Source organism: Paractinoplanes polyasparticus (genome assembly GCF_019710575.1).
GTDB lineage: Bacteria > Actinomycetota > Actinomycetes > Mycobacteriales > Micromonosporaceae > Actinoplanes > Actinoplanes polyasparticus.
On the sequence record NZ_JAHWFK010000040.1, the window covers coordinates 57,672 to 113,640 of the forward strand.

Below are 55,969 nucleotides of genomic sequence, written 5' to 3' on the forward strand. Positions count from 1 at the left end.
TGCGGGCCCAGGCCGGCACGGCGATGAAGGCCGCCGCGAACGCCGCCGACCTCGCAACCGCGGCTGAGCGGAAAGAGGGGCAGCTGGCGTCGATGCGGAGCGAGATCGAGATGCTCGGCACGCAAGAAGAGACCCTGGGCGTACGGCTGGAAGGCTTGCGGGACTCCGACGCCTACCGCAGCGGTGAAGAGTTGCGCCAGCTCACCGCGGTGGTCGAGGCACGAGCGGGAGAGGCGGACGGCGCTCTGCGGGCGGCCGCTGACCTACGGCGTACGGAGGAGGAAAAGGTTTCCGACGCGAATCTGCAGGCGGGTGATGTGGAGGAAGCTGTTGCCGTGTTGTCGGTGGTTCTCGGTCAAATTCGCGAACGACTTGCCGAGGCTGGGCTCACCGACCCGGAACTTCTCGTCGACATTCGCGCTGAACGCCGCGCGGGCATCGGTCTGGCCCGTGTGGTCCGGACCGCGCGCGCCGGAGAGCCGGAAGTGCTGACCCAGCCGGCGCCGGAGGTCGTTGCGGTGGTTCCCGTAGACCTGAGCGACGTCACGGACGCGGTGGAGCGCGCCGATCGCGCGGCACACACCCGGGCAGTCCAGGCGGAGAACCGCGCCGCCGACGCCCGCGAGCTGACGCAGGCACGCCGAAGGGTCGACAAAGCAGCCGACGATGCGGCGGGTGCGGAACAACGGGCCGACGAGGCTGCGGAAGCAAGCCAGAAGGCTGTCGACAGGTGCGAAGACATGGCCCTGGCCCTCGTCGACCGCTGGCGTGCCTGGATCCTCGATCCGGCCACGACCGATTTGTTGGGCACGGTCGACTGGCCGGCTCACCCCATCCTTGGCGTCTTGCTCGCCGACCGGATGGCGCTGAGCGACGACCCCATCGAGATCGACCTGCGCGAGCTGGATCGAGCTGCGGAGGACGCCATCTCGGCGTCCACAGCGGCCATCGTGACGGAGTTGAGCCGGCTCGACGCCGAGGACGCGGGCGCCCGCCCGCTGATTGCCGCACTCGAATCGGAGCGAACCGAACTGCGATCTGCCCGGGACCCTGAGCCGGTACAACCGGCGTGGGTGACCGCGTCAGCCGGTGTGCCGCTGTGGCAGTGCGTGGACTTCGTCGCGACGGTCGAGTCCGCAGAGCGCGCCGGCATCGAAGCCGCGCTCCTCGCCTCGGGCCTGCTCACGGCGACTATCGACGACGCGGGCCGGCTCCTCGCGGAGACCGGGCAGCTCATCCTGACGCCGCGCGACCGGGACGTGCGAGTCCCGCTGACCACCGTCCTCACCGTCGACCCGGCCAGTCCACTACCGGCCGGCACCGTGGCCACCATCGTGAGCCGGATCAGTTTCGGCGACACCGACGCCCCCACCTGGATCGATGCCGACGGCCGTTGGGGCAACGGTGCGCTGCGCGGACGGCACGAGGTCGCGGTTGCCCAGTACATCGGAGCGGCGGCACGAGCAGCCGCCCGGGCCGCCCGTCTGGTCGCCATCGAAGCCGAACTCGTGGATCTGGCCCAAGAAGCTGCCGCAAGACAGCAGGTACGGGACGAGCTGGAGTCACGCAGGGTCCAGATCCGTCTCCGGGGCCGGGCAGCGCCCTCGTCGATCGAGCTGGCCCAGGCGCGGTCGGTCGCCGCTGAGAAGCTGCGCGAGGAGGGCAGGCTGAGGTCCGAAGCAAGGCGGCTGCGCAACGATGCGGACGACCTCGCCCGCGCGTGGGCGGTACGCGAGCGTGACCACCGCGTGGCCTGTAGCGACTTCGGTCTCCCCGCGGATGAGGAATCGCTGCGAGCGGTGCTCACGGTCACCCAGAACGCCGTACGCCTATGCGGCGAAGCGAGGGAGAAAGCCGGCGGCCTGGCCAGGTTGCTCGCCCGCCACGTCCAGGCTGTCGGCCGGATTCCGGAGGTGGCCCGGCGCAGGGCGGCGTCAGAGGACGCTGCCGCCGAGGCCTGTCAGCTTTGGCAGAACACCTTGACCAGGCTCAAAACCCTCCGAGACTCCGTCGGTACGGCCGCCGCCGAAGTGCATCGCCAAGTCGCCGACACCGAGGCCCAGCTGACCAAGATCTCCGCCAGGCTTCGGGCCGGCCGGAAGCAGGCGGAGGATCTGAGCTACGAAGCGGGCACGGCACGATCGGAGGCCAGAGAGGCCGAGAAGAACGCGGTGGCCTCCCGCGGCGGACTGGCCGATCGAGTCGCCGCGGTCCGGATCCAGTTCGGCCAGCCCGGAGTCGTCGCAACAGCGTTCGCCGCCGCGCCCGAAGAGGTGCTGGACGACCCCGCACCACCGTCGGTCGAGGCGCAGGCCGGCCGCTTGCTTGCAGCCCTACGCCGTGGGCGCACGGACGAGAACGCGCTCTTGCGGGCACAGCAGATCTTCGAACGGGAGATCTCCGGCAGCTATGACGTGTCGGCGACCGTCGCCGCCGGCATCAAGCTGTTCGAACTGGTAGATGCGGAAGGACGCCGGCCGCTGGCTCAGGCTGCGATCGAGATCGACCGCCAGTGCGAGCTGGGCCGCGCCGCTCTCACCGAACGTGAGCACGACGTGTTCCAGCGGTTCGTCCTCGGCGAGGTCGGCGAAGAACTCCGGCGGCGACTCAGCCAGGCTGACAATCTGATCAAGGCGATGAACGGCAGCCTCCGATCCATCAAGACCAGCCACGGCATCGGCGTACGGCTGAGCTGGAAGCTCGCCGAGCAGACCGGGGCCGGCATTGCCCGGATCAGGGCGCTGGTCGGCACAGCAGCGGCCGTCCGCGACGCGGCGCAGGACAATGAGCTGACGGATCTGCTGACCGCCAGAGTCGCGGCCGAGGCAAGCAAGGAGCCGAGCGCCGGGTACGCGGTCCACCTACGAACCGGGCTGGACTACCGCAGCTGGCATAGCGTCGAGGTGATCATCACAGGCCCGGAGCCGGGCCGGGAACGCCGAATCAGTCGGCGCGCCAAGCTGTCGCAGGGCGAGACCCGCTTCGTCTCCTACGTGACCCTCTTCGCCGCCGTGGACGCCTATCTGACGGGCCTGGAGAGCACGGGTACGGCGCTGCGCCTCATTCTGCTCGACGACGCGTTCGCCAAGGTCGACGACCAGACCGTGGCCGAACTTCTCGGACTTCTCGTACGCCTCGACGTCGACTTCGCCATGACCGGCCATGCCCTGTGGGGTTGCGTGCCCCAGGTGCCAACCCTGGACATCTACGAGATCTGCCGAGAGGAAGGAACGCCTGCGGCTACGGCGCATGTGCATTGGGACGGACGCACCCGACACTTCCTGCGCGCCGCATGACCGACGTCAACGGCTCGCTACCGCCGGCCTTGCAGGCCTATCTTTCGGTCCCGAGTCTCGCGTCGGTCTGGTCCGCCGCCCGGACTCGGCTCGAGCGCAACGGCCTTCAGCCGACCGGCACGATCACCGTTGACCTCGACCAGTCCGCCGCCGAGCACCTGTCCGGCCTCGTGGGCGCAACGATCGCCCCGGGAGCCGGGCGGCGAATCAGCCTGGCCGTCCTCGACACGGCACTGCGCGGTTCCAGCGGAGGCCGCAGCCTCGTCTCGGTTCTCGAAATCTTGGACGGGCGCGCAATAGTGAACCGGCGTGCTACCCGGGAGCAAAATCAAGCGGACTGGTCCAACGTCTGGCAACGGCTGGACTCCGCGCTGCACGATGCCGGTCTGGCCGGAGCACCGTGGGTTCCCGGGTGGGTCGCCTCCCTGAAGCGCGGCGGCATTCTTACCCGCGCCGGCTCCATTGCCGCCGGGAAAGCACTGAACAATGCCGTCGCCGGCCTCGCCCTCCTGCTTGAACCGGCAAACGGCCGAGGGATCGCTGAGTACGGGCAATCCTGGGAACTTGGCGCCTTGGCGAGCCGTGTCACCGGGACCGCGCACGGCTTCGACGAGACGACCCTCGCCTCGTCGGTGCTTCTTCGAGCCGCAGCGCATGCCCTTGAACGGCCGATCCCGGAATCCGCCAACGACCGGCGAGACCTGTGGGCGGCGCTGGGTGTCGCCACCGACACGCTCTCCGGAACCGTGCTTGTCTGGCAGGTGCGCCCGCCAGGATCCGATGGGTGGTCGTCGATGATGCGTGACCGCTCCGATCTTGGCGTGGTCACGCATCTAACCCTTCACGAACTCGGCGTGGCGGGCTCCGTCCCATGGCTCCTGCCGGGTGAGGTTGTGTCGGTGTGCGAGAACCCGCAGGTGATGCAGGCAGCGGTGCGAGCAGCAACGACAACGCCGCTCCTCTGTCTCTCCGGCAATCCGGCGAGCGTCGGCACGCGGTTGTTGGCTCGCTTGATCGAGTCGGGGAATCCCGTCCGCTACCACGGTGACTTCGACTGGCCCGGCATGTCGATCGCAGGGCGTGTCATGAAACAGGGTGCCGCTGCCTGGCGGATGTCCGCCGAGGACTACACCACAGCTGTTGCCGCGCTCGACGCTGATCACGCCATCGCGCTGACAGGCCGGGCCGTGCCGACACCGTGGGACCCGGGCTTGGCTGCAGCCATGTCGGCGCAGGGTCTGGCCGTTCACGAAGAGTTCGTTCTCGCCGACCTCCTCGGCGACCTCGAACGCCGATGATGAGTCCGGCTACAGGGGCCGGCCGCAGCACTTCTTGTACTTGCGTCCGGAGCCGCACCAGCAGGCGGCGTTGCGTTCCGGCGGCCAGCTAATCATCAGGTGGTCCGGCGCGGTCTCGCAATAGCGCCGTTTGGTGTTCGCGGCCGTCGGTGAACCGCCGTGCTGGCGGGCGAAGTCGATGAGACCGTCGACTTGGGCGGTGACGACGGTGATCGAGGGGACTCCGCCGTCGCTTACCTCGCGCCACCGGTATTCGGCGGCGTCGTAGTACTCGTCTTCTGGTTGCTCGTAGACGCCGGGCCACTGCTGTTGGGCGAGTCGGCGCTGGTCGCGTTGGAAGGTGAGCATACGGGTCTGGCGGGGGCATAGCCGGAGTCGATCAGGTCGAGAACGTCCTCGGCTGTGGTCGGCTGCTCCGGATCAGTCAGCTCGGGCACCAGGGTGTCGAGCAGGTCGGGGGAGTGTCCGAGCTGCTGACGTACGTGCTGCCGGTTGCGCAGCATGATGGTGGTGCCGATGGTGAGCCACTGATCGCGGCGGCGCAGTGCGTCGAGTTGCTCCTCGGTGAGGCGGGCAGCGGCCCGGTCGTACCAGCGGGCGGCGTGGTCGAGGTCGCCATGAGCGGTGAGAAGTTCCGCGGCGAGTTCGCACTGCCGTTCGCCCAGGGCAGGATCTTTCGCTGCGGTATTGAGCTCGGCATACGCCATCTCGGTGTCACCTGCCTGCAGGTGCAGGTCGGCCAGTTGAATGTGGGCGTCGCACCCGTATTCGCCGCCGCCCTGGATGAGTTCGTCGAGGATGGCGCGGGCACGGTCCGAGCGCCCGGCTCGCTGCCAGGCGTCGGCGGCCTCCAGCAGGATCTCGGAGCGCTCCTCAGCGTACGTATCGGCGTCGGCTTCGAGCTCTTCCGCCAGCTTCGTGTCGGCATGCGCCATGCCGGGGATCGTACTGGCCGAGGAACTGCTCAAACACCAGCGGTCGCCCGACCGGGTAGGGCCGCAGTTGACCGACCGGGCGGGTTGATCATCTCCGGATGGCGGTTGCTCGTACGATCAGTCCGAGGGCGAAGCGGGAGGAGAAAGTCGATGATGACGTATCAACCCATGACCTTGGTTGACCTGGCCAGCCACCTGTCGCGCCAGCCTGACCTGAAGATCCGGTGGAAACATGTGTGGGAGTTTCTTGAGGAATATCGGTGGGAGCCGGCCGACAAGCAGGCTGACCTACTGCTCGAGGAGCCACCCATGACGGGTGACACGCGGTGGGATGTCCTGCTCGGCGCGCTCGCGGAACACCTCGCCGCGCAGCTCGACCGATCGCCACCTGATTGGGCCAGGTCGCGTGTGCTGACGACACCATGGTTTCCCTCCTCGTTGCCGTCGAAGCGGATGGAGGCGCTCATCTGGGCGCCCGCCGCCTTCCGCAAGCATGGCGTCTACCTGTCCGCACGCGACCTGGACGCCGCATGACTGACGACGGACTCCTCGGCCGAGCCGAACTGGAGCGAGCCTTCTCGGCATCGGCCGACCGACTGGCCCGCCGCGACCTCTTCATCGTCGGCGGCGCCGCGATGGCGCTGGCGTACGACGCCAACCGCGTGACGAGAGACGTAGACGCTACGTTCGTACCGCACGGTGTCGTTCTGGAGGAAGCCCGCAACGTGGCAGACGCGTTGGGATTACGCCTTGGTGGCTCAACGAGCAGGCCAGCGCCTACGTCTCGACGCAGAATGATGCAGGACTGAGGCGATCCAGCGTTGACGCCCTTCGTCCCAGTGCAGTCCGCCATCACCTCTGCTGCGGCGTTTCGTCATGCGGCGACTCCTTTCGTGCTCTCCCGTTCGAGTAGGGAGACGTATTCGGTGATGGCCGACTCGGGCACAAGTCGGGTGCGGCCTTCTTTGACGGTGCGCAATCGGCCGGAGCGGACGAGTTCGTAGATCACGGAGCGGCTGAGGCTCAGTTGCTGCATGGCTTCTGGGATGCGGTAGAGAGCCTTCCGCTGGGGTTCGGTCAACGGGTCTCCTTCCGGGTGGAGGTCAGGCGGCTTGTAGGACGAGTGGGACGGCGGAACCGGCTTCGTGGGCGAGCTCGTCGCGTCCGGTCTCTTGTCGGGCGCGGGCCATCGCGGCTGCGGTGTTGGCTAGCAGAGCATCGCCGTTGTTGTGCCAGCCGACTCCGGCGAAGGACAGGGTGCCAACGACGAGCGTTGTCTCGTCGAGGTGGTCGACGGTGTGGACGGTGCCGGGGTCGGTGGCGGCCTGGTCTTCGGTACGGCGGTAGACGATGCGAGTGTCTCGGAGCGTGGCGAAGCGCACGACGCGGCGGCGGGTTTTGGTGAGGAAGTGTCCGGCGAAGCCGAACCGGTGGGCCCATCGACGCAGCCGTGCATACGGGTTGGTGGCCGTGCCGTCGTTGGCGGGTTTGGTGTCAAGGTTGCCTTGACGTTCGGCGACGCAGACAGGGCAGGCCCGGTAGCGGGTATGGGTGCCGCAGTCCGGACAGTCCCACGGTTCGCCGAACGGACCGCCGGTCGTAGTACGAGACCGGTCGCTGGGCGGCCGGGTATGAGAGGCCGGGTTGAGGGTAGGGCGCCCGATGCGCCAGCAGGCGGCGACGAGTCGGGCGATGTGGTCGCCGTCGGGGTCGTACTGGTCGATGGTGTCGTCGGTGATGCGGGTGGAGGAGAAGCCGGTGGCCTCCGTCGATTTGGTGGTGTACTTGGCGAGATAGCCGGCCTTTTGCGAGGCGAGCTGTTCGCCGACCATGTCGTCGGTGATGCTGCCGTCCCCGGCGAGGGCGAGCGCCTGGATGTCGAAGCCTTTGTCCGGGTCTCCCCACCGGATCTCCCAGCCTTGCGGCCGGTCAGGGTGCGCCGGGGTGGTGAAGGAGATCGTCCGCACCGCGTGGCGGAAGGCGGCGATGATGACGTCGACGTCGACGCCGGGCGGGGGATGAGGACGGCGTCGGGGTCGTCGGGGTGCACGCCGTCAAGGCGGACCAGGGCGTGGAAGTGCACGACGGCGCGGCGTTGCATCTCGGCGGCTTTGCCGTGGGTGAGCTGCGCCGCCGGGACCATGCGGATCTTGCCGCTGGGGGTGGTTTTGGCGACCGGGGGCAGGCCGCGGGCTTTGCAGATTTGGGCGAGTTAGCGGTCAGCGGCTTGTTTGGTGCGGTGCCACAGTTCGGTGGAGAACAGGTTCCAGACGACGTGGTGGTCGTGGTCGTAGCAGTCGAGGCACAGCGGTTGGCCGAGGGCGGGGTCGTCGGGGGGTGTGGCGTCGCCAGCAGACGACCGGGTGCCCGTGGTCGCACGGTGCGGGGGTGCCGCGGCGGGCGTGGCAGGGTTCGGCTTGGCAGGTGCAGCGTTTGCGGTTCGTGCAGGTGTGTTTGCGCGCGACACGGGTGTGCACGGTGCCGAAGCTGGGGGCGGTGAAGGTGGGGAACACGGCCGGGTGTTTTGCCACCGACGTCAGGATGCCTTTTCCGCCAACGAGAAACGACCGCAGGATCTGGTAGGCGTCGCGCTGGTAGGTGCGGGCGCAGGACGGGCAGCCCGAGGCGAGGCGGGTGCCGCAGGCTTTGTAGATGGCGGCGTCGGGGAGCTGGTCGGTGTGCCGGGAGTCGAGCAGGCGGCCGGTGGCTGCTTCGATGCTGTCGAGGGTGCCGGACAGCCGGATCGGGCGGGTGCAGCCGGAGGCGGCTTGCACGTGGGTGAGCCAGTCGAAGTAGTCCGGGCTCGAGGCGCGGGCCAGGGCTTGCCCGGCGGCGGAAGGGCTCAAGGCCCTCCGCGAGGCGTTGCGCGAGCTCGGTCCGCGGTTCGACTCTTGACGGCCTACAGCGTCACAGGTGATTCCGGGCTCTTGTCCTCACGGTCAGGCGGTGAGTTGGCGACGTACGTCGTCGGAATCGTGCAGGTTGGTCATCTGCACGAATCGGCCGTTGCTGACCTTGTAGATCGCGTACTCGACGATCTCGAACGATGCGCCGGTCGGCGGGACGCCCAGCCATTCCTTCACCGGGGTGCCGGTGTTGACCACGCGCGCAGCGATGCGGCCGCGGTCGATCAGCAGTTCCTTGAGGTCCCAGTGGAAGTCGGGAACGGCGTCGATAATGCTCTTCATGTCGGCGACGACGTCGTCTCTGGTTCCCCATTCGCCGTTCAGCATGACCCTGTCGGCGACGAACTCGTCCATCCTCTCGAGCTGGTGGGCGTCAAGCGTGGTGATGTAGCGGTGGTAGAAGCTACGCAGGTCGGTGTCGGTCATCAGATTCTCCTCACGGGTGTTCGCGCGACGTCTGGTCAATAGGCGATGCGGCCCTGGCGGCTGTGGTACTCACCGGTGGGTCCGTCGGGGCCGAGCAGGGCTAGGGCAACCGTCGCGTCCGTACCTTCGGTGACGGTCTGATGTCCGTTGTGGCTGTTGAGGTCGGTCGCGGTGTACCCCGGGTCGGAGGCGTTGATCCGCATTCCCGGCAGGTTCTTGGCGTACTGCACGGTCAGGGCGATCACGGCCGCCTTGGAGCTGGCGTACGGCACCATGTATCCGTGGAACGAGTCGTCCTCGGGGTCCAACAGGGCGCGCGGGAAACCCAGCCCCGACCCGACGTTGACGATCACCGGGTTGGACGAGCGCTTCAGCAGCGGCAGGGCGGCCTGGGTGACCCGTACGATGCCGAAGACATTCGTCTCGAACGTCGCCCGCATCGCCTCGACGTCCAGGTCGTCAAGGGTCCAGGACGGGCCGACGATGCCGGCGTTGTTGATCAGGACGTCGAGGCCGGGCAGGGACGCGATCGCATTGTCGACGCTGTCCTGGTCGGTGACGTCGAGCTGAATCGGGATCGCGCCGAGTCCGTGGGCGGCACTGCCGGAGGCCAGGTCGCGCATGCCGGCGTACACAGTGTGGCCGGCGGCAATGAGGCGGCGGGCGGTTTCCAGACCGAGGCTCTTGTTGGCCCCGGTCACCAAAGTTGTGGTCATGTCTCGAGGTTGCGCCACCGGTGGGGCGGCTGACAGGCCCCCGTGATCGTGGGAACAGCAGTACCACCCGCCGCCGGCGATGAGGGGGACCATGGAGGCATGGACGACTTCGCGCGCGTGCTGCGAGCCTGGCGGAACCGGGTACGCCCGGAGGACGTCGGGCTCAGTCCCGGCTTGAACCGGCGCATCTCCGGTCTGCGCCGGGAGGAGCTGGCGTTGATCGCCGGTGTCAGTGTCGACTACATCGTCCGGTTGGAACAGGGACGCGCCCGTAATCCCTCGCCGCAGCTGCTGTCCGCGCTGGCCCGGGCGCTGCGGTTGAGCGACGTGGAACGCGAACACCTGTTCCGGGTCGCTGGGGCGGCCCTGCCGCCGGCCGGGCGCGTGCCCCGCGAGGTCACCCCGACCGCGCAGCGGATGGTCGACCGCTTCCGCAACGCGCCGGTGCTGGTGGCAGTGCACACCGCGATATACGAACTGGTGCTGTGGAACCCGCTCTGGGCCGCCCTGTTCGGAGACCCGTCCAGTCAGACCCGGCTGGAACGCAACGTCGCGTGGCGGTACTTCGCAGGGTCGACCCCGGTGACGCACACCCCGGAGGACGACGAAGCGTACGCCCGTGACCTCGTCGGCAACCTGCGCCACGCGGCCGGCCGCTACCCCGGCGATCCGGAGATCCCGCAGCTGATCGACACGCTGATCACAGCATCCCCCGATTTCGCCCGCCGCTGGGAGGCGGGCACGGTCGGGGAACTACGCAGCAGTCGCAAGATCCTGCACACCGACCTCGTCGGTGACATCGTCGTCGACTGCGACAACTTCACCGGCGGCCCCGGCGACCAGACAATCGTGATGATGACCGCCGAACCGGGCTCCGAGGACGAGCAGAAGCTTGACCTGCTACGGGTCATCGGACTTCAGGACCTGCAAAACCGAACAACCTGACGTTTCCGATGAGGTTGGGCGGCCTCATCCCACCTGCCCGCGCTGGTCGCCGTCGACGGCATCGAGCTGCGCGCACGGGCGGTGAGCTCCGAAGCGTCGGCCCCGTGCTGCCGGAGCGTCCGAGGGAGGCCGCGCCCGCGACGCGAGCGGACTCCCGGACCCGACATCTGATACGCGAGCATCCCTGGCCGATCACGGCCGGTTGACGCACTGAGTCGACCTCAGCGCCTCCCACTGCTGGCGAGATTTGGTCGGACCATGGCATTTATGCCACTTCTCCGGACTTGGCCGGGCCCCTACCGTCAACCGTCGTGAGAACAATGGACGTAGTCGTTAACGGGGAGCCCCGCAGGTTCGAAGCAGGCGGGTCCGGGCGGCTCCTCGAGCTGCTCCGCGAGGAATTCGGGCTGACCGGTACCAAGTTCGGTTGTGAATCGCGCAGCTGCGGGGCATGCACGGTCCTGATCGGCGACCGCGCCACCCTGGCGTGCGCCGTCGAGCCCGCGTCCGTGGCCGGCGGCCGGGTGACGACGATCGAGGGCCTGGCGGACGGTCCCGCCGCGCTGCACGTCGTGCAGCAGGCGTTTCTCGATGAGCAGGTGGGCCAGTGCGGGTGGTGCACGCCGGCACAGGTGCTGACCGCTGTCGCCCTGCTGCGGGAAGTGGCCGATCCCGGTGTCGATCTCATCCGCGAGCGTCTGTCGGCGGTGCTGTGCCGCTGCGGCACCTACCAGCGCGCGTTCGCCGCCGTGACCCGGGCGGCCGCGGTCCTCGCCGGGCAAGGAGAAGCCGAGTGAAGAGGCAACACAGGGGTGCGCCCCTGCCCGATGCGGTCCGACGCCTGCTGACCAATACCGCCAGGCCAGGCGGCACCGCGCCGATGAAGGGCCGGCCTCCCGCCCCCGACACCTGGTGCGACATCGACTCGGACGGCACGGTGCACCTGTTCGTGCCGAAGGCGGAGCTGGGTCAGGGATCGCACACTCTGCTGGCGCAGATCTTCGCCGACGAGCTCGGAGCCGATCTCGACAAGGTGGTGGTGCACCAGCCGGACACCGACCGCGGTTTCCCGCTCGGCTGGATGACGGTGGTCGGGGGAACCACCGCCGAGCTGATGCGCGCGCCCGCCCTCCGGGCCGCAGCTGCGGTGAGAGACCGCATCTCCCGGGGCGCCGTGCCACAGCCTGTGACCATCGCTGAACCAAGAGGACTGATCGGGGCTTCGGCACCTCGGGTCGACCTGCCGTCGAAGGTCACCGGTGCCGCGGTTTTCGCGTCCGACATTCGCTTGCCGGACATGCTGTACGGCGCATTGCTGCTGCCGGAGCGGCACGGCGCATCGCTGGAAAGTGTCTCCGGCCTGGACGAGGCGCGCCGCTCACCCGGCGTCGTCCACGTCATCGCCGACACCGCCACCGGTCTGATCGCCGCAGCGGCCGAACGCAGCCACCAGGCGCGCGCCGCCCTGGCCTTGCTGCGACCGCGATGGCGCGGCGGATCCGAGGCCGACCAGGACGCCATCGAGGCGGCGATCGATGTCAGGCGAACCCCGACACACCTCGTCCAGAACGTGGGCAACAAGGCCATGCCGACGGATGGACGGCGGTTGACCGCCGAGTATCGGACGTCCATGGTGATGGCCGCCCCTGCCGAGCCGCCGGTGGCCGTCGCCGAGGTCACCGCGGACCGGGTGACGGTGCACTCGTCCACGCAGAACCCTGCACTGGTCCAGGACGCCGTGGCCAAGGCCCTGGGCCGTCGGCGTCGCGACGTCCGCGTCATCGTGCCCTACGTGGGTGGGTCCTTCGGGCGTAAACACGGCTATGTCGGTGATCCCGCCGCTGCGGCGGCTCTGCTGGCGGCAGCAACCGGGCGCCCGGTACACCTCGCCTGGAGCAGACAGCAGGATCAGCTCAACGGCCCGAAGCGCCCACCGAGCCATCACCTCATGGAAGCGGCCATCGGCGGCGGCGGTGAACTGCTGGCACTGCGGCACCGGTTCGCCGTCGGCGACGCCAGCGGCGGCTGGCCCACCTCCAGCCAGGCCGCCCGGGCGACCGACATCGACTTCTTCTCGGTCTTCGGGGCGCATCTGCTCTACCGAGGCGTCCCCAACCTGCGGGTCGACTACGGCCGGGTGCCGATGCCCTCGACGGTCCACCTCGGGCCGATGCGTTCGTTGAGCACCCACCCGAATCTCTTCGCGATCGAAAGCTTCCTGGACGAGGTCGCGGCCGAGCTCGGTATCGATCCCCTCGAACTGAGGCTTCGGCATCTGACGAACGACGAACACGGGCGCCGTCTGCGCCGCGTCCTGGAAGCGGTCGCCGCCGAGGCGGACTGGGGTACGTCGGCGCCGGGCACCGCCAAGGGCATCGCCTGCTGCGCCTACGGCAGGACCGTCACCGCGCAGATCATCCAGGTCAGCGCGAACGACACTGGCGCCGGCACGCTGCCGATCGTCGTGGACGAGGTCGTCGCAGCCGCCGACGGCCACCTGGTCAACCCCGCGATCGCCCGCTCCCAGGTGGAAGGCGCCGTCGTCATGGGCCTGAGCTGGGCGCTCGGAGAACGCATCACCGTTCGCCAGGGACAGGTCGTCGAGACCGACTTCGACCGGTACGCGATCCTGCGGGCGGACTCCTCGCCGCGCGTGCGAAGCGTTCTCGTCGAGGGCGATTTCTGGGGCGGCGGCTTCAACGAGGCCAGCGCGAGTCCGACCGCCGCCGCACTCGCCAACGCCGTACACGCACTCACGGGCAACCGCATCCGCACACTGCCGCTCTTCCCACCACGTTGAGCGGGACCCGCCGGCTGAGGCCCGGCACAGGGATACCTCCGTCAGGGGGCGTCCCCGCGCAGGCGGCTGAAGACGACCAGATCGTGGTACGTGCCCCGGCGGAACTGTGCGTGCCGCGCGATGCCCTCACGGCTGAACCCGGCTTTCTCCAAGCTCCGTTGCGCGGGAGTGTTGTCGATGTCGGTCTCCGCCTGCAAGCGCTCGAAGGTCGTCGTCTCGAACAGGTACGTCGCCAGCAGTTGCTTCCCGACAGTGCCGAGCCCACGGCCGCGGAAGCCCGGTAGCAGACGGGTTCCGATGTTCAGCGCATGCGACGGAACGGTGGGTCCGTGCGGCACCGGCCGCCAGGAGATCTTGCCGGCGACCGCGCCGTCGGCATCCTGGATGATCAGAGTCCCGTGGTCGTAGTCGAGAAGCCCGTTCGCGGCGAAGGCCCGCTCCATCGCGTTCGCGGCCATCCACCCGAAGGAGTCGACCGGGTCCAGGTCGTGATTGACATACAGCAGCGGCAGATCCTCGCGCCGGACAGGACGCAGTGTGGCTCCGGACATTCTGCGATCATGGAGGAGGAGGGAAGCGGAACGCAATCAGTGTCACCGGTTGACCCCCCGGGAATCCCCAACGTTGCCCGATGGAGCAACCTCCGTCATCGGTCGCCACTACGCCGAAGCATTCGCGGTCATCCGGTGGCCGGCCGGAGATCCGGTAGCCTTCACGCCGTTGCAGGTCAGGGCTCGCTGGCTGCCAGCGAGCCCAGCAGCGCGAGCGCCTCGGCGCTGGCCGAGCCCGGCTCGGCGTGGTAGACGACGAGCTCTTGGCCGGGGCTCGAGCGGACGTCGAAGGTCTGCATCGTCAGCGTCAGGGGACCGACGTCGTCGTGGTGGAAGCTCTTGCGTTCCAGCGCCTTGCCTCGCGCGTCGTGGCTGGTCCACAGCTCGGCGAAGGCCGCGCTCTCGGCGAGCAGCTCGTCGAGGATCTGTCGTATCCGCGGGTCGTCGGGCGCCTTGCCGTAGTTGAGGCGCAAGCCGGCCACGGAGTTGCGTGCGACGTCGCCCCAGCCCCGGTAGAACGTGCGGGCGGCCGGATCGGTGAACACGACGTGCATGAGATTGCGCGAGTGTGTCCAGCGGTGGAACAGCGCGTCCGCGATCGGATTGGAGGCCAGGACGTCGAAGGCGCGGTTGTAGACGATGGCCGGGTTGTCCGGCCAGGCCCGCATCAGGACGAGCAGGCTCGGGTCGACCCGGCCGCTCACCAGCGTCGACCCTTCCCGTGGGCTGAGCCCGGCCAACCGGAACAGGTGCTGCCGGTCGTCCTCGCCGAGTCGGAGGGCCCGCGCGAGGGCGCCGACCACCTGCGCCGAGGGGGAGCCTTCGCGTCCCTGTTCGAGGCGCACGTAGTAGTCCACGCTCACCCCGGCCAGCATCGCCACTTCCACGCGACGCAGGCCGGGCACCCTGCGATGACCGCTGCCGGGCAGGTTGGCCTGATCCGGTGTGATGCGTCCGCGGCGGGCCTTGAGATACCCGCCGAGGTCGGAGTTGGCCATCTCCATATGGTAGCTGCGGGAGCGTGGTTCGGCCTGGCAGCGGTGTTGCCCGCCGATCCCGTACCGGGCCGGGTCCACCTGTCGCCGGCGAGGCCCGTCAACCAGAGGGGGTGCAGCGCGGCCTCCCACGGCCACGTCGTTGTTCGTACCTTCGAGTCATGGACAACCGACAGATCATCCACCGCGTGCCCGAGGACAGGCTCGCTCGGGGGAGAGGATCGGGTCGATGAGGCAACATGTACGCATCATGGTCGGCGGTGCTTTCCTGGCCGTGCTGCTCACCGGGTGCTCCGGGGCGGCCGACACCGGTGCCCGTACGGCTTCCCGCGAGCCCGTCCTGGTTATCCCGTCGATCTCGACAGAGTCGTCTGCCTCGGCGCACCCGTACGTGGGGATGTGGGTGACGGCCGACGGCCACATCCGCCAGCAACTGCTCGCCAACGGCCGCTACGACGAAGCCCGTGGCGACCGGGAGAGCGCCTTCACCGGCTCCTACCGGGTGTCCGGCAACCGGATCGACTACATCGACGATACGGGATTCACTGCGGACGGAACCTTCGACGGAGACATCCTGCACCACGGCGGATACATCTTCTACCGAGAGGGTAGCGAGGTCCACCGCCAGGCGACCGAAGACCGATGACGGCTGAGCCTGGAATCCGCGCTCACCGCCGCCCGCCTGCCCCCCGATACCGCGGCGCAGGACGACAAGAAGGCCATACATGCCGACATACCTCGAGGAGAATGATCATGGAGATCGATGATGGGCAAGGCCGGTTGAGGCGTCGCGCGCTGCTCGGTGGGTCCGCCGCGGCGGCGGTGGGACTGCTCGGGCTGAGCGCCGGCCCCGCGCAAGCCGACGGTGGCGGGCGGGCGCAGGCCGGCGGTGGTGGGCGGGAGGGCCGCAACAAGCGGCGGTTGGCGCAGGTGTTCCGCGGTGCGACCGAGCGCGGCACTCTGAACAAGACGAACGATTTTTACCTGGACATCCTCCATCCCGATGTCGAATGGACCGTGATGGCCGAGCCCCGGCGGATCTACTCCAACCGGGCCGACTTTCTTGCTGGCGGGTCGGCTCCGGTGCTGGAGCGTCTCGCTACGCCGCTCTACCCCGACGTTCATGCGATCTACGCCGATGGCGACGTCGTCTCGGTCCTCTGGGACGGCACCGCGACGGCCCTGGACGGGCAGCCTTATCTGAACACCTTCAACTGGGTCTTCACGATGCGGGGCCGGCAGGCGATCCGGGTGCGGGCCTACCTCGACCTCATCGCGGTCAACAACCTCGTCGAACGCGTCCCGCTACCCACCACATAGGACCAGGGCGAAGCAACGGGACTGTGCAGGAGCGGTGTTTCCGGCCCGACACGCCGGGCTGAGGTCCGGCGTGTCGGGCACAATCGCGCGGTGCGGAAAGTGCCCGGCGGCCGGCGAGCCGAATTCATGCGAGACGTCGCCTTGCTGCTCCGAGTGCAGATCCGGCGATGTCGCTGAGACAACACAGCCTGCCCGGCAAGGACCTTCGCCGAACAGGTCGCTCGCGTCGATGAGTTTGTCCGTGACGATCAGCGTCGGCGTGGCCTACCTCGACGTTGCCCCACCCACCGCCGGCCCCGATTCTGGACCGGGCGGACGCGGCGGTGTACCAGCCGAAACGGAACAGGCAGGCCAGGTGGGTATCAACGCTGAGGCGCTGCTGACCTCTGACAGCGATTCGCGCCGAGCGGCCCGGTTGCGCGGTGGGCGCACCGGGCCGCTGGGCGGCTGTGACCGTTCGTCAGCTCGCGTATCGGTGCTGCAGTCGCTGGCTCGTGAAGCCGGCCACGGCGCCGATGGCGCCGGCCGCGACCAACGTGAGGATGCCGGTCAGGGGATTGTCGGGATGCAGGGCGAAGAAAGCGATCAGCCCGAGGAACCACGTCAGCGTGTTGCCCAGGATGGTGGTGGCGCGCAGGCCGACCGCGACCAGCGCGAGCAGGAAGACGGAGATCGGCAGGGCGACCGCGCCGACGACCGGCGAGAGCCAGGCGACGATGAAGGTTCCGGCCGTCGCCAGCAGAACGCCGGCCCAGAGGCTGATGATGGAGTAGACACCTTGCCGGGTGGAGGCGGGCCGCGTGAACCAGGCGACCCACCCGATGAACATCGCCCAGGCGGGCAGACCGGCGAGCTGACTGAGGAACGCGGCCGCGGCAGCGACGACACCCGCGATGACGGTGAACCGGATGAACCGGCTGTCGGTCTTGACGTTTCCGGGAGTCGTCGCGTGGCTGGTCATGACTCCTCCTTGAGGATGGTGGGGCGGAGCAGGTCGGTGAAGCCCATCCGGTGCATGAGGCGTTCGCGTTGTGCGGTGGCGACGGCGGTGACGGGGAGGTCGCCGAAGTCGGAGAAGTCCACGCTGGATCGGTAGGGGCGCTGGCTGTGCGGCAGGGCGACGATGCGGGCGATCTCGGTGGCGACCTGGTTGACGTCCTGGGCGACGCCCGGCGGGAACAGGCCCTCGGTGGCGGCCTGGTTGCGGGCGATGTGGGCGGCGATGAGGTCGTACCGGTCGCTCACCTCAGGCTCGGCGGGACCGGCGGCGTTCGGGAAGTGTTCGGTGCCGACGGTGAAAGGCCCGGGCATCACGATGGACGTTTCGATCCCGAACGGGGCGACCTCCAAAGAGACGGAATCGGCGAGGCTGTCCATGGCGGCCTTCGCCGCGGTGTACGGGCTCAGGAACGGCGGCACCACGCGGCTGGTACCCGAGCCGACCCAGAGCAGCAGCCCCTGTCCCTGGCGCCGGAGCACGGGCAGCGCCGCCCGGTTGACCCGCAGCGCGCCGACCACGTTGGTGTCGTAGGACTGCAGGAACTGCTCCGGACTGAAGGCCTCGGTGATGCCGTAGTAGAGGTGCGCCGCGTTGTGGACGACCACGTCGAGGTGGCCGGTCTCGCCGACGATGTGCGACACCGCGGCGTCCGCCGATTCCTGGGACAGCACATCGAGTTCGACGGTGCGAAGCTGGACGCGGTGCTCCGCGGCGTAGGCAGCCACCTCGGCGGCCCGGTCGGAGTTGCGGCCCTCGACGTCACGCATCGAGGCGTACACGGTGTGGCCGTCGTCGGCGAGGCGGCGGGCGGTCAACCTGCCTATTCCGGAGCCGGCGCCGGTGATGAGAACGACTGACATGAGAATCTCCCTGGTGAAGGGCTGGCATTTGGGGGATGACGCGGGTCAGACCATTCCGCCGTTGACGTAGACGGTCTGGCCGTTGACCCAGCGGCCCGGGCCGGCCAGGAACGACACCACGTCGGCGATGTCGGCGGGGGTGCCGAGGCGCTGCATCGGGTTCATGTTCGCCATCGCGTCGATGGTCGCCTCGTCCTTGCCCTGGAGGAACAGGTCGGTGGCGGTGGGCCCAGGTGCGACCGCGTTGACCGTGATGTCCCGGCCGCGTAGCTCCTTGGCCAGTACCGGCACCAGCGCGTCGACGGCCCCCTTGGATGCGGTGTAGCCCGCGTAGCTCGGCAGGGCCAGTTTCTTCACCGAGGTCGACAGGTTGATGATCGCCCCGCCGGCGCGGACCCGGCGGGCGGCCTGCTGGTTCACCACGAAGGCGCCGCGGATGTTGGTGCGATGCATCCGATCGAGGACCGCCAGATCGAAGTCGACCACCGGCTGCAGGCTCATCACGCCGGCCGAGTTCACCACCACGTCGATGCCGCCGTATTCCGCCTCGACAGCGTCGAAGGCGGCGGACACCGCAGCCTCGTCGGCGATGTCGGCCGACCAGGCCAGCGCCCGGCCACCGGCATCGCTGATTTCCGCCACCGTGGCATCGGCCTGGTCCTTGTTGCTGGCGAACACCACGCCGACGGCCAGCCCGTCCGAGGCCAGCCGGGCCGACACTGTCCGTCCGATGCCGCGCGACCCTCCGGTCACCACGGCCACACGCTGCTTTCCGGTCATGACTACTCCCTGGTCCGATGGGCGAGAATCACTGATGCTGCTACATGCGGTATCACCGATGCTACGGCAGGCGGCCGTTGAGCGCCACGCTGATGCTGCGATTGTTGGTATCGCTGATGCCGCCGGTCGGCGACATCAGCGATCACCCCACGCTGTTACCGTTGATACATGCCGCAGCGAGACGCCACCCGGGAACGGATCCGCCAGGCCGCCAGCGAACTCCTGGCCTTGGGCGGTCGGGAAGCCGTGTCCACCCGGGCGGTGAGCGCCGCGGCCCGTGTCCAGCCGGCTGCCATCTACCGGGCCTTCGGTGACATGCAAGGCCTGCTCGACGTCGTCGTCGCCGAGGGATTCGCTCGCTACCTGGACCAGAAACGCGCCCTGCCGGACGACGACGATCCGGTCGGTGCGCTGCGCGCCGGCTGGGATCTGCACGTCGGGTTCGGCATCGAGAACCCGAGCATCTACGTGCTGATGTTCGAATACCGCGACAATCGCCAGGACCGGGAGAACACGGCCGCCGCCAAAGCCCTGGCGATCCTGCGCCAGCTCGTCGTCCGAGTGGCGCGGGCCGGCGTGCTTCTCGTACCGGTCGATCAGGCGGTGTCGATGATCCACGCGGCCGGTATGGGCGCGGTCCTGCACACCCTTTCGCTGCCGGCCGCCGAGCGGAAGGCGTTCGACACTTCGCAGCTACGCGACGCGATCCTCGAGCACATCATCAGCATGAAGCCGGCTCCCGTCGCCGACGACATCCGCACGAACGTCATCACCTTGACCACGACCCTCGCCACGCCCGGCTACGACGTCCCGGGCAACCTGACCCCCGGCGAACGGCTCCTGCTGACCGAACTGCTCAACCGCATGGCGTCCCGCTGAGCACACACCGTTGGTGTCGCCTTAGTCCTATGCTGACCGCCGAGCGTTTCGTTCCCGATCCGTCGACGCTGATCAGGTTCGTTCCCTGCTGCCCGGAGCCCCTGGCTGCGCTGTGGTGGTGACCGGGCGGGGCGGCATGAACGGGCTGGTGGTCTCGGAGGGTGGCCGGCCATCACGAGTCGATGTGTTCAGTCCCGGGCAGGCCCGGTCCTACCTGCGCCTGCGCCTCGGCGCGGCGGCGGACACCGACCCCGCCGCCCTGAGGGCGGTCGTCGATCGACGCGGTGGACTGACGCTCGCGCTGGCCATGATCTGTGCCCGGGCGGCGGCCGTGCCACTCTCCGCGGTCGCCGACGAGTTACGGCGTGACAGCGGCCTCGGCCCGTTCGCCGTCGCGGGGACGCCGCACGATCTTCCGCCCGCCTGTTCCGCCGGATAGGGCGGTACCCGGCGCTGGAGGTCACACCGGAGGCGGCCGCGGAGCGGGTCGGCTGTGACCCCGCCGAAGGACGCCGTCTGCTGCGGCTGCTTTGCGACGAGCACTTGATCGTTGAGCGTACCCGGACCGATTCAGCGCCGAGGGTCTCTTCCGCAGGTACGCTGCCGAGCTGGCCGCCACGAACGACGGGCCCTGGCCGAAGCCGTCAGAAGCGCCCGCTGACGACCGGCGATTCTCCAGGACGTCGACCGCCCGCCCAGGGTCGAGCCGAGCCTGAGCCGCCTTCTTGATCGCAGTGGTCTCACGGATCCAGTCGGCCACTGCGTCGGCGATGCGGCGTGATGACCCGGGGTCGGCCGGCACGCATCGCGGTCGCTGATGTCAACCTTCACAATCGCGCTATCGAGAGTTCCCACACTTGGCGAATAGAGCCGGTTGATCGGCCGCCGAAAGGTGTTACGCGGGCTCTCCGAGCGAGGTCGCGTTGCCACGCGGTTGCCCGTCAAGCCAGCGGTTTACGGGCCAATATAGGGATTTTTGTCCGTCTTGGGAAACGGCCAACTGGGCCACGCGTCAAGAGGAATAACATCGACGAGCATCACTTGACTGACGTTTTGGTTAACGCTAACTTCACGACCACGTGTTTATCAGATCGGCGCGATGCAGATCATGAAGGCCGAGATCGGCGGGGACACCAACTCGACCTCCGGGGTCGATCCTGGGGCGAGCGCCGGCCAGTACAGCGATTCCGGCAGCGCCAACCAGCGCTGGAAGATCGTCGTTGCGGGATGAGGCAGGAGAGCATCGCATGAGCAGTGCCATCGGCGCCGCGGGGAGATCGCTTCTTGCGGCCACCATGATCATCTCTGCCGCGTCGGCGGTCGCGGCCGTCACCGGGGAGCCCGCCATGGCCGCGGTCCAGGCGACCTTCTACGTCGCCCCCGACGGCGACGACGGCAACGCCGGGTCGATCACGGCGCCGTTCCGCACCGTGCAACGCGCGCGGGACGTCGTTCGCACGGCGGCGGCCACCATGACCGGCGACATCCACGTCTACCTCCGCGGCGGCAGTTATCCGGTGACCAGCACGATCGAGTTCGGGCCGGAGGACTCCGGCACCGGCACCCATCGGGTTGTCTACGCCGCGTACCCGAATGAGACGCCGGTGCTCGAGGCCGGTGTCCGGGTGACCGGATGGACCCAGCACAGCGGCAACATCTGGAAGGCCCCGCTCGACCGGGCCGGCAAGCTGCGAGCGCTCTACGTCAACGACAAGCGGGCCTTCATGGCCTCGAAGACGATCAACTCGCAGGGCTGCTACGGGACGTACACCATCACCGCCGGGCAGGCGCCGTGGGCGTGGGAGTCGGGATCACAGTGCGCCGGCGCCAAGTACAGCCCGTCCGACTTCCCGGCCGTTGCCGCCAACCAGGACGACATCGAGATCGAGACCGCGACCACCTGGACCTCGGCCATCGTGGGCGTTCGCCAGGTGACCACCGACGGCGGCAGCCGGGTGGCGCTCTTCCAGCAGCCGGGCGCGGCGATCGCCCAGGGCGCCTTCAACGGCAACGCGCAGGTCGGCGGCACCCACAAGGTCATGAACGCGTACGAGTTCCTGGACACGCCGAACGAGTTCTACTTCGACAAGTCCAGCCGGACGCTCTACTACTACAAGACCGGCGCCGATGACCTGTCGTCCGCGTCGGTGTTCGCCCCCGGCACCGTGTCCACGGTGCTGCGGGTCGCCGGCACCTCGACCAGCACCCACGCCCGGAACCTGACCTTCACCGGTCTCACCGTGCGGCACTCCGACTGGAACCTCATGACCGTGGCCGGCTCCGTGTACAAGCAAGCGCAGCAGGGCAACCTCAGCGCTATCGCGTACGCGAAGCAGAACTTCCACGCCTACTACTACCGCAACGTCGACACGGCGCCCGCCATCGTCGCGGTCCAGAACGCCGACGGGATCCTGCTGGAGCGCAACCGGATCCAGCACACCGGGGCCGACGGCATCAGCATGGTCAACGACGTGCAGGGCAGCCGGCTGATCGGCAACCACACCAGCGACATCGCCGGATCGGCGATCTCGGTGGGCCACCCGCAGCACGTCTACATCGGCGACCACACGTCGGCCAACCGCGAGAAGTACCCGGTCCAGGTCGAGGGCCTGTGCAAGAACATCGAGATCAGGAACAACTATCTGTACGACAGCGCGGTGCTGTTCAACGGGCACAGCCCGATCTCGGCGTACTTCGCGGACACCCTGTCGGTGCAGCACAACCGGATCGAGAAGGCGCCCTGGTCCGGCATCACGCTGGGCTGGGGATGGTGGAACTTCGACGGGTCCTCCGGCTCCATCGCGCCCGGCCGGCCCACGACGACCGCGCGCAACAACACCGTCAGCCACAACCAGATCGTCGACACGGTGCAGCGCCTCAGCGACACGGCTCCCATCTACACTCTCGGCAGTCAGCCCGGCACCACGGTCACCGGCAACTATCTGCAGGGCGTTCCGTCCGGCCACAAGTACGGCCTGCACCCGGACGAAGGCTCGGCGTACATCACCTTCCGCGACAACGTGCTCAGCGTCGACAAGAACGTCACGTGGCTCATCAATTCCGACGACTTCGGGCGCAAGCACGACCTGAGCATCACGCAGACGTACGGGCCGATCAACAAGGTGTCCAACAAGAACCTGCCGAACAGCACCGTCCAGGACATCCTCGTCTCGTCCGACTACGTCTGGCCGGCCGCCGCCTACAGCATCGCTGTGAACTCCGGTATCGAGGACGCGTTCCGGGACATCATGCCGCCGGGCAGCCTCGCCCGTCCGGATCATGTCCTGCCGGCCAGCACGTTCGTCGGCAGCGGGACGTCGTCGATACCGATCCGCGGCGCCGGCGACGCGAGCAGGAGGGTCTGGCTGGCGCCCGCCGGCACGACCAGCTTCACCGCCGGGCCGACGATGACGACGGCGGACGGCACCGCCACCTCGATCGCGGTCCCGTCGGCGTCCGGCGACTACCGGCTCTTCGTTCTCGACGCCCAAGGCAACCGCTCCGCCGAGTCCACGTGGATCGTCCGGCGGCAGGGCGGCGGTGGCCAGCAGGGCGGGCAGATCGTGGGCGCCCAGTCCGGCCGTTGCGTCGACGTGCCCGGCGGCGCGACGGCCAACGGCACCCAGGTGCAGCTGTCGGACTGCGACGGCAGCGCCAAGCAACAGTGGGCCTACACCGCCGGCAGACAACTGATGGTGTACGGCAACAAGTGCCTCGACGCTTCCGGCAACGGCACGGCCAACGGCACCGCCGTCATCATCTGGGACTGCCACGGCGCGCCCAACCAGCAGTGGAACGTCAACGCCGACGGAACCATCACCACCGCCCAATCCGGCCTGTGCCTCGACGCCGCCAACGCCGGCACTGCGAACGGCACCAAGGTGATCCTGTGGTCGTGCAACAGCGGCGCCAACCAGCGATGGACTCGGACCAGCTAGACACCTTTTGCGGTCAGGGTCTGGTTGGTATCGGTGTTGATAGACCTGTTCCGGCGAAGAAGCCGTCGATGGGGCCGGTCCGGTACTGCATGCGGGTGAGGCGGTTTTTCACTCGCCTGACGATGAGCACACAAGAAAGACGCCCAGGCGCCAGGAGCCAGGGCGGCTCAGCTGAAGGCGATCAACAGTTCGTGTTTCGGAGGTTTCCTGGCGGTGCGACAAGCGGTTCGAGGATGCTCGGACGCCGGTGACAGCCGGACGGGGCCGGAAGAGCACCGATCCGCCCCCGCCGGCGTCGGCCTCGTCGGCCCTTAACGATTTGAGCATTCGAACCTGTTGTCGGCCCGATAAGCCGGCAGGGGTCGTGGCGCCCGCTGGCCGAGTATCAGGTTCATGTCAGTCGAGTAGATGGTTTCCACCTGTGAGCAGGCGCGGAATCAGTAACCGGAGCGCACTCGCCTGCGCCGCCAAAGACTTCTGTACACCTGGGCGGCTCAGCGCGCTCGTGCGCGATTGGCCGGCCCCTTCCAGCTTCGCCTTGGCGATCAACTGCCACACAGAATCGTGGCGCTTACGGCCGTCGCGGTCCAGCCATACGAACGTGTCGACAGTCTTATTGCGATCCTCGAGGACGATCCAGACTTGCCACGGACCGGACGAGTAGCCGACGTATCCTTCCGCTGCCGTGTCTGGCCCGGAGAAACCGAACTCCTCCACTACGAACCCGAACGCCGAAGCGGCATCCTCCGTGAATCGTTCGATACGAGCCTTAGTCATATCTATTCCTCAACAGCATCCGATACGAAAGGCCCCGGACCGTCCTGTGAGCCGGCCGCTACTTGTGCGGACCGTCTCAGCGGGACGCCCACCTCGGCGTCGTCGCTAGAGCTCGAACCGGACTTGAGCGGTGTGAGCATATGTCATCTTCTTGGGCTCGCCAGGAGGCGCAGATGATTCGTTGGTCGGGGACCGCTGAGATGAGGTGGGGCATACGCGACGCCGGGCCGGCCCGCGGGGCACTCAGAAGTGACGTCGTACCGCTATGGAGTGAGGCGGGCCAGCGCCGGCTGGTTGAACGCGAAGCCGTAGCACCAGGAGAGGCATCGTCGAGCGCGACTACGCGTGTTACCGGCGGGGGCCGCTTTCAGGGTGAGCTCGATGGTTGACGCCGAACGGATTAGCCGGGTCAGCCGCCGGTGGTCGGCAATTCGCCCGATCACGCGCTTATCGCTCAACTGACACTCTGGCTTCATGACTTCCAGCGATCCGTCGCCACCGCCGAGATCGGCCTTCCGGGAGCGCAAGGACCTGGTCTCCTACGGTGCGGTGGCGGCGGTCGTCGCGGCGGTCACCGGGGTGACCGCCCTCGCCATCGACCTGATCACTGTCCAGTTCGGAGGCGTCACCGAGCCCCGCCTGGCCCCGATCTTCACCCCGGCGCTGTTGATCGGCCTGATCTGCGGCCGAGTATCGGCACGAACCGTGGCCGGCCGGACCGCCATGCACCTGAGCTGGGCCCCGTTCGTCGTCACCCTGATCATCCTGGCCGTTGTGAACAAAGATGATCTGTCGGCCGACTTCCTGCGTGCGTTCTGCGGCACCGTGTTCGGAATGATCACAGGCGCGGGTGACGTCGTCGAGGCGGCCGTGAAGGGCTGAGAGTGACGCTCAGGCCAGGGGAGATCCGGCGACCGGATCGAGCAGCAGTTCCTCGATGCCGACGATGTCGCTGACGTCGAAGCTCCGCATGTCCGCCGCCAGTTCGGTGCTTGCCGCGTAAGCGGTGATGAACTCGGCGGGGTCGACGCCCTCCCGGAACGAGAGCAGGGCGATCAGGCGGTGCGCGCCGGCCTGGTGATCGGTCCAGAAGCCCTGCACGGTGATGCCGAACGAGGGCATGCTGGTGATGTGCCGCGGCCACTGCACGGTGGCGTACTGCTGGAGCGCTTCTGCCGTACGCAGGGTGTAGATCCTGATCTGGTGCATGATCGAATTCCGCTCCGGGTGGGAGGTCGGTTGTGGATGCTCAGGCCCACGCCGAGCAGGCGCGGTGAGCGGGTGGAGCTACGCCCCGGTGGCGGCTTTCTCGGCGGCCTCGATCGCCGACTTGAAGTCGGGGCCGGCCCCGATCTGGGCGAGCAGCACATTTGCCGCGTTGTAGCAGTTGAAGCTTTCGATTTTTCCGTCACGGAGATACCAGAGATCTGCCGTCGGCACGTCGATACGGTTACCGGTCGGCGGGATGTCGCCGATCGGAGTCGGGAACTTGCCGAGATGCGTTCCCTGGATTCGCAGTTCGACAGCAACGACATCGCCGAGCGAATGCACTTCGAGCAGCTCGCGATGGACGTCGGGAAAAACGCCGACGAGGCCCGCCAGCGCCTGAGGAATCTGGTCTCCGCGGAAGGTCAGTGAATTCGGCATGTCGTTGAACGTGCCGTCTTCGGTGAACAGGGCGCGAAAACCGTCTCCGTCGAGGACGCTTCCTTCCGACAGCCGGTATGCCTCGCGAACAACCTCTTCGTTGCTTTTCACTTCTGCTCTTCCTCGATCCTTGGTGCTGCTACGACGGGGTCTCATGGGTGCGCGCCTCAATCAAGCTAACAGGTTCTTGACCGTACGGTCAATAACTTCGGCGTTGTCACCGCGGTCGCACTCGACGCGCTTCGCATGCTCCACGGTCAGCGGATGGAAGAGGGCAAGGATTGCCCGGTGCGGGAATGAGTGCTGACGTCCGGCCACTGTCTTGGCGCACTCTCTTCAGCAGTTCGCGCCTGCGTGGGCGGGCGTCCATCAAGGCGCGCTGCGGACCGGCTCGTCCCACTCGATGTGGTGGTCGTAGATCCACTGGCTCGGGTCGTTGCCGGTGCGGGCCATCCGTTTCATGGCCAGGCTCATGACCAGGTCGCGGGGTGGCCGGGCGATCGGGCCGAGCGCCTTCCAGCCGCCGGTTCGCCGGTCCTGCTCGACGACACGTTCCACCCGCGCCCGGCGCCGCTGCTCGTGGGCGGCGACGCCGACTCGATGGTGCCGGAGTCGCGCAGGCTCTGGGCCAGCACCATCGCGTCCTCGATGGCCATCGCGGCGCCCTGCCCGATCGAGGGGGCGCTGGCGTGGACCGCATCGCCGATGACGATCATCCGGCCGCGGTGCCAGCTCGGCAGGGCGGGGACGTCATAGGTGTTCCAGCCCGCGAAGATCTTGTCGGTGGCCGCAATGATGCTTGTCACGGGTCCGCCACTGGGCCGGGGTGATCGCAGCGAGCTCGGCCGGGGTGGGTTCGGTGGCGCTCGGCGGGTTCGCCACCCACCAGACCTCCCCCGTTCGGATGGGCGGTGTAGGCCATGAAGCAACGCCGGCCGAAGAGCGCGTTCATCGTGCCCAGCTCGCCGGGCACCGTGACGCCCCTGGCGTAGCCGCCGGTGTTGAGCAGTCGGGCGAATCGCGTGCCCGCGCGGTTGAGCACGAACCGTGGTCCGGCCGCCTCTGGGGAGTCGGTTGCCGCGTACAGCGCGCTGCTCGGCAATCTCGTCGACGCGCAGCGGTTTCCGGCGCTGCGGGCGGCCGCCGACGCGGGCGCTTTCGACTATCCGGCGGACGCCGCCGAGGAAGAACAACAGTTCACGTACGCGTTCGGCCTCGAACGCATCCTGGACGGCGTGGCCGCCCTCATTCAACGCCGAGCCGACCAGGCAGCACTCCCGCCGACGCCATGAGCGCGGCCGTGACTTGGCCCGTACCCGCGTTGATCCAAGGGATGGGCACGTCTTGATGTGCCGAGGGGGCTGTGTGCCACCGGAGTGCGTTGTGTCGCGGACCGAGAGGAAATCGATGTCGGGGCGGTTCCAGTAGCGGGTCACGTGACGGGGAGCAGCGTGACGATCTCTCCGGTGCTGATCAGGGCGAGGTGCTCCTCCTCGCTGCGCACCACCGGGCCGCGCTCGATCACTCTGCCCGTACGGGTGTCGATCTCGCCGCCGCGAAGTCCGGGGAACAAGTCGACGAAGGAGGCCTGCTGCAGGTAGAGCCTCCATCGTGGATGGCGAGCGCGGAAGGTTGCCCAGATCGGACAGCATGCCGACGCGTAGCACGAGGCTGATCCCCAAGGCGAGCCGGCCGGCGGCGGAAGTCCCAGGTCAGCGCGCATCGATAACCCGTGCGCTATCCGGGACGGCCGAAGTCGTCGTTGGTCGGAACATGGATCCTCGGCACAGCCGGCACCATGACCATGGACCTGACCACGACGCATGCCAGGCACGATGCCGTACGCCGGGAACTGCGGCACATCGCCCGTGTCACCATCCGGATCGACGATGATCCGCGGCGGGTCCTGCGCACGGCAAGCGGTTGGCGGACGTTCAAGCGGACCGTGCGCAGCCGTCACCGTGCGGAGGACGAGGTGCTGTGGCCGGCGCTGCGCCGCCGGCTTGCCCACCGGCCGCGACCTGGTGCTGCTGGAAGTGATGGAGGCCGAACACGCGGCCATCGGCCGGCTCATCGGCGCGGTCGACGGCCTGCCGGCCGATCCCGCAGCCGACCTTGCGCGCCTCGGGTCCCTGACGGACTCCCTCGTCATCGGGGTGAACGGACACCTCGCGCACGTGGAACAGACCGTGCTGCCGTTGATCCAGAAGACCCTGACCACAACGGAATGGGCGGCGTTCGAGCAAGCCGACAGCGAGCACGGTGTCAGAGGCGCGTCAGTGCCATGACCGTCCGGTGTCAGCGCGGCGGGCGATCGTTTCTTCCGTGGCCGGCCATCGACCACATCCACATTCACGGTAAGCGCCCCGTCAGCGGGGACGAACCTCAGGAGAGCATGATGCAGACCTTCGAAACCCCAGCTCCGATCGCCGCCGTCCTGAACATCCCCGCGGGCGGCGTCCGATTCGCCGCCGACGACCGTGCCGACACCACAGTCGAAGTCGTGCCCACGGACGCCTCGAGGAGCCGCGACGTGAGGGCTGCTGAGCAGACCACCGTCGAATACCGCGACGGCGTCCTGCGCATCGAGACCCCGGTCCGGAACCAGATCCTCGGCCCGTCCGGATCCATCGACGTGACGGTGCGCCTTCCCGCCGGCTCACGGGTCGAGGCCAAGGCGGCCGCCGCCGAGTTCCGTGCCACCGGGCGGCTCGGCGACGTCATCTTCGACGGCGCGCACGGCACGATCGAGCTCGACGAGGCCGCGAGCGTGCGCCTCACCGCTCACGCCGGCGACATCTCGGTCGGCCGTCTGGACGGCCCGGCGCAGATCAGCACCCAGAAGGGCGACATCCGCATAGCCGAGGCCGTGAGCGGCACGGTCGTGTTGCGTACCGAGCACGGCACGATCTCGGTCGGCGTAGCTCCCGGGGTCTCGGCCACCTTGGACGCCGGCACCTCCTCCGGCCGGATCCGCAACACCCTCCAGAACACCGGAGGCGCCACCGTTCCGGTCGACATCCGCGCCACCACCGGCTACGGCGACATCACCGCCCACAGCCTCCCGGCAAAGCCGTAAGACCTTGACCGCCGCCCATCCGGTTGTTCGATCGAAGGAGCACGCCATCATGTCCGTCACCGTCACCGATCAGCGCAGCGGCTTCCGCGAAGCGGGGCTGGGCAGGCTCCGCGAGGTGCTGGCACGGCACGTCGAGTCGGGAAGGATTCCCGGTCTCGTCGCTCTGGTCAGCCGGGGCGACGAGACCCACGTCGAAACGATCGGAAGGATGCGCCGCGAGGGTGGCGCGCCGATGCGCCGCGACACCATCTTCCGGATGGCCTCGACGTCCAAGCCGGTCACGGTCGCCGCGGCGATGGTCCTGCTGGACGAGTGCCGGCTACGGCTGGACGATCCGGTGCAGCAGTGGCTGCCCGAACTCGCCGACCGGCGGGTGCTCAAGCGCCCGGACGGCCCGCTCGACGACACCGTGCCGGCGCGGCGGCCGATCACCGTACGGGATGTGCTGACCTCCACGTTCGGGCTCGGCATGGATTTGACCGCGCTGGGCACTCCGATTCTGGGCGCCATCTTCGAGCAGGGGCTCACGCCCAACCTGCCGGAGCCGATGCCCGAGCCGGACGAGTGGATGCGCCGCCTCGGGGCACTGCCGCTGATGCACCAGCCCGGAGAGCGCTGGCAGTACCAGATCAGCAACGATCTGCTCGGCGTGCTGGTCGCCCGGGTCAGCGGGCAGTCGTTCGAGGCGTTCCTGCGGGAACGGCTCTTCGGCCCGCTGGGTATGACCGACACCGGCTTCCACGTGCCCGCTGACAAGATCGACCGGCTGCCGGACCTCTATGCCCCGGATCCGCAGAGCGGCGAGTTCGTCGTCTGGGACGAGGCCGCCGGCGGACGGTGGAGCCGGCCGCCGGCGTTCCCGGGCGGCGGCGGTGGTCTGGTCTCGACCGCCGACGACTACCACGCCTACTTCCGGATGCTGCTGAATCACGGGATGCACGAAGGCGTACGGATCCTGTCCCGGCCCGCCGTCGAGCTGATGACCACCAACAGCCTCATGCCGGAGCAACTGGCCGCCCGAACCGCGATGGCCCGCGACAGCGTTCACGTCTCGCACGGTCAGGGGCAGCACGGCGGTTGGGGTTTCGGCATGGCGGTGCGCACCTACCGCGCGGACTACGCGTCCATCGGCCAGTTCGGCTGGGACGGCGGCAGCGGCACGTCCACCTACGCCGACCCGGACAAGCAGCTCATCGGGATCCTGCTCACCCAGGTCGGGGCGTCCGTCCCGGACCCGATCCAGCTCATGCACGACTTCTGGACCACCCTTTACCAGGCCATCGACGACTGATGAGGGGGTCAGGCGGCTCCGGCGGGTGACGGCTGCCAAGCTCCGGCGAGCAGCAGGGCCGTCGCCTCGTCCGGCGGCACCGGGCGGGAGAACAGGTAGCCCTGACCGAGCTGGCAGCCCAAGGCGACCAGATCGGCGTGCTGCTCGGGCGTCTCGATGCCCTCGGCGACGACGGTCAGGTTCAGCGACTCCGCGATGGCCAGCACCGCGCGGACGATGCCCCGGTCGGTAGCGGTGTCCGGCAGGCCGGCCACGAACGAGCGGTCGATCTTGACGGTCTCGACCGGGAGCCGCTTGAGGTGGCTGAGGCTCGAGTACGAGATGCCGAAGTCGTCGAGCGCGAAGTGGACGCCGGCCGCGCGCAGGCGGGTGGCGAACTCGTTGACGTCGATGCGGATGGCACTGTGTTCCGTAGTTTCCAGCCACACGTCCGCCGGGTCGGCGCCGCTTTCCTCGATCACCTTCAGCGTACGGGCGGCAGCATCCGCCTGGTGCAGTTGCACCGGCGACAGATTCACGCTGATGCCCAACCGCTCCCCGGAGAGCAGCCGCCGCCACTCGGCGAGCTGGTGGCACGCCTGGCCGAGCACCCACTCGCCGATGTCGATGATGGCGCCACTCTCCTCGGCGAGCGGGATGAACTCGTCCGGCGGCACCAGGCCGCGCACCGGATGGTGCCACCGGCAGAGCGCCTCGAACCCGATGATCCGGCTGCTGCTCAGCTCGAGTATCGGCTGGTAGTGCACGGCGAGCTGGCCGCGGGCGGACGCGAAGGCGAGGTCGGAGCGGAGCTGGAGCCGGTCCAGGCTGCGGCGGGAGGCCGCGTCGTCGAACACCTCGGCGCGGCCTCTTCCGGCGTGCTTGGCCGCGTACATGGCGGCGTCCGCGTCGCGCAGCATGGTGGCCGGGTCGGCGTGGCCGCGGACGCCGAGCACACCGCCCACGCTGGCCGAGATCTCGACGCGCTCGTCGAGCAGCACGAACGGGACCTCCACCGCCTCCACGACCCGGTCGCCGACGGCACGCACGTCGTCCAGGTCGGCGACGCCGTCGAGGAGGACGACGAACTCGTCGCCGCCGAACCGGGCCAGCAGGTCGCCCTGGCGCATGCAGCCGCGCAGCCGGTCGGCCGCCTGCACCAGCAGCTGGTCGCCGGCGTCGTGGCCGAGCCGGTCGTTGACGTCCTTGAACTTGTCGAGGTCGCAGAAGAGCAGGCCCACGTGGTCGGCGGCGTCCACCCGGGCGAGCGCCGCGTTGAGCCGGTCCGCGGTGAGCGCGCGGTTGGCCAGGCCGGTCAGGGGATCGTGGGTGGCGCGCCGGCGCAGCTCGTCCTCGAGGCGGCGGCGCCGGTCGATCACCCGCGACGAAAGCACGACGGTGTTGTCGGCCGCCACCGGGCGCAGGGCGCTCTCCACCCACACCCATCGGTCCTCGCCGGTGAGCAGGCGGTACTCGATCGTCGGGGTGTGCACCGGGCCGGTCAGGGCGGCGGCGACCGCTACCCGGTCGCTGGGGTGCGCCAGGGCGGTCACCGGGGTGCCGAGCAGCCGGCCCGGCGGCAGCGCCAGCTCGCGCTCGTACGACGGCGACGCGTACACGAAGCGGCCGGAGTCGTCGACCACCGCGATGAGGTCGCTGATCGAGTCGGTGATCAGGCGCAGGGAGTTCTCGCTGGCCTGCAGGGCCAGGTACAGCTCGGCGTTGTTCATCGCGACATCGACGTACGTGCCGAAGAGGGTGCCGGCCTCGGCCGCCTCCGAGCGGAACGGCACGCCGTCGTACCGGAAGGCGTACAGCACGGCGGCGGGGATGCCCTTCCGCATCACCGGAACGGCCAGCACCGAACCGCCCATCGGGAACCCGTCGTGCACGCCGGCGTACGTCTCGCCGGCGCTCAGGGTCTCCCAGCCCCACAACTTCTCGGACGGCAGCGAGTGGCCGGCGGGCAGGACGTCGCGACGGGTCGCCGCGCTGAGCGTCGCGACGCCGTCCTCGATCGTCACCACACCGCCCTCGACGCCGTCCACCAGGATCGGGAGGAGCCGCGCGGCCTCGTCGAACAGAGTCGGCAGGTCGAGGCAGCTCGTGAGGCGGTGGCCGAGCCGGGCGAGCGTCTCCACCGTCGCGGTGCGGCGGCGGGCCTGCACCGCGAGCCGGAGCCGGGAGGCCACCGACCGCAGCACCGGCAGGTCGGCGGACGGGAAGCCGTCGGGGCGGGACCGGAACATCATCAGCAGCTCGTCGGCCGTACCGTCCTCGCCGGCGGGCACCCAGACGGCCGAGGCGGGCGCCAGGCCGGCTATCGAAGGTGGGAAGTCGGCTTCGGGGTCCAGGGCGGCGCCCGTACGCGCGATCGCCTGCCCGGCCGCGATGGCCTCCGCCGCGGCGCCGGCGAGCGGCCAGCCGTCCGTGTACGCGGCGTCGTCCTCGGGGATGCCGCACGTGCCCGTGAGCTGGAGGCGGCCGGCCACGACCCGCGCCGACACGGTGACATCGGCCGCGTAGACCTGCGACAGCACGGCGAGAGTCTGCTCCACGAGTTCCGTCGGCGAGGACGGCTGCCCCAGCACCGTCAGCACCCGGATCAGCCGCGAGGTCTGCCGGTACGCGTCGGCCGCGGCTGCGGTGGCGCCCGCCAGCTTCTCCCTGAGCCTCTCGCCGGCCTCGTCGCGTGCGATGTTGTCCATCGATACCCCGCTCAAAGGGCCAGTGCGGTGAGAGTGGCGTTGTGGTACCCGGACACGCCGACGGACCGGGCGAACTCCCCGTACGTGTAGAAGCCGAACGTGGCGACGGAACCGGCGGCCTTGTGCAGCCGGGCGGCCTCCTCGCCCTCGCGGTCGCGCAGCAGGTCCAGCCGCGCGATGCAGCTGAACGTCAGCATCACGGCCGGGTCGTCGATGTCGCTCAGCGCGTCCTCGACCACATTCTCGATGACGTCGAGCAGGTCTTGCTGGTCGGCGGAGACGATCTGCACGGCGCAGTACTCCGGGAGTGGGGTGAAGGTCCGTACGGCGCCCTGCTCGTCCAGTAACGCCCCTCGGACGACCTGCGTGCCGTCCGGCTCGATCAGGCCGAAGGAGTGCGCGGTGCGCCAGTCGGAGCGAGCGCCCACGGGTACCGGCGACTCGGCCTCGTCCACGAGCCCCTCGTGGTACACCTCGGCGGCCGGGCGCCCGTCGATCTCGTGCACCACCTGGCCTTCGACGCGAGTGACCAGCATGGGCAGGCCCTGGGGCTGCCAGCCGTGCCCGGACACCACGCGCAGCGGCTGCTCCGAGCCGATCCAGACCGCGACCGCGCCGTTGGCGACCACGTCGCCGCCGTGAAACACCGACGAGCCGGCGAACGTACGGTCGTCCCCGGCCGCCCCGCCGACCACCGGAACCTGGGCGCCGGTGACCCGGTAGAGCCCGTTCAGCAGTCCCTGCATGTCGCCCGCCATGCCGTCGGCCAGCAGCAACAGCGCGCCGTACGGGGTGGGCTCCGAGCCCGCGGCGTCGCGGGCCCGGCGAGCCAGGTCGCGGCCGGCCGCGGTGGTGTCACTGCTGATGCCGCCGACCACTGCCGTGCCGAAACGGTACCGGCCCCCACCGAGGATCATCACGCTGACCGCGGGTCCCGGCGGGATGAACTCACCCTCGATGAACTGCCCACTGGTCGTGGCGCCGACCAGTGGCGTCTCTCCGGTGACGGCACGGACACCGGCGAGCAGCGCGGCCAGGTCGTACCGGATCGAGGCGTACACGATCACCAGGTCGGCGGTGGCGCCGTCGAGCCCGGCCAGCGCGGCACGGGCGGCGGCGGATCCCGCAGCGGTGGCGTCCTCGTGACTGCTGCGGCCCGACCCGAACGGCATTCTCGTCATATCGGGGAAATCGGCCGCGGGTGGTCCGACCTTAAGACTGGGAAGGTCCGACCTCAGGTCGTGTCAAACCCTGTCCTGTGCTCGTCCGGCCGCAGCTGCGGGCGTCCGGCACGCTGGACGCCCGCATCAATGAGTGCTGTGGGAGTTCGCGTCAGTGCACGAACGTGGCCAGCGGTTCTCCCGGCTCGACGATGTAGGTCGAGAGCATCAGCCCGGTGTCGGGTCCGAGATCGGTCGCGTTGTGCGGCGTTCGCGGCGGGATCAGGAAGCCGTCACCGGGGTGCAGGACAAGGGTGGGTTGGTCGCGGATCTCCATGCGTACCGTGCCGGCGACGATGTAGCCCACCTCCTCTCCGGGATGGATGTGCCACCCGGACTCGACGCCGGCGGGGATCTCCGTGCGCACCTGGACGATGTCCCGGCCGGGGATGGAGGAGCCGCGGCGCAGCGTTTCGGTGCGCTTGAGGGTGGCGGCGAGCTCATCGGCCGGCCCCACCTGTTTTCCTGTGTCGGACGACATGACAGAACCTCCAGGTGGTCAAGAGACGGGAAAGGCCGACGGACGGCGTAGGAGGAACCCCGACAGGGCTTCCGCCGTCGCCTCCGGATCATCCTCGACGACGAAATGGCTGGTCGGCATCGGCCGGCCGGTGGCGTCGTCGGCCCACGGCCGCCAGACGTCCAGCACGTCGCCGTAGAACCGCGGCAGTGCCCCGGTCGCACTCCACAACACGAGCAGCGGGCAACCGATCTTCCGTACGCCCCGGTCGGCGTCGTCGTGTTCACGGTCCACCGTCGCCCCGGCCCGGTAGTCCTCACAGATGGCCTGCACAGTGCTCACGTCGTCGAGCAGCGCCCGGTATCCGGCCATCAGTTCGGCCGGGTAGCGGTCCGGCGCCCGGCCGAGGCCGAGGGCTCGGACGTGGAAGTCGAAGAACGCGTCGGGGTCGGCGGCGATGAGTCTCTCGGGCAGGGGCGCCGGCTGGGCCAGGAAAGCCCAGTGCCAGTAGCCGAGGGCCATGTGGGCGTCGGCGCGGGCCCACACGTCACCGGTGGGCACGACGTCGAGGACCGCGGCGGCACTGACCTGGCCGGGGTGGTCCAATGCCATCCGGTACGCCACCCGCCCGCCCCGGTCGTGGCCCGCGACCGCGAACTGCTCGTAGCCGAGCAGATCCATGGCCTGTACGAGATCAGCGGCGAGGGAGCGCTTGGAGTGGGGCATGTGGTCGGCCGCGGGTTCGGGACGGAACGACGCCCCGTACCCGGGCAGGTCCGCCACGACCACCGTGAAGTGGTCGGTCAGCAGCTCCGCGACGGCGTGCCACATGACATGGGTCTGGGGATATCCGTGCAGCAGGAGCAGCGGTGGCCCTTGCCCGGCGACCCGGGCGAAGATCCGTCCTCGTGCGGTCTGCAGGGCGTGCTGCACGAAGCCGTCGAACATCATTTCGCGGCGAGCGCCGCGCGCAGGAAGCCGGCGGCCTGGTCGACGGCGGCGCGGGTGGCTCGGGTGTCGGTGACCGAGTTGAGCAGCATGAAGTCGTGGACGGCGCCGTCGTAGCGCACGGTCGTCACCGGCACGCCGGCGGTACGCAGCTTGGCCGCGTACGCCTCGCCTTCGTCCCGCAGGACGTCGGCTTCGTCGACGAATACCAGCGTCGGGGGGAGCCCGCGGAGTTGGTCGACCGTGGCCTGGTTCGGGGAGGCGGTGATCTCGGAGCGCTTCGCATGGTCGGGAGCGTAGGCGTCCCAGAACCATTCCATGGACTTGCGGCTGAGGTAGTAGCCGGACGCGAACTGATCGTATGAGGCGGTGTTCATCGCAGCGTCGGTGACCGGGTAGTAGAGCGACTGCTGCACGAAGGTGACGTCCCCGCGTTCCTTGGCCATCAGAGCCAGCGCCGCCGTCATGTTGCCGCCGACGGATTCGCCGGCAACCGCCATCCGGTCGGCATCGAGGCCGTGTGCGGCGCCTTCCTTGGTGACCCATTGCGCGACGGCGTAGCCCTGTTCGATCGCCACCGGGTAGCGCGCTTCCGGGGACGGCGTGTACTCGACGAAGACGACGGCCGCGTTCGCCCCGACGGCGAGTTCGCGGACGAGCCGGTCGTGGGTTCCGGCGTTACCCAGGATCCAGCCGCCGCCGTGCATGTAGACGACGACCGGCAGTACGGCTTCGGCGTCGACCGGCTTGACGATGCGGACCCGGACATCGCCGGCGGCGGCCGGCACGGTGATCCACTCGTCGGTGACCGGGAGCTTCTCGACCGGTGCGGCCTGCAGGTCATCGAGGATCCTGCGGGCGCCCTCCGGTCCGGCGTTGATGAGGAAGAGCGGGTCGGCGGTCGCCTCCACCAGCTGCTGGGCAGCGGGCTCCAGGACGACGGTCGGCTGAACGGGCATGGCGCTACTCCTGGGTCGTCGGGTGGGTTACTTGGCGAGGAACGCGAGCAGCTCGCGGTTGACCTCGTCGGCGTGGCTCAGAGCCATGAGGTGCGGTCCGCCCTCGATCTCGACGTAGTGCGCCTCCGGCAGCGCCGCGTGCATGCGGCGTCCCTGGCCGTCGATCGACAGAATCCGGTCCGCAGTGCCGTGCAGCACCAGGGCCGGGATGTCGATGCGCTTGAGGTCGTCGTGGAAGTCGTCCAGCCAGGTCACCGGGCAGGCCCAGGTCGCGATGGGCGAGGCGTCGGCGCCGGCGTTCCACAGGTTGCGGACGGCGTCCTCGCTGACCCGCTTGCCGAGCAGCTCGTCGAGGTTGAGCATGTCGCCGATGATCGCGGTCAGCCAGGCCGGCCGGTCGTGCCGGATGGCCTGTTGGACCGCGTCGACGCCGGCCTGATCGACACCGTTCGGGTTCTCCTCGGACTTGACGAACGAGGGCGAGAGGCTCTCGATGAACACACAGGACTTGAGCCGCTCCGTGCCGTGGACGCCGATGTACCGGGCGACCTCACCGGTGCCCAGCGAGAGCCCGACGAGAGTGACCTCGTGCAGGTCCAACGTGGTGAGCAACTGGTCGAGATCGGCGGCGAGAGTGTCGAAGTCGTAGCCACCGGCCGGCCGGCTGGATCGGCCGAAACCGCGCCGGTCGTACGCGATGACTCGGTAGCCCGCGGTGAGCAGCGGATGGATCTGTGGCTCCCAGGATCGGCTGTCGAACGGCCAGCCACTGATCAGGACCACGGCCGGCCCGCTGCCGTGGTCCTCGTAGTACAGGTCGATCGAGGTCGTGTTCTCCGTGCCGACAGTGATGGTGGACATGTGCGCTCCTCGGTTGTCCTTCTCTGATCCCAACCTGGCAAAGGCCGGGTGCGCTGACCAGGACGGCTGACCCGAGGACGGAGGGGTGTTCACCGGAAGAAAAGGCGGGCTACCCCCGGTACGGAAGTCCGGCCCGCCCGCTCGTTCCCACCCGCGCCGCTTGCGAGTCTCACCTTGCTCGTCGTGGTGGCGGGCGGCTAACTCAGGAGGCAACAGATGAAGCCGACGGTGATCCTCGTCCACGGGGCGTACGCCGAGTCGTCCAGCTGGAACGGAGTGCTGGAACCACTCGTTTCGGTCGGTCACCGGGTGATCGCCTTCGCGACGCCCCTGCGGGGAGTGGCAACGGATGCGGCGCTCCTGAGTGATCTGCTCGGCACGGTGGAAGGCCCGGTGGTCCTGGCCGGGCACTCCTACGGCGGTGCGGTCCTCACCAACGTCACCGCCGCGCCGGGGCAGGTGGTCGGCGCCGTCTACATCGCCGGCTTCGCCCTCGAGGCGGGGGAGAGCTGCGCCGACGCCTCCGCATTGGCACCGGGATCGACCCTCGCGGAGACCCTGCTGCCGGTGCCGCTGACCGGCGGCGGCGCGGACACCTACATCGCGCCGGAGAAGTATCACCACCAGTTCGCCGCCGACCTGCCCGTCGAGCAGGCCCGGCTGATGGCCGTCACGCAGCGCCCGGTCACCGACCGGGCCCTGGCCGAGCCTTCCGGCGATCACCCGCTGTGGCACTCGGTGCCGAGCTGGTTCCTGTTCGGCGAACTCGACCACAACATCCCGGCCGGCGCCCACCGGATCATGGCCGCCCGCGCGAAGGCCCGCGAAACGGTCGAGATCGCCGGCGCCTCCCACGTGGTCGGCGTCTCGCACCCGGCCGAGACCGCTCGCATCATCCTCGAGGCCGCAGTCGGCCACTAGCTCGACGCCTGGTCCCACATCGAAGACCCGGCATCGCGACGACGAAGGGCAGCACCGAAATGAACCAGCAGAGAGAGACCGATGGAACAGAGCCGAACGGCCGGCGCGGAGCCTCGCGCCGGGCTGTGCTGAGCGCCGGGACGGGCGCCGCGCTGACCGCGGCGGCCGTCGTGGGGGCAGGGCCCTCACCGGCGGGCGCCGCGCCTCGCCCCAGCGGCGGCACCCGCATCCCGGTGGCCCCGGGCGTCGAGGTCAACATCGCCGACCTGGACGGCGGTCGTCGCGGAACGGTCGTCTTCGTTCCCGGTTGGCCGCTGGCGTCGACGACGCTGGAGTACAACCTGCTCTTCCTGGCCGACCACGGATACCGGGCCATCGCCCTGGACCAGCGTGGCTTCGGGCTTTCCGACGCCCCGTACGGTCCGTACGGTTACGACGTCTGGGCCCGCGACATCCGCACGGTCCTCGAGGCGTTGTCGCTGCGCGACGTCACCCTGGTCGGGCATTCCATGGGTGGCGCGGTCGCGCTGCGGCACGCGGCCCGCTTCGGCAGCCGGATCGGCAAGCTGGTGGTGGCCGAACCGGCGGCGCCCCGCTTCGTGTTCGGTCCGCACTCCGCCGACCTCGCGGCCGGTCTCGACGCGCTGATCTCCGGCTACGCCACCGACCGTACGGTGCCGGTCCGGGACCTGACGAAGAACTTCTTCGCCACGCACACCGACGTCACCACGGATCCGTTCCTGCAGTTCTTCGAGCGGCAGTGCCTGGACCAGGCCTCGTTGCCGGCGAGCCGGGCCGGCCTGATCGCGTTGCGCGACGACGACCTGACGGACGACCTGCCTCGCATCAAGGTGCCGACCCGGGTGTTCCACGCGATCAACGACAAGATCCTGCCGCTGGACCACGGCCAGGCGGTGGCCGCGGGGATCCGCAACGCGCGGCTGGTCACCTTCGCCACCGCCGGACACGCCGTCTACGTGGACGAGCGGGACAAGTTCAACGCGGAACTCCTCGCGTTCATCCGCTGATCGCCCGGCCCCGGAAGAAGGAGGCGCTGTGACGCCGACCAGAAGCACCCACCGGGTGACACCGAATGTTTTCGGCGTCCCTTTCGGTCTCTGCGGCCTGGCTCAGTGCTGGGCAACGGCCCAAGCTGTCGCGGGGACACCCCGGTGGCCGGCCGACGCGCTCTGGATTCTCGCGGCGGCCGTCTGGTTGGCGTCCCTGATCTGGTACGGGCGAGATGTCGTCCGCGGCAGGCGGTGGCGCACCGAGCTGACCGACCCGGTGTTCTCGCCCTTCACCTCGCTCATTGTGATCGTGCCCATGTTGCTCGGCGTCGCTCTCGCCGCGCACGCCCGGGCGGCCGGCGAACTCGTCTTCGGCATCGCCTTGGCGCTGACGGTCGCCGTCGGCGGCTGGCTGTCCGGCGAGTGGATCGTCGCCGATCTCCAGCTCGCGCAATGGCATCCCGGCTACTTCCTGCCGACCGTCGGGGGCGGCCTGATCGGGGCCGGCGGCAGTGCGGCCCTCGGCCACCGCACTCTGGCGATGGTCATGCTCGGGTACGGGGTGATCTGCTGGCTCATCCTGGGCACGATCGTTCTGCTGCGGCTGTTCACCTCGCCCCCGTTGCCGCCGCCGCTGCGCCCCACCCTCGCGATCGAGCTCGCGCCCCCGGTGGTCGCCGGCAATGCCTGGTTCCTCGTCAACGGCGGGCGCATCGACGCGATCGCCGCCGGGCTCGCCGGCTACGCGGTCCTCATGGTCCTGGTGCAGCTCCGGCTCATCCCGGTCTACCGGCGCGTTCCGTTCGGCCCGGGCTGGTGGGCGTTCTCGTTCTCGTACGCCGCCGCGTTCACTCTGTCGGTCAACTGGCTGGCCGCCGGGCGCGTCCCCGGACAGACCGTCTGGACCGCGGTCGCCCTGGCCGTGCTCACGCTCGGCATGGCGGCGCTGGCCGTTCCCACCGTCCGGCGCCTCGTCCAGGGCACTTACCTGCCGGCCGCGGTGAACACGCCGCGACCTACCACGGTCGGTGAGCTGACCGGCTCAGGTGAATCGCGGTGAGAGGGCAGATTTTTCCGGACAGCCCTACCGCGGTCATGGTGTGCGCGCTGGAAGGATGAACGGATGCCGGACTCGATCCTGGTCGTCGATGACGACGCGTCTGTCCGGGGGCTCGTCGTGCGCATCCTGCGCAGCTGGGGCCACGCCGTGATCGGCGAGGCGGGCTCGGTCGCCGAGGCGCTCACCTACGCCGACGCCCGGCGTCCCGGCATCGCACTGGTCGACATCGGGCTGCCGGACGGTGACGGGTTCTCGCTCACGCGGCAGCTACGGGCCAAGCCCTGGGCCATGCGCGTGGTGATCTTCTCCTCCGACGCCGACCCGTCGAACGTCGCCGCCGCCGAGCGGGCCGGTGCCGTCGGCTTCTTCCCGAAGGACGAGCTGTTGAGCCCAGCCCTGCAACGACTGATCGAGGACAGCGCCGATGACGACCGATGACCCCGGCCGCCCGCTCCGGGTGGCGATCGGCGAGGACGACGTACTGCTTCGCGAGGGCATCGCCCGCATCCTCACGGGCGCCGGAATCGAGGTCGTCTCCCAGTCCGGCGACGCCGACGACCTGCTTCAGCGCGCGCTCGCGTACCGCCCTGACGTCGTCGTGACCGACGTGCAGATGCCGCCCCGGGGGGAGGACGACGGTCTGCGGGCGGCGATGGAGTTGCGCCGCCGGTCGCCGCGGATCGGTGTGCTGATCCTGTCTCAGTTCTGCGAGCCCGCGTACGTGATGGACCTGGTCGGCGAGCGCCCTGAGGGAGTCGGATACCTGCTCAAGGAGCGGGTCGGGGACGTCACGGCGTTCATCGACGCCGTCCGGCGGGTGGCGGCCGGCGGTAGCGCCCTGGATCCCGAAGTGGTCGCCCGCATGCTCGGGCGCCGCACCAAGGAAGGTCCCCTGCAACTGCTGACCCCGCGCGAGCTGGGCGTGCTCGCGGCGATGGCCGAAGGGATGTCCAACTCGGGCATAGCCCAGAGCCTGCTCATCAGCCCGGCCTCCGTCGAGAAGCACGTGACAGCCATCCTCCGCAAGCTGCGCATCGCCCCCACGGACAGCGAGCATCGCCGTGTCCAAGCCGTCCTCACCTATCTGCGCGCCGACGACCGCCGGCGATGATCCCCGACGAGGTACGCCGGCTCGCGGAGGGCCAAGCGGCTCTGCGCCGTGTCACGTCGGTTGCGGCCTCCGGCGCGCCGCCGCAGACAGTGTTCGAGGCGGTCACCTCCGAGGCCTCGGCAGTGCTGGGAGGGGCGCTCATCGCGCTGACCAAGTTCGAGGGCGGCGGAACCGACTCGGTGGTCGTGGCCCAGACCGGCGATCATGTCGCCGTCGGCGCACGGCTCCACCTGAGCGGCGACGGCGTCGCCAAGCGCATGTGGCAGTCAGGCCGCGCCGAACGTATCGACGACTACACCGGCATCGCCGACGCGACGACAGCAACCGATCTCGGCGTGCGGGCCGTCGTCGCCGTTCCGGTGCACGTGGACGGACGTCTGTGGGGCGCGCTGAGCGTGAGCTCGAAGGCCGATCCGCCACCGGCCGGCACCGAGGACCGCCTGGCGGTGCTCGCGGAGATCGTAGCCGCGGCCGTCGTGAGCGCGGCGGCCCGCGAGAGCTTCCGCGCACTGGCCGACGAGCAGGCCGCTCTGCTCCGGGTGGCGGCCCTGGTGGCCCACCGAGCCGGTCAGATCGAGATCTTCGAAGCCGTCGCCACGGAGGCGGCCCGCCTCATCCACGACGAAGCGACCACGCTGGTTCATTACGAGGGCAACCGCACCTTCACGGTTCTCGCCCACCGCAACGGTCCCGCCCCGGTCGGCACCCGGTACACGGTGCCGGTCGACGACGGCGGCACCTCGAACGAGATGATGCGAACGCTGAAGCCGGCCCGGCTGGATCACTACGACGCGTTCCCCGACCGGACGTACTACAGCCGGAAATTCGGGGTCGGGTCGAGCGTCTCGGTCCCCATCATCGTCAACGGCCGGCTGTGGGGCGCGCTGGGTGTCGTGAACGAAGGCCGGCGGCTGCCGGCGGACACCGAGGAGCGCCTCGGCAAATTTGCCGAGCTGGTCGCGTCGGCGCTGGCGAACGTCGAGGCGCACGCCGCCCTGGAGCACTTCGCGGCCCGGCAGGCCGCCCTGCGCCGGGTGGCCGAGCTGGTCGCCCGCGGAGCTGCGCTCGGCGAGGTGTTCGACGCAGTCGCCACGGAAGCCTCGAACATCTTCGGCGAATCGCCCGCGGAACTCTTCCAGTACGACGGCGCCGACTGCACGGTCGTCGCCACCTGCCGTAGTTCCGTACCGGTGGGCTTTCGCAGCCGGGCCGACGGAGACTCGGCCGGCGCCCGCGTGCTGCGGGCGCGACGGCCGTGCAGCTTCCCGGCCCTGGACGAGACCGATTCGGCCGGACCCCGCGAGGCCGGCCGACCCCGCGAGCTCAACGGCGGAGCGTCGGTCGCCGTGCCCGTCGTCGTCGAGGGGCGGTTGTGGGGCGGACTGGCGACCACCACGCGGGGTGAGCCGCCGGCCGACGCCGAGGACCGGCTGGCCGAGTTCGCCGAGCTGGCGGCGGCCGCCATCGCCAACGCCGAGAACAAGGAGAAGCTCCGGGCCTCCCGGGCCCGGGTGGTGGCGACGGACAACGAGGTACGACAGCGTTTGCAGCGCGACGTGCACGACGGCGCCCAGCAGCGGCTCGTCCAGACCGTCCTGTCCCTGAAGCTCGCCCTTGACGCGGCGGACCGCGGCGAGGACACCGTCGAACTCGTGCGGGAAGCGCTCGAGCACGCCGAGCGCGCGACGGTGGAGCTGCGCGACATCGTGCACGGGATCCTGCCGCCGGCCCTGGCCCGGGGTGGCCTGCGCGCCGGGATCGAGTCGCTGATCGCCGCGGCCCCGGTGCCCGTGGACGTCGACCTGACCGCCCAGCCGGGGGAACGGTTGCCGAACGATGTCGAGGTCACCGCTTACTTCGTCGTCGCCGAGGCGTTGACCAACGTCGTCAAGCACGCGAGGGCGACGCGGGTGCGGGTGACTGTCGCCGGCATCGACGGCGAGCTCGTGGTCGAGGTCACCGACGACGGCGCGGGGGGTGCCGATACCAACCTGGGTTCGGGCCTGACCGGGCTCACCGACCGGGTCGACGCCCTGAACGGCACTCTGACGCTGACGAGTACCGTCACCGCGGGCACAACCCTGCGGGCCGTGCTCCCGCTGCCGGACGCCGACGCGGGATGAGTCACCCGCTCAGCTGCGCCGGCAGATCGTGTGCGGGCCCGAGCGGTTCGCCGACCGGCAGCGTCGCCTTGATCGTCGTACCCCGCCCGGGTGGGCTGCTGAGCCGAAGCTGACCACCGCACGCCTCAGCCCGGTCGAACAAGCCGGTCAGGCCGGAGCCGTCGCCGGGGCGGGCGCCGCCGGCGCCGTCGTCGCCCACCTCGATGCTCAACGCGCCGCCGCGCAGGTCGGCGCGAACCCAGGCACGACCGGCCCGGGCATGCTTGACGACGTTGGTGAGCGCCTCGGCGATGATGAAATACGCGGTGGTCTCCACCTCCACGGCCATTCGGGGCACTTCGACGGCGACCTCGACCGGCAGCGGCTGGTCCGCCAGGAGCGACTCCACGCCGCCGCGTAAGCCGCGGCGCGTCAACGCTGCCGGAAGAATGCCGCTGACGATCTCCCGTAGTTCGTCGGTGGCCCGGTGAGCGTGCTTGAGGGCCTCCTCGACGTGATCGATCGCGGTCGGCATGTCCCCTTGCTCGAGGGAATACCGCGCGAGTTTGAGGGTGATGACGGTGTGGACGAGCCGTTGCTGGGCGCCGTCATGGACATCGCGCTGCAGCCGGCGGCGGGTCTCGTCGGCTGTGGACAGCACGCGTGCGCGTGAGGCGATGAGCTGTGCGCGGCTCGTCGCGTTGCTCACCGCGGTAGCGACGAGGTTGGCGAACCGCTGGAGGCGCTGTTCGGTGCCGCGGGCCACCGGTCCGTCGGCCGAGGTGGCGGTGAGCGATCCCCAGATGCGGCTCTCCACCGCGATGGGCGCCGCCACAGCGGCGACCAGACCGTACTGAACGGCGCGGGCGGCGTTGGGTTCCGTGCTGTAGTCGTCCACGCGCACGAGGTCCGCCGATCGCCGGACGCGGTCCGGCAGCGACCCGGGCTCGTAGGCGATGCGTGTTCCGGGTGGGGCGGGGCCGCCGCTTCGGCTGATGACGACCAGCGACTCGTCCTCCTCGTAGCGGACGAGTGTCACCGGCTGACCGTCCAGAAGCTGCTGCGCCTCGGCGGCGACGGCGGCGAACACCGCGTCGGACGGCTCACCGCGGGCCACCTGCTCCGCGACGCGCAGCAATGCCGCCTGTTCGTCGGCGAGCGCCTGGACCTCGGCGCGCGCCTGAGAGCTGGCGATCGCGGTGCCGGCCAGCTCCGCGAAGCGCGCGAGCTTCTCCTCGATATGGGCCGGCAGAGCACCACGTCCGGCCGCGACCAGAGTGCCCCACAGCCGGTCCTCGGCCATGATCGGCGCGGCGGCGCTGGACAGGAATCCCTGGCCGGAGGCCACCCTGGCCCACGCCCCCGACATGTCGGGGAGCCGATCAGCGCGGGCCGGCCGCCCGGTTCGCCAGACGCGCTGCGTTGCGCCGTCGCCCTTGGCCGGAGCGCGCATGCCCACCGCGACGCCGTCCGGCGGATCGTGGACCGCGACAACCTCCGTCGCCCCGTCGGACTCGAAGCGCAACAGCGTCGTGAACGCGACGCCGACCAGACTGGCCGCCTCGGTGACGACGGCCTCGAGCACCTCGCCGGGTGGGGCGTCGTGCGCCACGAGCTCGGCCACCCGCCGCAGCGCGGCCTGCTCGGCGACGAGCCCGGCAGCCAGCCGTTCGATCTCCTCGCGGCTGCGGGCGTTGGCGATCGCACCGGCCAGCAGGTCGGTGAACGCGGCCAGCTGTTCCTCGGTACCGGTAGGAATCGGCTCGCCATTCGTCGAACCGACGGCGGTCAGCCCCCACAGCTGCGCGTCGACCAGCACCGGGGCGCCGACCGACGACGTCCAGCCCCAACCGCGGACCATGTCGGCCAACGGGCCCGAAGCGTTCGCGTAGGTCGTGATCCGGCTCGGACGTCCGGAGTCCCGGATGGACCGGGCGAGAGTGCCGGACCCGAGCGGGTGGCGGATGTGGATGCTTCGGTATCCGGCGGATGCGTTCCAACGGCCGACGAACGTGGCGGTCTCGTCGCTGTGCAGTCGCACCAGAACCGCGTCGGACCCCGGAATCAACCGGCCGACCTCGGTCACCAGCGCCTCGAAGATCTCCGCACGAGCGGCCCCGCGAGCCACCAGCGTCGCTACCCGCCGCAAGGCCGCGTATTCGGCGGCCGATCGTCGGAGGTCCTCGGGATCATCTCTCATGGCTGCGCTCCTCGTGGCCGGCTGACGCTCTCGAGAGCTCCGAGGACGACCGCCGTGACCGCGTCCGGCTGGGAAATCATGATCGCGTGCGAACCGTCGATCTCGGTGATCGCGGCGCCGGCGCGCTGCGCCATCTGCCGCACGACGTCGCCGCCGACGACGTGGTCAGCGGTGCCGACCGCGGCCCAGACAGGCAGCCTCTTCCAGGCGGCAGGACCATTGTTCTCCTCGAACGCGGCTGCGGCTATGGGTCGCTGGGACAGCGCGTACACGCCCGCCTCCTCGGGAGGCAGGTCGGCGGCGAACACCGCACCGAACCGCGCCGGGTCGATGATCAGTTCGGTCGCCGTGGCGTCCCGGCCCACCGGATACCGGCTGGGCTGCACCGCGGTGGTCAGGACGCTGTCCCTCGACTTCGCCACGATCTCGGCCAGCACCTCACCCTCGTCCGGGGCGAAGGCGGCCACGTAGACCAGTCCGAGGACGTTCGTGGTCCGCGGGACGGCATTGGTGATGATCGCGCCGCCGTAGCCGTGGCCGACGGCGAGCACCGGGCCGGGGATCTGACCGAGGGCGCCGGCGAGGTAGGCCGCATCGGCGGCGATGCCGCGCAGGGGATCGGCGAGGGCCCGCACCGGGACGCCGGCCGCGACGAGCCGCCGGATGACCGGCGCCCAACTGCCGGTGTCGGTGAAGGCGCCGTGGACGAGAACGACGGTCGGGGAGGTGCTCGCGGACGGGACGCTGGTCATGAACCTCTCCCGGTCAGGACGGGGAACGTATCCCTCATGGTGGTGATCCGGACCGGGGTGTCGCGTACATCAGGTGGTGTATGTTCGGGCGCTCAGCCGCTGGACAGCGCCGGGCCGAGCTGTTTGCGCCCGGTGACCGCGAGCTTGGCGTAGACCCGGTGCAGGTGGGTGCTCACCGTGCTCGTGGCCAGGAACAGCTGCTCGGCGATCTCCGGGTTGGTCAGTCCGGAGGCGGCCAGGTGGGCGATCTGCAGCTCCTGCGGCGTCAGGGCCGTGGTCGCGGACGGTGCCCGGCGTGAGCGTTCGCCGGAGGCTCGAAGCTCCTTGCGGGCGCGTTCGGCCCACGGCTCAGCGCCGAGTGCCTGGAAGACCTGCTGTGCCGCGCGCAGCTGACCCCGGGAGTCGGCCACTCGATGGTGGCGCCGCAGCCAAGCGCCGTAGGCCAGCTGCAGCCGGGCTCGTTCGAACGGGAAATCCGCGGAGATCCGGGGCAGCGCGGCGAGAAACGCCGAGTCTGCTTCGTCGTCCGGGGCCAGCAACGCCGACGCGTAGGCGGTGCTCGCCTGCAACAGAGGCCAGCCTCCCTCCGCCGCGACCGGCTCACAGATCGCGGCGACTTCACGGAGCCGGTCGTAGCGCCCGCACAGGGCGGCCGCCTCGGCGAGATGCGGCAGCGCCCAAAGGCGTGCGAACTCGTGGAAGTGCAGGTCGGCCGGATCGAACATGGTGCTGAGCTCGTCGAGGGCAGCCGAGGGACGCCCACCGGCGAGGTGGGCCACCCCGCGGACCAGAGCGACCTGACACAGCATGAAGCGGGAGCCTCCAGCCAGCAGCTGTCGCTCGATCTCGTCCATCGTCGCGGTCGTGCCGTCGGTGTCACCGCCGAGCGCCCGAGCGAAGGCCGCCCACAGCCGGCCCTGAAACTGCCACGTCGTCTGGTTGGTCTCCGATGCCGTCCCCTGCAGCTCTTCGGCCGAGGTCAGGGCGAGCCGGACGTCGCCCAGCAAGGCTGCGACGGTTGCCTGCGAGCCCAGCACCTGCGGCAGGAGGGTCAGCAGGCCGAGCCGCCGGATCGAGGCCAGCGCTGTCCTCAGGAAGGCGAGGGACGAGCGCAGGTCACCGACTCCGCTCGCCGCTATGCCGAGGCGGTGCGCCGCGACGACATCCAGATCGGGGGCGAGAAGGATGCGTCGCATGCGATCGACCGACACCCGTCCCTGCTCGATGGGGGAGACCAGAGCGATCACGCTGACGTAGCGGGGGTCCAATTCAGGCAGGTGCATCTCCTCGAGCACCCGCACGACGCGCTCGCGCGTGGGCCGGGCGAGGTCGACCCACCAGCAGAGGGCGCTCATCGCGGCCAGACCCCGGAGCGCGAGCTCGACGCGGCCCTCGGCCCGCATCCGGGCCGCGATGCCGGCCAGGAGAGCGAACGTCTGGTCATAGGGCCACTGGAAGCCGTTCGAGATCTGCCGCAGCCATTCCAGTTCGGTACGGTCGGGCCGGCCGAGCTGATCCTCGTTGATGTTCTGGAGCAGGCTCCTTACCTTGGCGACCTGACTGAACTCCATGCCGGCGCGCGCGGCCCGCATGAATCGCCGCGCGCGCAACGGCTCCTCCGGTGACAACTGCGCCGACCGCTCCCAGGCCCGCAGGGCGGCGCCCAGCGAACCCGCCGTCTCCGCCCGCTCAGCCAAACGGGCCAGGCGATCGGCCACCCCGGCATCGGTGTCGACGGCCGCCGCGGCCAGATGCCAGACCTGTCGTGCCTCCTGACCGTCCAGAACGCCGGCGATGGCGGCATGCGTGGCCAGCCGGACCGGCGCGGAGGCCGACCGGGTGACGGTCCACCGGATCAGCGGGTGCCGGAACCGCATCATCTCCTTGTCGGCGACGAGCAGTTGGGCGGCGATGGCCGGCTCGAAATCGTCCAGGGTCACGTTCGGCCCGTGCAGGGCGCGCGCGACGGCGAGCACCTCGCCCAGGTCCGCTGTGTCGTCGAGGGCCGCGATCAGAACCAGGGAGCGGGTCAGTATCGGCAGGCGCGAGATCGTCAGAGCGTAGGTGCGCTCCAGGCGCTCGGTGAGGGGAAGGTCCGACGACAACAGGTCACTGTCACCCAGCTTGCTCGCGGCGACGGCCAGTTCGAACAAGCCCAGCGGATTACCCGCCGCTTCGCGCAGCACGAATTGCGTCAACGCGGGAGTCAGGTCGGGCGCGGCCGACCGAAGGAGCGCGAGAGCCGCTTCCGCCGACAAGGGCTCGAGCCGGTGCTCCGGCAGGCCGGCCCCGGCCAGTAGCGATACGGACTCCTCGCCGTCACGCATGCCCACCAGCAGGCAGACCTTGTCATCGGCCACGCGGCGCCCGATGAAGGAGAGAATGTCCCAGCTTTCCTGGTCGAGCCATTGCGCGTCGTCGACGATCAGCACCCGCCCCCGGCCGGCGGCCGTGGTGACGCCGTTGAGGGCCGCGCGGGCCAACTGGTACCGCTCGGCGGGACTGCCGGGCTCGCCTGCACGCCCGAGAGCCGCCTCCCACAGGCGGCGCGACTCGGCCGGTTGGTTCGCCAGCAGTGTGCCCAGAAGCTGGTCGATGCCGGCGTAGGGCAGTTGCGTCTCGGTCGGCACCGTCGTCACGGCGAGCACAGACATGCCCCGCTGCCGGGCCTTCGCCTCAGCCAGACGCAGGAGCGCGGACTTGCCGATGCCGGCGACACCGCGCAGCACCAGGGTGGAGCCACTCGACCTCAGGCAGCCGTCCAGCACCTCCAGCAGCATGCTCTGCTCCTGGTCACGCCCGACAAGCTCCCCCTCGCCGTCGTCGCGCAAACCGGCCTCCTGGCACGCCCCTCGAGTCTGCGCAGCGTATCAATGGTGCCCTCCGTGAGCAGGCCCCTGAGTCGACCCTGCCCGTACGCACCAAGCCAAGGGGCCCCGCCGCGTGCTGCGGCGGGGCCCCTTGGCGTCCGGCTGTCAGGAAGTGACGGACACCGGCTCGCCGTCGCCCGACTGGGCGGCGGCCACCTTCGCCACTGCTTCCAGGGGCTCCATCGGGGCCGCCACGGGATAGGGCTTGGCGATGAGGTTGTCGAGGGCGTCGTTGAAGCGGGTCAGCGGGTCCGGCTCGTCGGGGCCCAGCAGGTAGTGGCGCAGGGCCTCGCGGCGTTCGGCCATCGGGTCGACCGGCTCCGGCCGCTGCAACTTCTGGACCAGGTCGGACAGGCCTTCGGCCTTGGAGCCGAGCAGGTAAGCGCCGCCGGCCACCGTCTGGGCGGTGCGGAACGCGGACTCGTCCTGGTTGTAGATGTTGGTGACGACGTACGGTTTGCCGCTGCCCACGAAGTCGGAGACCACGGCCGAGATGTCGGCGATCATCATGTCGGCCTCGTTGAAGCACGAGTACAGGTCGGGGCGGGGACCGGTCACCGTGCGGTGGGCCCACCAGCCGGCTGCGTCCCAGTGCGCCCGCTGCCAGTCCTGTTCGGCCTTCAGCAGTTTCGCGTGCCGTTCCGGGTCGGGGATGCCGTTGTCGCGTGCCGTCTGGGCCGAGTCCGGGCCCTGGGAGCCGGACAGCTGGTCGATCAGGCGCTGCAGCTCGGTCAGCCGGCCCTTACTGGCGGTGCGCTCGGCGGCGTTGGCAGCGACGATCTTGGTCCAGGCGGGGTCGGCGGCCCGGAGTTTGTTCGCCGTCTCCAGCATGTCGATGATCTGCTGGTTGATCCGGCGGGTGGTCTTGTCCTGGTAGCCGGTCAGCGGGTGGGGCTTGTAGATGATCCGCACGTTCGGCGACAGCGCCAGCAGCGTCTTGACGATCTTGACGCCCATCACCGGTACGGAGCTGAGCGCCAGGTCGTTGCTCCAGCCCTCCCAGGTCGGGGCGTACAGCACCGTGAAGATCCGCCGGTCCTGGCGCGGCGGTTCCAGGGCCGCGAGCTGGGGGCGGCCGACCTCGACGATCGAGGCGTCCGAGACGGCCCCGCCCGCCCGGCGGTACCGGTCGCGACCGGCCCGGCCCGCGACCCACACCTCGTCGTAGACCCGGCTGGCCGGGTTCGTGCTGGCGACCTTGTCGCTGTCGCCGTGCCCGACGAAGATGTGCCGGATGCCGTTGTGGCGGAGCATGTGGAGGTTGTTGCCGACGTTGCCCACGTACATGACGACCTTGAGATCCGGCAGGTCGAGGTCCATCACTTCGGGCCCGCGCGGCATGCTGATGATCGGCAGGTCCGTCGGACCGATCCGGGGAACGTGTTTGTGCTCGCGGACCAGGATCATCGCCTTGTGCCGCAGCTCGGCCAGCGTGGTCAGCCAGGAGTCGACCTGGTAGCTGGTGCCGCTGGCCTCGCCGAGGCTGAAGTAGAGCATCACCTCGGGCTGGTAGGCCCGCACCTGCCGCAACACCTCCGCACGCACCTCGTCCCGGTCGCCGAGGACCCGGTTGCGGCGGTAGTGGACCGCGACGACGGCCAGCATCCCCAGCGTGTAGAGGGCCGAGACGGCGAGGCCGAGCACGGCGAAGTAGTTCGTGCCGGCCGCTGCGTCGATCACCACGCCCACCGCCAGCGGGACGACCACCTGCGTCAGCTGGGTCGGCGCCCCGACCCGCAGCCAGGCCGGGGGCGCGTCCGGGATCCGCAGCCGGGAGAGATCCAGGTTGCGGGTCGAATGCGGCAGCTGGCGCCGTTGGTTCAGCAGGCGCAGCAGCGCGGTGAAGATGCCCCGCAGCAGGTACAGGGACGGTATCGCCATGGTCAGAAGGCCCAGCCGGGCGACATCGTATTCGCCCGAGCGGGCGATCAGCACCAGGACTGCCGCGTCGCGGATGATCGAGCGCGGCACCGTGCCGAGGTGGACGCGCCGCAGCGCGATGGTGAGTGGCGTCTGTTGGATGCCCCACAGCTCGGCGACGAGGACGGCCACGAGGCCGGCCGCGAACACGATCGGCCACGGTACGAAGGCGCCCACGTAGAGCACGGGGTACGAGATGCCGAACAGGACGTACCGGACCAGCGTGTCCGGTCGGCTGATGTCCAATTTCGCCGCGACGTTCACAGCGGCCCTCTCACTTGGTGGTCGTCACGGCCGCCGGGGCGGCACGCCGTACGTCGATGATGTGGCCGGTCATGCTGGAGATCAGCACGTCCACGGAGGTGCTCGCCACCTCGTCGGCGGTGAGCATGGAGGCGGCCGGTTCGTCGCCGAAGGCCTGCCGTCGCATCGGAGTGCCGGTGCGTTCCGGATTGATGCAGTTGACCCGGACGCCGACGTCCGACCACTCGTCGGCCAGGGCCTGGACCAGGTTGACGGTGGCGGCCTTGGTCGACGAGTAGAGGCTGTAGCCGGCCCGGCCCCTCGTGTACGAGCTCGAGGTGTAGAGCAGCAGGCCGCCCCGCGTCTCGGCCAGGTACGGCGCGGACGCCCGGGCGATGTGGACCGGGCCGAGGTAGTTGACCCGCAGGGCTTCCTCGATCACCGCGTCGTCGGTGTCGGCCAGCTTGCCGATGCGGAGCACGCCGGCCGTGTTGACCACGTAGTCGATCCGGCCGGTCTCCGCGTTGGCCTGCTTCAGCGCCTCGGCCACGTCCCCCGCGTTCTCGACGTGGGTGCCGGTGGTCGAGCGGCTGAACGACAGCACGGTAGCGCCGTGGGCGGCCGCGAGGTCACCGGTGGCCTTCCCGATGCCGTAGCTGCCGCCGAACACGACCATCGTCTTGCCGGTGAGCAGCTCGGCCCGCTCCGCGCCGGAGATCTCGGCCGGCATCGGGTTGGAGTTGAGCTGGAAGAGCTTGTCGGCGAGGTGGATGTCGATCGGGTGCGTGATCTTCAGGTTGTTCTCGTCGCCCGGGACCACGTGGATCGGCACGTCCGGCAGGTAACGCCGGACCACGCCGCAGTCGTCGGTGGCGGTGAAGTCGGGGTCAGCGGCGGCCAGGTCGTACGCCCTGCGCAGGGTCGACATCCGGAAGCCCTGGGGGGTCTGACCGCGGCGCAGCCGGGACCGGTCGGGGATGTCGGAGATGACCTCCTCGCCGTCGACGTCGTCCACCGAGATGATCGTGTCCGCCGACGGGATCGCCACGTCGATGGCCTCGAACCGGTCGAGAGCGCGCACGCTGTCGGCGATGATGCGCTGCGACACCAGGGGCCGTACGGCGTCATGAATGATCATCTTGCACTCGATGCCGCCCATGGCCTCGATGGCCTTCCGGGTGGTGTCGCTGCGGGTCCGCCCGCCGGCGATCACACCGCTGACCTTGGTGAAGCCGGCCCGCGCGACGATCGCCTCGACCTCGTCGAGGTAACCCGGGGCCATCAGGACCAGCACTTTGTCGATGACGGGTGATTTCTCGAAGGCGGCCAGGGTGTGTTCCACCACCGTCTTGCCGGCGATCTTCACGAGCTGCTTGGGCATCTTGAGGCCGAGCCGCTCCCCGACGCCGCCCGCGAGCACGACGGCGACTGTCGGCATGACACTTGACGTGACTGTCACTACCACCGGATCTCCTGTGATGGACGCCCCGATGAACCAGCCCGGGTTGACCATGATTCGGATGAATGCCGGGCGACGTTAACAGCAGGGCAACCGCAGACACAACGTGCGTTCGGCTGGAGGACACCCGACATGCATCTGCGCCATGCTCCGCCATAACGGACACGTCATTGCGAAGACTCCGGGCGTTAACAGAGGCGTGGCAGGCGTTGACGCGGCCCGATGCGGCGAATTGTCCTTCTTAGGGGATCTTCGACCGGTCCGAACCGGCCGAAATGGGCACCCTGGTCGACCCGGGTAAACCCGCAAACATTTGCTGGCAACGTTTTCCGCCCCATCCGTTAAGGTGTCGCGCATGAAGGCGCTAGTGCTCTCCGGCGGGGCTGGGACCCGGCTGCGGCCGATCACCTACACATCGGCCAAGCAGCTCGTTCCGGTCGCGAACAAACCGGTGTTGTTCTATGGCCTGGAGGCGATCGCCGAGGCGGGAATCACCGACGTCGGGATCATCGTCGGTGACACGGCCGACGAGATCCGGCAGGCGGTCGGCGACGGGTCCGCCTTCGGGCTCGACGTCACCTACATCCCGCAGAGCGCACCGCTCGGCCTGGCGCACGCCGTTCTCATCGCCCGCGAATTCCTCGGCGACGACGACTTCGTCATGTACCTGGGCGACAACTTCATCGTCGGTGGCATCCGCGACCTCGTGGAACGGTTCCACCACGAGGCGGCGGACGCTCAGATCCTGCTGACCCGGGTCGCCGACCCGACGTCCTTCGGCGTGGCCGAGCTCGACGCCGCCGGCCAGGTGATCGGGCTGGAGGAGAAGCCGGCCTACCCGAAGAGCGACCTGGCCCTGGTCGGTGTCTATCTTTTCCGGGCCTCCGTGCACGAGGCCGTCCGTTCGATCGAGCCCTCCCGCCGCGGCGAGCTGGAGATCACGCACGCGATCCAGTGGCTCATCGACTCGGGCCTGGACGTGCGGTCCACCCTGATTCACGGTTATTGGAAAGACACCGGAAACGTCACCGACATGCTCGAGGTCAATCGGACCGTTCTGGAAACGCTCGACCGTGCCATTGACGGAGATGTCGACGGCGCGAGCGAGATCATCGGACGCGTCCGGATCGACCCCGGCGCCAAGGTGTCGGGCAGCCGGATCGTCGGTCCCGCAATCATCGGCTCCGGCAGTATCATCAGCGATTCGTACGTCGGTCCGTTCACGTCGATCTCGGATAATTGCCGGATCGAGGACAGCGAGGTCGAATACTCGATCGTGCTCAGCGACTCCTTGATCAGCGGGGTGCGCCGGATCGAGGCGTCCCTGATCGGCCGCAACGTCGAAGTCACGCCCGCTCCCCGGGTGCCCGACGCCCACCGGCTCGTTGTCGGCGACTACAGCAAGGTGCAGATCTCCTCATGACGACCCGGATTCTTGTGACCGGCGGGGCCGGTTTCATCGGCTCGCACTACGTCCGCACCGTGCTGGGAGCGGACGGGCCCGGCGATGTGGAGATAACGGTCCTCGACCTCCTCACGTACGCCGGTAACCCCGCCAACCTCGACGACGTGCGCGACCACCCGGGCTTCCGGTTCGTGCGGGGCGACATCTGCGACCCCGTCCTGGTCGCCCGGCTGATGGCCGAGCACGACCAGGTCGTGCACTTCGCGGCCGAGTCGCACGTCGACCGGTCGATCGACGGCGGCGCCGAGTTCATCCGGACCAACGTGGTCGGCACGCACACGCTGATCGATGCCGCGTACCGGGCGGGGATCACCACCTTCGTCCACATCTCGACCGACGAGGTGTACGGCTCGATCGACGAGGGATCCTGGCCCGAGAGCCATCCGCTGGCGCCCAACTCGCCGTACTCGGCGGCCAAGGCGTCCAGCGACCTCGTCGCGCTGTCCTATCACCGCACCCACGGCCTCGACGTACGGGTGACCCGCTGCTCCAACAACTACGGGCATCACCACTTCCCGGAGAAGGTCATCCCGCTGTTCATCACCAACCTGCTCGACGGGCACAAGGTGCCGCTGTACGGCGACGGCGGCAACGTGCGCGACTGGCTGCACGTCGACGACCACGTCCGGGGCATCGAGCTGGTCCGCACCAAGGGCCGCCCCGGCGAGATCTACAACATCGGCGGCGGCACCGAGCTGTCGAACAAGGAGCTCACCCAGCAGCTGCTCGACGCCTGCGGCGCCGGCTGGGACAGCGTCGAGTACGTGACCGACCGCAAGGGCCACGACCGTCGCTACTCGGTCGACTGCACCAAGATCAGTGAAGAGCTGGGCTACCGTCCCCGCAAGGACTTCCCGACCGGCCTGGCCGAGACCGTCGAGTGGTACCGCGAGAACCGTGCCTGGTGGGAACCGCTGAAGGGCCGGGCCGCGCTGTGACCTCCTGGTTGATCACCGGTGGCTCCGGGATGCTCGCGCAGGACCTGCTGTCCCGCCTGCACGCCACCGGCCTCGACGCGGTGGCGCTGACCCGCGGCGAGCTCGACGTCACCGACCCGGTCGCGGTCACGGTCGCCCTCGAGCGGCACCACCCCTCGGTCGTGGTCAACTGCGCCGCGTGGACGGCCGTCGACGACGCCGAGGAGCAGGAGACCGCCGCTCTTGCCGTGAACGGCGCCGGCCCCCGGAACCTCGCGGTGGCCTGCCGCGAGACCGGAGCGGTGCTGCTGCACCTCTCGACCGACTACGTCTTCGCCGGCGACGCGACCTCGCCGTACGCGGAG

General features: G+C 69.4%; 55 protein-coding genes and 2 pseudogenes (2 of these 57 only partly in view). 27 read left to right on the plus strand and 30 right to left on the minus strand.

The genetic code is table 11. The features are described from left to right. Both KXC43_RS33695 and KXC43_RS33700 read left to right on the plus strand, forming a co-directional pair. Positions 1-3,296, plus strand: the 3' portion of a protein-coding gene (locus KXC43_RS33695; protein ID WP_221380256.1) for a TIGR02680 family protein. The gene continues 862 nt to the left of window position 1, outside the view; only the last 3,296 of its 4,158 coding nucleotides appear in the window; its start codon lies off the left edge, out of view; it ends in the stop codon at positions 3,294-3,296. Further along, positions 3,293-4,594 carry a TIGR02679 family protein gene (locus tag KXC43_RS33700; protein ID WP_221380257.1) on the plus strand — a complete coding sequence of 434 codons (1,302 nt, stop codon included), beginning with the start codon at positions 3,293-3,295 and terminating at the stop codon, positions 4,592-4,594. The genes KXC43_RS33695 and KXC43_RS33700 overlap by 4 nt, the downstream gene beginning before the upstream one ends. A gap of 9 nt (positions 4,595-4,603) precedes the next feature. On the opposite strand, the gene KXC43_RS53305 is transcribed toward KXC43_RS33700, so the two are convergent. Both KXC43_RS53305 and KXC43_RS33710 read right to left on the minus strand, forming a co-directional pair. Further along, a complete protein-coding gene (locus tag KXC43_RS53305; RefSeq protein ID WP_369076964.1) occupies positions 4,604-4,942 on the minus strand; it encodes an SEC-C metal-binding domain-containing protein in 339 nt (112 codons plus the stop codon). Further along, on the minus strand, positions 4,828-5,529 hold the full coding sequence (locus KXC43_RS33710) for a tetratricopeptide repeat protein (RefSeq protein WP_221380409.1): 702 nt from the start codon (positions 5,527-5,529) through the stop codon (positions 4,828-4,830). The genes KXC43_RS53305 and KXC43_RS33710 overlap by 115 nt, the downstream gene beginning before the upstream one ends. A gap of 150 nt (positions 5,530-5,679) precedes the next feature. Between KXC43_RS33710 and KXC43_RS33715 the strand changes: the two genes are divergently transcribed. Further along, entirely contained in the window at positions 5,680-6,063 is a 384-nt protein-coding gene (locus tag KXC43_RS33715; RefSeq protein WP_221380410.1) for a hypothetical protein, read from the plus strand. Beyond that, entirely contained in the window at positions 6,060-6,338 is a 279-nt protein-coding gene (locus KXC43_RS33720; protein ID WP_221380258.1) for a DUF6036 family nucleotidyltransferase, read from the plus strand. The genes KXC43_RS33715 and KXC43_RS33720 overlap by 4 nt, the downstream gene beginning before the upstream one ends. Positions 6,339-6,403: 65 nt before the next feature. Here the strand turns inward: KXC43_RS33720 and KXC43_RS33725 are convergent, their stop codons facing one another. The 7 genes and pseudogenes from KXC43_RS33725 to KXC43_RS33740 form a co-directional block, all read right to left on the minus strand. Further along, complete coding sequence (locus KXC43_RS33725; protein ID WP_255645299.1) at positions 6,404-6,610, minus strand: helix-turn-helix domain-containing protein; 207 nt, start codon at positions 6,608-6,610, stop codon at positions 6,404-6,406. Positions 6,611-6,632: 22 nt separating this feature from the next. Next, a complete protein-coding gene (locus KXC43_RS52905) occupies positions 6,633-7,253 on the minus strand; it encodes a replication initiator (protein ID WP_369076967.1) in 621 nt (206 codons plus the stop codon). Next, a pseudogene (locus tag KXC43_RS53310) lies at positions 7,233-7,672 on the minus strand (replication initiator); the annotation flags it as partial. The pseudogene KXC43_RS53310 and the gene KXC43_RS52905, both read right to left, overlap by 21 nt. A gap of 69 nt (positions 7,673-7,741) precedes the next feature. After that, on the minus strand, positions 7,742-7,837 hold the full coding sequence (locus KXC43_RS53315) for a replication initiator (protein ID WP_369076968.1): 96 nt from the start codon (positions 7,835-7,837) through the stop codon (positions 7,742-7,744). Positions 7,838-7,862: 25 nt separating this feature from the next. Next, positions 7,863-8,375 (minus strand): annotated as a pseudogene (locus tag KXC43_RS52910) (replication initiator); the annotation flags it as partial. Between the two features lie 93 nt (positions 8,376-8,468). Next, on the minus strand, positions 8,469-8,861 hold the full coding sequence (locus KXC43_RS33735) for an ester cyclase (RefSeq protein WP_221380259.1): 393 nt from the start codon (positions 8,859-8,861) through the stop codon (positions 8,469-8,471). Positions 8,862-8,896: 35 nt separating this feature from the next. Then, a complete protein-coding gene (locus tag KXC43_RS33740) occupies positions 8,897-9,577 on the minus strand; it encodes an SDR family NAD(P)-dependent oxidoreductase (protein ID WP_221380260.1) in 681 nt (226 codons plus the stop codon). 99 nt (positions 9,578-9,676) lie between these two features. On the opposite strand from KXC43_RS33740, the gene KXC43_RS33745 reads away from it, so the two are divergent. From KXC43_RS33745 to KXC43_RS33755, 3 genes are all read left to right on the plus strand, one after another. Then, positions 9,677-10,522, plus strand: a complete 846-nt coding sequence (locus KXC43_RS33745; RefSeq protein WP_221380261.1) for a helix-turn-helix transcriptional regulator — start codon at positions 9,677-9,679, stop codon at positions 10,520-10,522. A 320-nt stretch (positions 10,523-10,842) separates the two neighbouring features. Continuing rightward, positions 10,843-11,319: a (2Fe-2S)-binding protein gene (locus KXC43_RS33750; RefSeq protein WP_221380262.1), complete on the plus strand. Its 477-nt coding sequence runs from the start codon at positions 10,843-10,845 to the stop codon at positions 11,317-11,319. Beyond that, positions 11,316-13,322 (plus strand): xanthine dehydrogenase family protein molybdopterin-binding subunit, encoded by a 2,007-nt coding sequence (locus KXC43_RS33755; protein WP_221380263.1) that lies wholly within the window; start codon positions 11,316-11,318, stop codon positions 13,320-13,322. The genes KXC43_RS33750 and KXC43_RS33755 overlap by 4 nt, the downstream gene beginning before the upstream one ends. Positions 13,323-13,363: 41 nt before the next feature. Here the strand turns inward: KXC43_RS33755 and KXC43_RS33760 are convergent, their stop codons facing one another. Further along, positions 13,364-13,873: a GNAT family N-acetyltransferase gene (locus KXC43_RS33760; protein WP_221380264.1), complete on the minus strand. Its 510-nt coding sequence runs from the start codon at positions 13,871-13,873 to the stop codon at positions 13,364-13,366. A 176-nt stretch (positions 13,874-14,049) separates the two neighbouring features. Next, complete coding sequence (locus tag KXC43_RS33765) at positions 14,050-14,871, minus strand: helix-turn-helix transcriptional regulator (protein WP_221380265.1); 822 nt, start codon at positions 14,869-14,871, stop codon at positions 14,050-14,052. Between the two features lie 226 nt (positions 14,872-15,097). Here KXC43_RS33765 and KXC43_RS33770 point away from each other — a divergent pair, with 226 nt between their 5' ends. Together KXC43_RS33770 and KXC43_RS33775 are read left to right on the plus strand one after the other, a co-directional pair. Next, positions 15,098-15,514 (plus strand): Atu4866 domain-containing protein, encoded by a 417-nt coding sequence (locus tag KXC43_RS33770; RefSeq protein ID WP_255645300.1) that lies wholly within the window; start codon positions 15,098-15,100, stop codon positions 15,512-15,514. A 101-nt stretch (positions 15,515-15,615) separates the two neighbouring features. Then, complete coding sequence (locus KXC43_RS33775; protein ID WP_221380266.1) at positions 15,616-16,188, plus strand: nuclear transport factor 2 family protein; 573 nt, start codon at positions 15,616-15,618, stop codon at positions 16,186-16,188. A 460-nt stretch (positions 16,189-16,648) separates the two neighbouring features. Here KXC43_RS33775 and KXC43_RS33780 read toward each other — a convergent pair whose 3' ends face one another. The 3 genes from KXC43_RS33780 to KXC43_RS33790 are packed head-to-tail and all read right to left on the minus strand — an operon-like array spanning position 16,649 to position 18,828. Next, a complete protein-coding gene (locus tag KXC43_RS33780; RefSeq protein ID WP_221380267.1) occupies positions 16,649-17,149 on the minus strand; it encodes a DUF1097 domain-containing protein in 501 nt (166 codons plus the stop codon). Continuing rightward, the gene (locus KXC43_RS33785; RefSeq protein WP_221380268.1) at positions 17,146-18,048 is read right to left on the minus strand and encodes an SDR family oxidoreductase; all 903 of its coding nucleotides are present in this window, start codon (positions 18,046-18,048) and stop codon (positions 17,146-17,148) included. Before KXC43_RS33785 ends, KXC43_RS33780 begins: the two co-directional genes overlap by 4 nt. A gap of 45 nt (positions 18,049-18,093) precedes the next feature. Beyond that, on the minus strand, positions 18,094-18,828 hold the full coding sequence (locus KXC43_RS33790; RefSeq protein WP_221380269.1) for an SDR family oxidoreductase: 735 nt from the start codon (positions 18,826-18,828) through the stop codon (positions 18,094-18,096). A gap of 168 nt (positions 18,829-18,996) precedes the next feature. Between KXC43_RS33790 and KXC43_RS33795 the strand changes: the two genes are divergently transcribed. From KXC43_RS33795 to KXC43_RS33805, 4 genes are all read left to right on the plus strand, one after another. Further along, a complete protein-coding gene (locus tag KXC43_RS33795; protein WP_221380270.1) occupies positions 18,997-19,707 on the plus strand; it encodes a TetR/AcrR family transcriptional regulator in 711 nt (236 codons plus the stop codon). Positions 19,708-19,825: 118 nt separating this feature from the next. After that, positions 19,826-20,146: a hypothetical protein gene (locus KXC43_RS33800; protein ID WP_221380271.1), complete on the plus strand. Its 321-nt coding sequence runs from the start codon at positions 19,826-19,828 to the stop codon at positions 20,144-20,146. A 660-nt stretch (positions 20,147-20,806) separates the two neighbouring features. Beyond that, positions 20,807-20,938: a hypothetical protein gene (locus tag KXC43_RS51560; protein WP_255645302.1), complete on the plus strand. Its 132-nt coding sequence runs from the start codon at positions 20,807-20,809 to the stop codon at positions 20,936-20,938. 16 nt (positions 20,939-20,954) lie between these two features. Beyond that, on the plus strand, positions 20,955-23,645 hold the full coding sequence (locus tag KXC43_RS33805; RefSeq protein WP_221380272.1) for an RICIN domain-containing protein: 2,691 nt from the start codon (positions 20,955-20,957) through the stop codon (positions 23,643-23,645). Between the two features lie 396 nt (positions 23,646-24,041). Here the strand turns inward: KXC43_RS33805 and KXC43_RS33810 are convergent, their stop codons facing one another. Then, positions 24,042-24,422, minus strand: a complete 381-nt coding sequence (locus KXC43_RS33810; RefSeq protein WP_221380273.1) for a hypothetical protein — start codon at positions 24,420-24,422, stop codon at positions 24,042-24,044. Positions 24,423-24,896: 474 nt separating this feature from the next. Here KXC43_RS33810 and KXC43_RS33815 point away from each other — a divergent pair, with 474 nt between their 5' ends. Next, the gene (locus KXC43_RS33815) at positions 24,897-25,304 is read left to right on the plus strand and encodes a hypothetical protein (RefSeq protein WP_221380274.1); all 408 of its coding nucleotides are present in this window, start codon (positions 24,897-24,899) and stop codon (positions 25,302-25,304) included. A gap of 9 nt (positions 25,305-25,313) precedes the next feature. On the opposite strand, the gene KXC43_RS33820 is transcribed toward KXC43_RS33815, so the two are convergent. From KXC43_RS33820 to KXC43_RS52915, 3 genes are all read right to left on the minus strand, one after another. After that, a complete protein-coding gene (locus KXC43_RS33820) occupies positions 25,314-25,631 on the minus strand; it encodes a hypothetical protein (RefSeq protein WP_221380275.1) in 318 nt (105 codons plus the stop codon). 78 nt (positions 25,632-25,709) lie between these two features. After that, a complete protein-coding gene (locus KXC43_RS33825; RefSeq protein ID WP_221380276.1) occupies positions 25,710-26,180 on the minus strand; it encodes an ester cyclase in 471 nt (156 codons plus the stop codon). A gap of 359 nt (positions 26,181-26,539) precedes the next feature. After that, on the minus strand, positions 26,540-26,875 hold the full coding sequence (locus KXC43_RS52915) for an FAD-dependent monooxygenase (RefSeq protein ID WP_308129383.1): 336 nt from the start codon (positions 26,873-26,875) through the stop codon (positions 26,540-26,542). A gap of 216 nt (positions 26,876-27,091) precedes the next feature. Here KXC43_RS52915 and KXC43_RS52920 point away from each other — a divergent pair, with 216 nt between their 5' ends. Beyond that, entirely contained in the window at positions 27,092-27,361 is a 270-nt protein-coding gene (locus KXC43_RS52920) for a hypothetical protein (RefSeq protein ID WP_308129384.1), read from the plus strand. Between the two features lie 140 nt (positions 27,362-27,501). Here KXC43_RS52920 and KXC43_RS51565 read toward each other — a convergent pair whose 3' ends face one another. Then, complete coding sequence (locus KXC43_RS51565; RefSeq protein WP_255645304.1) at positions 27,502-27,642, minus strand: hypothetical protein; 141 nt, start codon at positions 27,640-27,642, stop codon at positions 27,502-27,504. A gap of 430 nt (positions 27,643-28,072) precedes the next feature. Between KXC43_RS51565 and KXC43_RS33835 the strand changes: the two genes are divergently transcribed. The 3 genes from KXC43_RS33835 (at position 28,073) to KXC43_RS33845 (ending at position 30,439) form a co-directional block, all read left to right on the plus strand. Beyond that, positions 28,073-28,357, plus strand: coding sequence for a hemerythrin domain-containing protein (locus KXC43_RS33835; protein WP_221380277.1), 285 nt, complete (start codon positions 28,073-28,075; stop codon positions 28,355-28,357). Positions 28,358-28,467: 110 nt separating this feature from the next. Continuing rightward, positions 28,468-29,148, plus strand: coding sequence for a DUF4097 family beta strand repeat-containing protein (locus tag KXC43_RS33840; RefSeq protein ID WP_221380278.1), 681 nt, complete (start codon positions 28,468-28,470; stop codon positions 29,146-29,148). Positions 29,149-29,197: 49 nt separating this feature from the next. Continuing rightward, complete coding sequence (locus KXC43_RS33845; protein ID WP_221380279.1) at positions 29,198-30,439, plus strand: serine hydrolase domain-containing protein; 1,242 nt, start codon at positions 29,198-29,200, stop codon at positions 30,437-30,439. An 8-nt stretch (positions 30,440-30,447) separates the two neighbouring features. Here KXC43_RS33845 and KXC43_RS33850 read toward each other — a convergent pair whose 3' ends face one another. The 6 genes from KXC43_RS33850 to KXC43_RS33875 form a co-directional block, all read right to left on the minus strand. Further along, positions 30,448-33,126 carry a putative bifunctional diguanylate cyclase/phosphodiesterase gene (locus tag KXC43_RS33850; protein ID WP_221380280.1) on the minus strand — a complete coding sequence of 893 codons (2,679 nt, stop codon included), beginning with the start codon at positions 33,124-33,126 and terminating at the stop codon, positions 30,448-30,450. 11 nt (positions 33,127-33,137) lie between these two features. After that, positions 33,138-34,298, minus strand: a complete 1,161-nt coding sequence (locus KXC43_RS33855; RefSeq protein ID WP_221380281.1) for an FIST signal transduction protein — start codon at positions 34,296-34,298, stop codon at positions 33,138-33,140. Between the two features lie 160 nt (positions 34,299-34,458). After that, complete coding sequence (locus KXC43_RS33860) at positions 34,459-34,827, minus strand: cupin domain-containing protein (RefSeq protein ID WP_221380282.1); 369 nt, start codon at positions 34,825-34,827, stop codon at positions 34,459-34,461. Positions 34,828-34,845: 18 nt separating this feature from the next. Further along, the gene (locus tag KXC43_RS33865) at positions 34,846-35,757 is read right to left on the minus strand and encodes an alpha/beta fold hydrolase (protein WP_255645305.1); all 912 of its coding nucleotides are present in this window, start codon (positions 35,755-35,757) and stop codon (positions 34,846-34,848) included. After that, positions 35,754-36,713, minus strand: a complete 960-nt coding sequence (locus KXC43_RS33870) for an alpha/beta hydrolase (protein WP_221380283.1) — start codon at positions 36,711-36,713, stop codon at positions 35,754-35,756. The genes KXC43_RS33865 and KXC43_RS33870 overlap by 4 nt, the downstream gene beginning before the upstream one ends. 27 nt (positions 36,714-36,740) lie before the next feature. Beyond that, the gene (locus tag KXC43_RS33875; protein ID WP_221380284.1) at positions 36,741-37,574 is read right to left on the minus strand and encodes an alpha/beta fold hydrolase; all 834 of its coding nucleotides are present in this window, start codon (positions 37,572-37,574) and stop codon (positions 36,741-36,743) included. A gap of 216 nt (positions 37,575-37,790) precedes the next feature. Between KXC43_RS33875 and KXC43_RS33880 the strand changes: the two genes are divergently transcribed. From KXC43_RS33880 to KXC43_RS33905, 6 genes are all read left to right on the plus strand, one after another. Next, the gene (locus tag KXC43_RS33880) at positions 37,791-38,495 is read left to right on the plus strand and encodes an alpha/beta fold hydrolase (protein ID WP_221380285.1); all 705 of its coding nucleotides are present in this window, start codon (positions 37,791-37,793) and stop codon (positions 38,493-38,495) included. A gap of 59 nt (positions 38,496-38,554) precedes the next feature. Continuing rightward, positions 38,555-39,523, plus strand: a complete 969-nt coding sequence (locus KXC43_RS33885; RefSeq protein ID WP_221380286.1) for an alpha/beta fold hydrolase — start codon at positions 38,555-38,557, stop codon at positions 39,521-39,523. A 28-nt stretch (positions 39,524-39,551) separates the two neighbouring features. Next, the gene (locus KXC43_RS33890) at positions 39,552-40,565 is read left to right on the plus strand and encodes an SLAC1 family transporter (protein ID WP_221380287.1); all 1,014 of its coding nucleotides are present in this window, start codon (positions 39,552-39,554) and stop codon (positions 40,563-40,565) included. Positions 40,566-40,628: 63 nt separating this feature from the next. Beyond that, a complete protein-coding gene (locus KXC43_RS33895; RefSeq protein ID WP_221380288.1) occupies positions 40,629-41,003 on the plus strand; it encodes a response regulator in 375 nt (124 codons plus the stop codon). Then, positions 40,990-41,676, plus strand: coding sequence for a response regulator transcription factor (locus KXC43_RS33900; RefSeq protein ID WP_221380289.1), 687 nt, complete (start codon positions 40,990-40,992; stop codon positions 41,674-41,676). The genes KXC43_RS33895 and KXC43_RS33900 overlap by 14 nt, the downstream gene beginning before the upstream one ends. After that, entirely contained in the window at positions 41,673-43,799 is a 2,127-nt protein-coding gene (locus KXC43_RS33905; RefSeq protein WP_221380290.1) for a sensor histidine kinase, read from the plus strand. The genes KXC43_RS33900 and KXC43_RS33905 overlap by 4 nt, the downstream gene beginning before the upstream one ends. Position 43,800: 1 nt before the next feature. On the opposite strand, the gene KXC43_RS33910 is transcribed toward KXC43_RS33905, so the two are convergent. The 5 genes from KXC43_RS33910 to KXC43_RS33930 form a co-directional block, all read right to left on the minus strand. Then, on the minus strand, positions 43,801-45,978 hold the full coding sequence (locus KXC43_RS33910; RefSeq protein WP_221380291.1) for a sensor histidine kinase: 2,178 nt from the start codon (positions 45,976-45,978) through the stop codon (positions 43,801-43,803). Continuing rightward, positions 45,975-46,730: an alpha/beta fold hydrolase gene (locus KXC43_RS33915; protein ID WP_221380292.1), complete on the minus strand. Its 756-nt coding sequence runs from the start codon at positions 46,728-46,730 to the stop codon at positions 45,975-45,977. The genes KXC43_RS33910 and KXC43_RS33915 overlap by 4 nt, the downstream gene beginning before the upstream one ends. A 92-nt stretch (positions 46,731-46,822) precedes the next feature. Further along, complete coding sequence (locus KXC43_RS33920) at positions 46,823-49,561, minus strand: AAA family ATPase (protein ID WP_221380293.1); 2,739 nt, start codon at positions 49,559-49,561, stop codon at positions 46,823-46,825. Positions 49,562-49,705: 144 nt separating this feature from the next. After that, positions 49,706-51,784 carry a CDP-glycerol glycerophosphotransferase family protein gene (locus KXC43_RS33925; protein WP_221380294.1) on the minus strand — a complete coding sequence of 693 codons (2,079 nt, stop codon included), beginning with the start codon at positions 51,782-51,784 and terminating at the stop codon, positions 49,706-49,708. A 10-nt stretch (positions 51,785-51,794) separates the two neighbouring features. Then, positions 51,795-53,201 carry a bifunctional cytidylyltransferase/SDR family oxidoreductase gene (locus KXC43_RS33930; protein WP_221380295.1) on the minus strand — a complete coding sequence of 469 codons (1,407 nt, stop codon included), beginning with the start codon at positions 53,199-53,201 and terminating at the stop codon, positions 51,795-51,797. A 376-nt stretch (positions 53,202-53,577) separates the two neighbouring features. On the opposite strand from KXC43_RS33930, the gene KXC43_RS33935 reads away from it, so the two are divergent. The 3 genes in view from KXC43_RS33935 to rfbD are tightly spaced (each overlapping or abutting the next) and all read left to right on the plus strand, a layout consistent with a single transcriptional unit that may run on beyond the window. Then, the gene (locus KXC43_RS33935; RefSeq protein WP_221380296.1) at positions 53,578-54,645 is read left to right on the plus strand and encodes a glucose-1-phosphate thymidylyltransferase; all 1,068 of its coding nucleotides are present in this window, start codon (positions 53,578-53,580) and stop codon (positions 54,643-54,645) included. After that, positions 54,642-55,625, plus strand: a complete 984-nt coding sequence (rfbB, locus tag KXC43_RS33940; protein ID WP_221380297.1) for a dTDP-glucose 4,6-dehydratase — start codon at positions 54,642-54,644, stop codon at positions 55,623-55,625. The genes KXC43_RS33935 and rfbB overlap by 4 nt, the downstream gene beginning before the upstream one ends. After that, positions 55,622-55,969, plus strand: partial view of a dTDP-4-dehydrorhamnose reductase gene (gene rfbD / locus KXC43_RS33945; RefSeq protein ID WP_221380298.1) — the 5' portion only. 537 nt of this gene lie beyond the right edge of the window; the window shows 348 of its 885 coding nt (coding positions 1-348); the start codon lies at positions 55,622-55,624; its stop codon lies off the right edge, out of view. The genes rfbB and rfbD overlap by 4 nt, the downstream gene beginning before the upstream one ends.

Bases quoted from the DNA above. Each gene is read 5' to 3' on its own strand.
- KXC43_RS33700 (WP_221380257.1), top strand. From the start codon at position 3,293: ATGACCGACGTCAACGGCTCGCTACCGCCGGCCTTGCAGGCCTATCTT.
- KXC43_RS53305 (WP_369076964.1), bottom strand. From the start codon at position 4,942: ATGCTCACCTTCCAACGCGACCAGCGCCGACTCGCCCAACAGCAGTGG.
- KXC43_RS33710 (WP_221380409.1), bottom strand. From the start codon at position 5,529: ATGGCGCATGCCGACACGAAGCTGGCGGAAGAGCTCGAAGCCGACGCC.
- KXC43_RS33715 (WP_221380410.1), top strand. From the start codon at position 5,680: ATGATGACGTATCAACCCATGACCTTGGTTGACCTGGCCAGCCACCTG.
- KXC43_RS33720 (WP_221380258.1), top strand. From the start codon at position 6,060: ATGACTGACGACGGACTCCTCGGCCGAGCCGAACTGGAGCGAGCCTTC.
- KXC43_RS33735 (WP_221380259.1), bottom strand. From the start codon at position 8,861: ATGACCGACACCGACCTGCGTAGCTTCTACCACCGCTACATCACCACG.
- KXC43_RS33740 (WP_221380260.1), bottom strand. From the start codon at position 9,577: ATGACCACAACTTTGGTGACCGGGGCCAACAAGAGCCTCGGTCTGGAA.
- KXC43_RS33745 (WP_221380261.1), top strand. From the start codon at position 9,677: ATGGACGACTTCGCGCGCGTGCTGCGAGCCTGGCGGAACCGGGTACGC.
- KXC43_RS33750 (WP_221380262.1), top strand. From the start codon at position 10,843: ATGGACGTAGTCGTTAACGGGGAGCCCCGCAGGTTCGAAGCAGGCGGG.
- KXC43_RS33760 (WP_221380264.1), bottom strand. From the start codon at position 13,873: ATGTCCGGAGCCACACTGCGTCCTGTCCGGCGCGAGGATCTGCCGCTG.
- KXC43_RS33765 (WP_221380265.1), bottom strand. From the start codon at position 14,871: ATGGCCAACTCCGACCTCGGCGGGTATCTCAAGGCCCGCCGCGGACGC.
- KXC43_RS33770 (WP_255645300.1), top strand. From the start codon at position 15,098: ATGAGGCAACATGTACGCATCATGGTCGGCGGTGCTTTCCTGGCCGTG.
- KXC43_RS33775 (WP_221380266.1), top strand. From the start codon at position 15,616: ATGATCATGGAGATCGATGATGGGCAAGGCCGGTTGAGGCGTCGCGCG.
- KXC43_RS33780 (WP_221380267.1), bottom strand. From the start codon at position 17,149: ATGACCAGCCACGCGACGACTCCCGGAAACGTCAAGACCGACAGCCGG.
- KXC43_RS33785 (WP_221380268.1), bottom strand. From the start codon at position 18,048: ATGTCAGTCGTTCTCATCACCGGCGCCGGCTCCGGAATAGGCAGGTTG.
- KXC43_RS33790 (WP_221380269.1), bottom strand. From the start codon at position 18,828: ATGACCGGAAAGCAGCGTGTGGCCGTGGTGACCGGAGGGTCGCGCGGC.
- KXC43_RS33795 (WP_221380270.1), top strand. From the start codon at position 18,997: ATGCCGCAGCGAGACGCCACCCGGGAACGGATCCGCCAGGCCGCCAGC.
- KXC43_RS51560 (WP_255645302.1), top strand. From the start codon at position 20,807: ATGCAGATCATGAAGGCCGAGATCGGCGGGGACACCAACTCGACCTCC.
- KXC43_RS33805 (WP_221380272.1), top strand. From the start codon at position 20,955: ATGAGCAGTGCCATCGGCGCCGCGGGGAGATCGCTTCTTGCGGCCACC.
- KXC43_RS33810 (WP_221380273.1), bottom strand. From the start codon at position 24,422: ATGACTAAGGCTCGTATCGAACGATTCACGGAGGATGCCGCTTCGGCG.
- KXC43_RS33815 (WP_221380274.1), top strand. From the start codon at position 24,897: ATGACTTCCAGCGATCCGTCGCCACCGCCGAGATCGGCCTTCCGGGAG.
- KXC43_RS33820 (WP_221380275.1), bottom strand. From the start codon at position 25,631: ATGCACCAGATCAGGATCTACACCCTGCGTACGGCAGAAGCGCTCCAG.
- KXC43_RS33840 (WP_221380278.1), top strand. From the start codon at position 28,468: ATGCAGACCTTCGAAACCCCAGCTCCGATCGCCGCCGTCCTGAACATC.
- KXC43_RS33845 (WP_221380279.1), top strand. From the start codon at position 29,198: ATGTCCGTCACCGTCACCGATCAGCGCAGCGGCTTCCGCGAAGCGGGG.
- KXC43_RS33850 (WP_221380280.1), bottom strand. From the start codon at position 33,126: ATGGACAACATCGCACGCGACGAGGCCGGCGAGAGGCTCAGGGAGAAG.
- KXC43_RS33855 (WP_221380281.1), bottom strand. From the start codon at position 34,298: ATGCCGTTCGGGTCGGGCCGCAGCAGTCACGAGGACGCCACCGCTGCG.
- KXC43_RS33860 (WP_221380282.1), bottom strand. From the start codon at position 34,827: ATGTCGTCCGACACAGGAAAACAGGTGGGGCCGGCCGATGAGCTCGCC.
- KXC43_RS33865 (WP_255645305.1), bottom strand. From the start codon at position 35,757: ATGATGTTCGACGGCTTCGTGCAGCACGCCCTGCAGACCGCACGAGGA.
- KXC43_RS33870 (WP_221380283.1), bottom strand. From the start codon at position 36,713: ATGCCCGTTCAGCCGACCGTCGTCCTGGAGCCCGCTGCCCAGCAGCTG.
- KXC43_RS33875 (WP_221380284.1), bottom strand. From the start codon at position 37,574: ATGTCCACCATCACTGTCGGCACGGAGAACACGACCTCGATCGACCTG.
- KXC43_RS33880 (WP_221380285.1), top strand. From the start codon at position 37,791: ATGAAGCCGACGGTGATCCTCGTCCACGGGGCGTACGCCGAGTCGTCC.
- KXC43_RS33885 (WP_221380286.1), top strand. From the start codon at position 38,555: ATGAACCAGCAGAGAGAGACCGATGGAACAGAGCCGAACGGCCGGCGC.
- KXC43_RS33895 (WP_221380288.1), top strand. From the start codon at position 40,629: ATGCCGGACTCGATCCTGGTCGTCGATGACGACGCGTCTGTCCGGGGG.
- KXC43_RS33900 (WP_221380289.1), top strand. From the start codon at position 40,990: ATGACGACCGATGACCCCGGCCGCCCGCTCCGGGTGGCGATCGGCGAG.
- KXC43_RS33905 (WP_221380290.1), top strand. From the start codon at position 41,673: ATGATCCCCGACGAGGTACGCCGGCTCGCGGAGGGCCAAGCGGCTCTG.
- KXC43_RS33910 (WP_221380291.1), bottom strand. From the start codon at position 45,978: ATGAGAGATGATCCCGAGGACCTCCGACGATCGGCCGCCGAATACGCG.
- KXC43_RS33915 (WP_221380292.1), bottom strand. From the start codon at position 46,730: ATGACCAGCGTCCCGTCCGCGAGCACCTCCCCGACCGTCGTTCTCGTC.
- KXC43_RS33930 (WP_221380295.1), bottom strand. From the start codon at position 53,201: ATGCCGACAGTCGCCGTCGTGCTCGCGGGCGGCGTCGGGGAGCGGCTC.
- KXC43_RS33935 (WP_221380296.1), top strand. From the start codon at position 53,578: ATGAAGGCGCTAGTGCTCTCCGGCGGGGCTGGGACCCGGCTGCGGCCG.
- rfbB (WP_221380297.1), top strand. From the start codon at position 54,642: ATGACGACCCGGATTCTTGTGACCGGCGGGGCCGGTTTCATCGGCTCG.